General features: G+C 38.2%; 56 protein-coding genes, 5 tRNA genes and 5 pseudogenes (1 of these 66 running past the window's edge). 38 read left to right on the top strand and 28 right to left on the bottom strand.

What is annotated here, in order from left to right:
• The 4 genes from M5121_RS10510 to mutS form a co-directional block, all read right to left on the bottom strand.
• Positions 1 to 572 carry the 5' portion of an O-methyltransferase gene (locus M5121_RS10510; protein ID WP_249571143.1) on the bottom strand. 97 nt of this gene lie to the left of the window's left edge, so the window shows 572 of its 669 coding nt (coding positions 1–572); it begins with the start codon at positions 570 to 572; the stop codon falls past the left edge of the window.
• Between the two features lie 138 nt (positions 573 to 710).
• On the bottom strand, positions 711 to 1,424 hold the full coding sequence (locus tag M5121_RS10505) for a D-Ala-D-Ala carboxypeptidase family metallohydrolase (RefSeq protein ID WP_249571142.1): 714 nt from the start codon (positions 1,422 to 1,424) through the stop codon (positions 711 to 713).
• 136 nt (positions 1,425 to 1,560) lie between these two features.
• The gene (gene fdxA, locus M5121_RS10500) at positions 1,561 to 1,890 is read right to left on the bottom strand and encodes a ferredoxin FdxA (RefSeq protein WP_004663008.1); all 330 of its coding nucleotides are present in this window, start codon (positions 1,888 to 1,890) and stop codon (positions 1,561 to 1,563) included.
• A 275-nt stretch (positions 1,891 to 2,165) separates the two neighbouring features.
• The gene (gene mutS / locus M5121_RS10495) at positions 2,166 to 4,838 is read right to left on the bottom strand and encodes a DNA mismatch repair protein MutS (RefSeq protein WP_249571141.1); all 2,673 of its coding nucleotides are present in this window, start codon (positions 4,836 to 4,838) and stop codon (positions 2,166 to 2,168) included.
• Positions 4,839 to 5,043: 205 nt separating this feature from the next.
• On the opposite strand from mutS, the pseudogene M5121_RS10490 reads away from it, so the two are divergent.
• From M5121_RS10490 to M5121_RS10480, 3 genes and pseudogenes are all read left to right on the top strand, one after another.
• A pseudogene (locus tag M5121_RS10490) lies at positions 5,044 to 5,510 on the top strand (transposase).
• Positions 5,511 to 5,835: 325 nt separating this feature from the next.
• The gene (locus M5121_RS10485) at positions 5,836 to 6,063 is read left to right on the top strand and encodes a hypothetical protein (protein WP_004662973.1); all 228 of its coding nucleotides are present in this window, start codon (positions 5,836 to 5,838) and stop codon (positions 6,061 to 6,063) included.
• Positions 6,064 to 6,147: 84 nt separating this feature from the next.
• Positions 6,148 to 6,279 (top strand): annotated as a pseudogene (locus M5121_RS10480) (IS30 family transposase); the annotation flags it as partial.
• 22 nt (positions 6,280 to 6,301) lie between these two features.
• On the opposite strand, the gene M5121_RS10475 reads toward M5121_RS10480, so the two are convergent.
• A complete protein-coding gene (locus tag M5121_RS10475; protein WP_004662971.1) occupies positions 6,302 to 6,532 on the bottom strand; it encodes a hypothetical protein in 231 nt (76 codons plus the stop codon).
• A gap of 290 nt (positions 6,533 to 6,822) precedes the next feature.
• On the opposite strand from M5121_RS10475, the gene M5121_RS10470 reads away from it, so the two are divergent.
• The 8 genes from M5121_RS10470 (at position 6,823) to M5121_RS10435 (ending at position 13,753) form a co-directional block, all read left to right on the top strand.
• On the top strand, positions 6,823 to 7,434 hold the full coding sequence (locus M5121_RS10470) for a LexA family protein (RefSeq protein ID WP_005159261.1): 612 nt from the start codon (positions 6,823 to 6,825) through the stop codon (positions 7,432 to 7,434).
• 4 nt (positions 7,435 to 7,438) lie between these two features.
• On the top strand, positions 7,439 to 8,737 hold the full coding sequence (locus tag M5121_RS10465; RefSeq protein WP_249571140.1) for a Y-family DNA polymerase: 1,299 nt from the start codon (positions 7,439 to 7,441) through the stop codon (positions 8,735 to 8,737).
• Between the two features lie 325 nt (positions 8,738 to 9,062).
• Positions 9,063 to 9,710 carry a hypothetical protein gene (locus M5121_RS10460; protein ID WP_249571139.1) on the top strand — a complete coding sequence of 216 codons (648 nt, stop codon included), beginning with the start codon at positions 9,063 to 9,065 and terminating at the stop codon, positions 9,708 to 9,710.
• Between the two features lie 17 nt (positions 9,711 to 9,727).
• Positions 9,728 to 10,693, top strand: a complete 966-nt coding sequence (locus M5121_RS10455) for a 2-hydroxyacid dehydrogenase (protein WP_249571138.1) — start codon at positions 9,728 to 9,730, stop codon at positions 10,691 to 10,693.
• Positions 10,694 to 10,804: 111 nt separating this feature from the next.
• Positions 10,805 to 11,392, top strand: coding sequence for a 1-acyl-sn-glycerol-3-phosphate acyltransferase (locus M5121_RS10450; protein WP_004662966.1), 588 nt, complete (start codon positions 10,805 to 10,807; stop codon positions 11,390 to 11,392).
• 124 nt (positions 11,393 to 11,516) lie between these two features.
• Positions 11,517 to 12,959: a M48 family metalloprotease gene (locus M5121_RS10445; RefSeq protein ID WP_502798279.1), complete on the top strand. Its 1,443-nt coding sequence runs from the start codon at positions 11,517 to 11,519 to the stop codon at positions 12,957 to 12,959.
• Positions 12,960 to 12,987: 28 nt separating this feature from the next.
• Positions 12,988 to 13,353 (top strand): GFA family protein, encoded by a 366-nt coding sequence (locus M5121_RS10440; RefSeq protein ID WP_004662964.1) that lies wholly within the window; start codon positions 12,988 to 12,990, stop codon positions 13,351 to 13,353.
• 40 nt (positions 13,354 to 13,393) lie between these two features.
• The gene (locus M5121_RS10435) at positions 13,394 to 13,753 is read left to right on the top strand and encodes a hypothetical protein (protein WP_249571137.1); all 360 of its coding nucleotides are present in this window, start codon (positions 13,394 to 13,396) and stop codon (positions 13,751 to 13,753) included.
• A gap of 81 nt (positions 13,754 to 13,834) precedes the next feature.
• On the opposite strand, the gene M5121_RS10430 is transcribed toward M5121_RS10435, so the two are convergent.
• Together M5121_RS10430 and rpsU are read right to left on the bottom strand one after the other, a co-directional pair.
• Positions 13,835 to 14,281, bottom strand: coding sequence for a GatB/YqeY domain-containing protein (locus M5121_RS10430; protein WP_249571136.1), 447 nt, complete (start codon positions 14,279 to 14,281; stop codon positions 13,835 to 13,837).
• A 29-nt stretch (positions 14,282 to 14,310) separates the two neighbouring features.
• Positions 14,311 to 14,526 carry a 30S ribosomal protein S21 gene (gene rpsU / locus M5121_RS10425; RefSeq protein WP_004652785.1) on the bottom strand — a complete coding sequence of 72 codons (216 nt, stop codon included), beginning with the start codon at positions 14,524 to 14,526 and terminating at the stop codon, positions 14,311 to 14,313.
• A gap of 145 nt (positions 14,527 to 14,671) precedes the next feature.
• On the opposite strand from rpsU, the gene tsaD reads away from it, so the two are divergent.
• Positions 14,672 to 15,679, top strand: a complete 1,008-nt coding sequence (gene tsaD / locus M5121_RS10420) for a tRNA (adenosine(37)-N6)-threonylcarbamoyltransferase complex transferase subunit TsaD (RefSeq protein ID WP_249571135.1) — start codon at positions 14,672 to 14,674, stop codon at positions 15,677 to 15,679.
• A gap of 198 nt (positions 15,680 to 15,877) precedes the next feature.
• Positions 15,878 to 16,381, top strand: a complete 504-nt coding sequence (locus tag M5121_RS10415; protein WP_004662957.1) for a hypothetical protein — start codon at positions 15,878 to 15,880, stop codon at positions 16,379 to 16,381.
• A 75-nt stretch (positions 16,382 to 16,456) separates the two neighbouring features.
• On the opposite strand, the pseudogene M5121_RS15925 reads toward M5121_RS10415, so the two are convergent.
• A pseudogene (locus M5121_RS15925) lies at positions 16,457 to 16,570 on the bottom strand (DUF6670 family protein); the annotation flags it as partial.
• Positions 16,571 to 16,670: 100 nt separating this feature from the next.
• Positions 16,671 to 17,555 carry an ATP-binding protein gene (locus M5121_RS10410; RefSeq protein WP_087537144.1) on the bottom strand — a complete coding sequence of 295 codons (885 nt, stop codon included), beginning with the start codon at positions 17,553 to 17,555 and terminating at the stop codon, positions 16,671 to 16,673.
• Between the two features lie 178 nt (positions 17,556 to 17,733).
• Here M5121_RS10410 and M5121_RS10405 point away from each other — a divergent pair, with 178 nt between their 5' ends.
• The 6 genes from M5121_RS10405 (at position 17,734) to M5121_RS10380 (ending at position 20,742) form a co-directional block, all read left to right on the top strand.
• Positions 17,734 to 19,242 carry a DUF3336 domain-containing protein gene (locus M5121_RS10405; protein WP_005159295.1) on the top strand — a complete coding sequence of 503 codons (1,509 nt, stop codon included), beginning with the start codon at positions 17,734 to 17,736 and terminating at the stop codon, positions 19,240 to 19,242.
• Complete coding sequence (locus M5121_RS10400; RefSeq protein WP_249571134.1) at positions 19,217 to 20,038, top strand: protein kinase domain-containing protein; 822 nt, start codon at positions 19,217 to 19,219, stop codon at positions 20,036 to 20,038. The genes M5121_RS10405 and M5121_RS10400 overlap by 26 nt, the downstream gene beginning before the upstream one ends.
• Before the next feature lie 106 nt (positions 20,039 to 20,144).
• Positions 20,145 to 20,229, top strand: a tRNA-Leu gene (locus M5121_RS10395).
• 68 nt (positions 20,230 to 20,297) lie between these two features.
• Positions 20,298 to 20,371 (top strand) — tRNA-Trp (locus M5121_RS10390).
• Between the two features lie 150 nt (positions 20,372 to 20,521).
• Positions 20,522 to 20,606 (top strand) — tRNA-Leu (locus M5121_RS10385).
• 62 nt (positions 20,607 to 20,668) lie between these two features.
• Positions 20,669 to 20,742, top strand: a tRNA-Trp gene (locus M5121_RS10380).
• 269 nt (positions 20,743 to 21,011) lie between these two features.
• On the opposite strand, the gene M5121_RS10375 is transcribed toward M5121_RS10380, so the two are convergent.
• On the bottom strand, positions 21,012 to 21,395 hold the full coding sequence (locus M5121_RS10375) for a transposase (protein WP_143225213.1): 384 nt from the start codon (positions 21,393 to 21,395) through the stop codon (positions 21,012 to 21,014).
• Positions 21,396 to 21,456: 61 nt separating this feature from the next.
• Between M5121_RS10375 and M5121_RS10370 the strand changes: the two are divergent.
• The 4 genes and pseudogenes from M5121_RS10370 to M5121_RS10355 all read left to right on the top strand — a co-directional run.
• A pseudogene (locus M5121_RS10370) lies at positions 21,457 to 22,308 on the top strand (IS256 family transposase); the annotation flags it as partial.
• Positions 22,309 to 22,315: 7 nt separating this feature from the next.
• Positions 22,316 to 22,621: an IS630 transposase-related protein gene (locus M5121_RS10365; protein ID WP_087547287.1), complete on the top strand. Its 306-nt coding sequence runs from the start codon at positions 22,316 to 22,318 to the stop codon at positions 22,619 to 22,621.
• A gap of 47 nt (positions 22,622 to 22,668) precedes the next feature.
• The gene (locus tag M5121_RS10360) at positions 22,669 to 23,184 is read left to right on the top strand and encodes a transposase (protein ID WP_349628959.1); all 516 of its coding nucleotides are present in this window, start codon (positions 22,669 to 22,671) and stop codon (positions 23,182 to 23,184) included.
• Positions 23,172 to 23,573: pseudogene (locus M5121_RS10355) on the top strand (transposase); the annotation flags it as partial. The gene M5121_RS10360 and the pseudogene M5121_RS10355, both read left to right, overlap by 13 nt.
• An 82-nt stretch (positions 23,574 to 23,655) precedes the next feature.
• Here the strand turns inward: M5121_RS10355 and purB are convergent.
• The 9 genes from purB to M5121_RS10310 form a co-directional block, all read right to left on the bottom strand.
• A complete protein-coding gene (gene purB, locus M5121_RS10350; protein WP_249571133.1) occupies positions 23,656 to 25,044 on the bottom strand; it encodes an adenylosuccinate lyase in 1,389 nt (462 codons plus the stop codon).
• A 54-nt stretch (positions 25,045 to 25,098) separates the two neighbouring features.
• Entirely contained in the window at positions 25,099 to 25,830 is a 732-nt protein-coding gene (hflD, locus tag M5121_RS10345; RefSeq protein ID WP_004757947.1) for a high frequency lysogenization protein HflD, read from the bottom strand.
• An 18-nt stretch (positions 25,831 to 25,848) separates the two neighbouring features.
• Positions 25,849 to 26,982 (bottom strand): tRNA 2-thiouridine(34) synthase MnmA, encoded by a 1,134-nt coding sequence (mnmA, locus tag M5121_RS10340; RefSeq protein WP_249571132.1) that lies wholly within the window; start codon positions 26,980 to 26,982, stop codon positions 25,849 to 25,851.
• A 4-nt stretch (positions 26,983 to 26,986) separates the two neighbouring features.
• Positions 26,987 to 27,475, bottom strand: coding sequence for an NUDIX hydrolase (locus tag M5121_RS10335; protein WP_249571131.1), 489 nt, complete (start codon positions 27,473 to 27,475; stop codon positions 26,987 to 26,989).
• A gap of 111 nt (positions 27,476 to 27,586) precedes the next feature.
• On the bottom strand, positions 27,587 to 29,995 hold the full coding sequence (locus M5121_RS10330; RefSeq protein WP_249571130.1) for a hypothetical protein: 2,409 nt from the start codon (positions 29,993 to 29,995) through the stop codon (positions 27,587 to 27,589).
• A 66-nt stretch (positions 29,996 to 30,061) separates the two neighbouring features.
• The gene (locus M5121_RS10325; RefSeq protein WP_249571129.1) at positions 30,062 to 30,604 is read right to left on the bottom strand and encodes a gamma carbonic anhydrase family protein; all 543 of its coding nucleotides are present in this window, start codon (positions 30,602 to 30,604) and stop codon (positions 30,062 to 30,064) included.
• A 90-nt stretch (positions 30,605 to 30,694) separates the two neighbouring features.
• Positions 30,695 to 31,843, bottom strand: a complete 1,149-nt coding sequence (gene dacC / locus M5121_RS10320; protein WP_249571128.1) for a D-alanyl-D-alanine carboxypeptidase PBP5/6 — start codon at positions 31,841 to 31,843, stop codon at positions 30,695 to 30,697.
• A 113-nt stretch (positions 31,844 to 31,956) separates the two neighbouring features.
• Positions 31,957 to 32,358, bottom strand: a complete 402-nt coding sequence (locus M5121_RS10315; RefSeq protein WP_249571127.1) for an MCR_0457 family protein — start codon at positions 32,356 to 32,358, stop codon at positions 31,957 to 31,959.
• A 147-nt stretch (positions 32,359 to 32,505) separates the two neighbouring features.
• Complete coding sequence (locus tag M5121_RS10310; protein ID WP_249571126.1) at positions 32,506 to 32,880, bottom strand: MCR_0457 family protein; 375 nt, start codon at positions 32,878 to 32,880, stop codon at positions 32,506 to 32,508.
• A 103-nt stretch (positions 32,881 to 32,983) separates the two neighbouring features.
• Here M5121_RS10310 and surE point away from each other — a divergent pair, with 103 nt between their 5' ends.
• The 3 genes from surE (at position 32,984) to M5121_RS10295 (ending at position 35,778) form a co-directional block, all read left to right on the top strand.
• Positions 32,984 to 33,754, top strand: a complete 771-nt coding sequence (gene surE / locus M5121_RS10305; RefSeq protein ID WP_249571125.1) for a 5'/3'-nucleotidase SurE — start codon at positions 32,984 to 32,986, stop codon at positions 33,752 to 33,754.
• 110 nt (positions 33,755 to 33,864) lie between these two features.
• Positions 33,865 to 34,695, top strand: coding sequence for a peptidoglycan DD-metalloendopeptidase family protein (locus M5121_RS10300; protein ID WP_249571124.1), 831 nt, complete (start codon positions 33,865 to 33,867; stop codon positions 34,693 to 34,695).
• A gap of 153 nt (positions 34,696 to 34,848) precedes the next feature.
• Entirely contained in the window at positions 34,849 to 35,778 is a 930-nt protein-coding gene (locus M5121_RS10295; RefSeq protein ID WP_208727891.1) for a LysR family transcriptional regulator, read from the top strand.
• A gap of 40 nt (positions 35,779 to 35,818) precedes the next feature.
• On the opposite strand, the gene M5121_RS10290 is transcribed toward M5121_RS10295, so the two are convergent.
• Complete coding sequence (locus M5121_RS10290; RefSeq protein ID WP_208727890.1) at positions 35,819 to 38,446, bottom strand: Lon protease family protein; 2,628 nt, start codon at positions 38,444 to 38,446, stop codon at positions 35,819 to 35,821.
• Positions 38,447 to 38,632: 186 nt separating this feature from the next.
• Between M5121_RS10290 and M5121_RS10285 the strand changes: the two genes are divergently transcribed.
• The 4 genes from M5121_RS10285 (at position 38,633) to rpmE (ending at position 42,735) form a co-directional block, all read left to right on the top strand.
• Positions 38,633 to 40,807, top strand: a complete 2,175-nt coding sequence (locus M5121_RS10285) for an AmpG family muropeptide MFS transporter (RefSeq protein ID WP_249571123.1) — start codon at positions 38,633 to 38,635, stop codon at positions 40,805 to 40,807.
• Positions 40,808 to 40,809: 2 nt separating this feature from the next.
• A complete protein-coding gene (gene gloA, locus M5121_RS10280) occupies positions 40,810 to 41,211 on the top strand; it encodes a lactoylglutathione lyase (protein WP_249571122.1) in 402 nt (133 codons plus the stop codon).
• 134 nt (positions 41,212 to 41,345) lie between these two features.
• Positions 41,346 to 42,314 carry a bile acid:sodium symporter family protein gene (locus M5121_RS10275; protein WP_249571121.1) on the top strand — a complete coding sequence of 323 codons (969 nt, stop codon included), beginning with the start codon at positions 41,346 to 41,348 and terminating at the stop codon, positions 42,312 to 42,314.
• 196 nt (positions 42,315 to 42,510) lie between these two features.
• Entirely contained in the window at positions 42,511 to 42,735 is a 225-nt protein-coding gene (gene rpmE, locus M5121_RS10270) for a 50S ribosomal protein L31 (RefSeq protein ID WP_004662919.1), read from the top strand.
• Positions 42,736 to 42,825: 90 nt separating this feature from the next.
• On the opposite strand, the gene M5121_RS10265 is transcribed toward rpmE, so the two are convergent.
• The 3 genes from M5121_RS10265 to epmB are packed head-to-tail and all read right to left on the bottom strand — an operon-like array spanning position 42,826 to position 47,671.
• A complete protein-coding gene (locus tag M5121_RS10265) occupies positions 42,826 to 44,907 on the bottom strand; it encodes an EAL domain-containing protein (RefSeq protein ID WP_249571120.1) in 2,082 nt (693 codons plus the stop codon).
• The gene (locus tag M5121_RS10260; RefSeq protein ID WP_249571119.1) at positions 44,889 to 46,643 is read right to left on the bottom strand and encodes a cyclic-di-GMP receptor FimW-related protein; all 1,755 of its coding nucleotides are present in this window, start codon (positions 46,641 to 46,643) and stop codon (positions 44,889 to 44,891) included. The genes M5121_RS10265 and M5121_RS10260 overlap by 19 nt, the downstream gene beginning before the upstream one ends.
• Before the next feature lie 11 nt (positions 46,644 to 46,654).
• Positions 46,655 to 47,671, bottom strand: a complete 1,017-nt coding sequence (gene epmB, locus M5121_RS10255; RefSeq protein ID WP_249571118.1) for an EF-P beta-lysylation protein EpmB — start codon at positions 47,669 to 47,671, stop codon at positions 46,655 to 46,657.
• Positions 47,672 to 47,757: 86 nt separating this feature from the next.
• On the opposite strand from epmB, the gene efp reads away from it, so the two are divergent.
• The 8 genes from efp (at position 47,758) to M5121_RS10215 (ending at position 56,218) form a co-directional block, all read left to right on the top strand.
• On the top strand, positions 47,758 to 48,327 hold the full coding sequence (gene efp / locus M5121_RS10250) for an elongation factor P (RefSeq protein ID WP_004652839.1): 570 nt from the start codon (positions 47,758 to 47,760) through the stop codon (positions 48,325 to 48,327).
• Between the two features lie 192 nt (positions 48,328 to 48,519).
• The gene (locus M5121_RS10245; RefSeq protein WP_249571117.1) at positions 48,520 to 50,625 is read left to right on the top strand and encodes a carbon starvation CstA family protein; all 2,106 of its coding nucleotides are present in this window, start codon (positions 48,520 to 48,522) and stop codon (positions 50,623 to 50,625) included.
• Positions 50,622 to 50,927 (top strand): YbdD/YjiX family protein, encoded by a 306-nt coding sequence (locus tag M5121_RS10240; protein WP_171287512.1) that lies wholly within the window; start codon positions 50,622 to 50,624, stop codon positions 50,925 to 50,927. The genes M5121_RS10245 and M5121_RS10240 overlap by 4 nt, the downstream gene beginning before the upstream one ends.
• A 78-nt stretch (positions 50,928 to 51,005) precedes the next feature.
• Positions 51,006 to 51,965: an AAA family ATPase gene (locus tag M5121_RS10235; RefSeq protein ID WP_087537414.1), complete on the top strand. Its 960-nt coding sequence runs from the start codon at positions 51,006 to 51,008 to the stop codon at positions 51,963 to 51,965.
• A 13-nt stretch (positions 51,966 to 51,978) separates the two neighbouring features.
• Positions 51,979 to 52,881 carry a DUF58 domain-containing protein gene (locus M5121_RS10230; RefSeq protein ID WP_249571116.1) on the top strand — a complete coding sequence of 301 codons (903 nt, stop codon included), beginning with the start codon at positions 51,979 to 51,981 and terminating at the stop codon, positions 52,879 to 52,881.
• A 4-nt stretch (positions 52,882 to 52,885) separates the two neighbouring features.
• Positions 52,886 to 54,874: a transglutaminase TgpA family protein gene (locus tag M5121_RS10225; RefSeq protein WP_249571115.1), complete on the top strand. Its 1,989-nt coding sequence runs from the start codon at positions 52,886 to 52,888 to the stop codon at positions 54,872 to 54,874.
• Between the two features lie 34 nt (positions 54,875 to 54,908).
• Positions 54,909 to 54,985: transfer RNA gene (locus tag M5121_RS10220), tRNA-Val, on the top strand.
• A gap of 219 nt (positions 54,986 to 55,204) precedes the next feature.
• On the top strand, positions 55,205 to 56,218 hold the full coding sequence (locus M5121_RS10215; RefSeq protein ID WP_249571114.1) for a tyrosine-type recombinase/integrase: 1,014 nt from the start codon (positions 55,205 to 55,207) through the stop codon (positions 56,216 to 56,218).
• A gap of 3 nt (positions 56,219 to 56,221) precedes the next feature.
• Here M5121_RS10215 and M5121_RS10210 read toward each other — a convergent pair whose 3' ends face one another.
• Genes M5121_RS10210 through M5121_RS10190 form a run of 5 tightly spaced genes read right to left on the bottom strand, consistent with a single transcriptional unit; the run spans position 56,222 to position 57,584 of the window.
• A complete protein-coding gene (locus M5121_RS10210; protein WP_249571113.1) occupies positions 56,222 to 56,518 on the bottom strand; it encodes a DNA-binding protein in 297 nt (98 codons plus the stop codon).
• Positions 56,519 to 56,731, bottom strand: coding sequence for a helix-turn-helix domain-containing protein (locus M5121_RS10205; RefSeq protein WP_249571151.1), 213 nt, complete (start codon positions 56,729 to 56,731; stop codon positions 56,519 to 56,521).
• On the bottom strand, positions 56,731 to 57,045 hold the full coding sequence (locus tag M5121_RS10200) for a hypothetical protein (protein WP_249571112.1): 315 nt from the start codon (positions 57,043 to 57,045) through the stop codon (positions 56,731 to 56,733). The genes M5121_RS10205 and M5121_RS10200 overlap by 1 nt, the downstream gene beginning before the upstream one ends.
• Positions 57,038 to 57,214 (bottom strand): hypothetical protein, encoded by a 177-nt coding sequence (locus tag M5121_RS10195; RefSeq protein ID WP_249571111.1) that lies wholly within the window; start codon positions 57,212 to 57,214, stop codon positions 57,038 to 57,040. The genes M5121_RS10200 and M5121_RS10195 overlap by 8 nt, the downstream gene beginning before the upstream one ends.
• Positions 57,207 to 57,584 carry a hypothetical protein gene (locus tag M5121_RS10190; protein ID WP_249571110.1) on the bottom strand — a complete coding sequence of 126 codons (378 nt, stop codon included), beginning with the start codon at positions 57,582 to 57,584 and terminating at the stop codon, positions 57,207 to 57,209. Before M5121_RS10190 ends, M5121_RS10195 begins: the two co-directional genes overlap by 8 nt.
• Positions 57,585 to 57,671: the final 87 nt, after the last annotated feature.

Here is a 57,671-nt window from a genome sequence, read left to right as displayed (position 1 = left end):
GAGAATGCTTCACGAATGCCTTCAATACTAGGCTTCTTATTATTCTCATCTAAGATTGCACCTGCACGAATGACGTTATCAAGTACAATAATCGTACCTGAGTGAGAAAGCTTTAAACTTAATTCAAAATATTCACGATAACTTTGTTTATCGGCATCAATAAAAATCAAATCAAAGGGTTCACTGCCTTCAGCAATGAGTTGCTTCATAATATCTGCACCACGACCTTTCTTGAGCTCGATATTGGTTGGCATATTGGCAAAATCGATATTTTCCTGAGCAATAATGGCGTGAGTATCTCGACCTTCTACCGTGAGTAGATAGCCATCTTCAGGTAATGCTTTTGCAAGCCAAATAGTACTGTAGGCACCAAAAGTTCCCAGTTCCAGTACCCGTTTGCATTGGTTCATCTGAATCAACATTTGCAAAAACATGCCTTGATTAGGCGCAACAGCCAAATGATTAGAAAACCCCTGAGTATCGGTGTTGTCTAATGCATGTTGAAGTCTTGGGTCTGTGGGAATTAAATGTGAATTGATATAGTCATCAATGTCGGTCCACATCTGTTGCATAATCAAGTTTACCTATGAATCTGTTAGCTGCATTTTAAACATTTATGCTTAGAGTGCAATTTGATTACTGAATTAATCACTATCATTGAAATAAAAAAGAGACCGTTTAGATCTCTTATCGATTTAAATTATCGTTTATTAGAAGTTACACATTGAACTATTTCGGGTGAGGTCAGGCCCCCAAGTTCGATAACCTTGCGTATCGATATGAATTTGGCCAGAGCTGTACAAGCCTATTCCAAGATTTAAACTCTGCCCATGCTGGATCCAAAATTGGCATAGTTTAAATTTGGTCTGTTCAATATATGCATAGTCTTGCGGTTGTGGAACTTCAGGCCCGATACGGAAGTCGATTGCTGAATTGAACAAATGCTTAGAAGAACCCGCACCACCTGCACATTGATTTAAAGGTAGATCGCGGTAAACAGAAGTGACTTCGAAATCAGTTAAAATCTTAGCAGCAATTAAATATTTAAAGACCCGTAAGGTTGAAAGTGAATTATTCCATAGCTCACGATTTGGTACCATATATTCTGAGCGACCACATTTTTGCCAATCTCTAGCGGTACGTAATAATTCAAAACTTGGAATAATATGCGCCACATTGTTGCGTGTTAAAAACTGTTCATATTCACGCACACGTGCATAGTTCTCGCCCTGATTGAGCCAGATACGGTAAGATGCAGGTTCAACCTTATTGGGAATGGGGCGGGTAAAAGTAACTTGTTCTTGAGGAATGTAAATTCTTTTATCTTGATTTTGATTCACTTTAGTGGCTGAACTGACACAACCGACCATCATCACAGGGATGATACAAAATGATAAGAGACCCTGTAATTTATTTCGCATCATAAAAAAGCAGTTCACAATCTATAAGTGATAGATGAATTATTTTAATGCAAAATAACGCACAAATAATGGTGCAATTGCAAAGAAATGTGTGATTCGAGTATAAAAAAAGACCAGTTAATACTGGTCTTTTCTATGATTATTTTTCTAAATATTGCAATTTATTTGGCTTGCCATTCCATTCTTCACGATCAGCAGGTTGTTCACCAATTTGAGTGATGTTATTACCTGCCCATTTTTCAGAGAGTTCAGCATTCAGCTCAATAAACGCTTCTTGACCTTCAGGTAGCTCATCTTCAGAGAAAATCGCATTTGCTGGACATTCAGGTTCACACAATGCACAGTCAATACATTCATCTGGATTGATGACAAGAAAGTTTGGACCTTCATAGAAGCAATCTACAGGGCAAACTTCAACACAGTCTTGATATTTACATTTAATACAGTTTTCTGTGACAACAAAGGTCATGGCGGCAGCTACCTAAAAAATATGGTTTTCATTTTGCATAGCGTATTTTAGGCAAAAAATACCGATAGAAACAATTCCTTTTATTGATATTTATTATTCGTATCAATGAAATGGGCTTATTTATATGACTTTTATTGATAATAAGTCTCAATAACTTAATGAATTGTCGAATTTCTCCTTGCATTACATGATGCAAAATGAGCGCACAAATATAATTGCGATCTTACAACTAGAGAAATCAGCTCTGACCTAGGGCCAAAGCTGATGATTTAATCTTAATTTTCGAGTGCTTGGCTAGATTTGAATAAGGCTTTGAGCTGATAAAGCTGTTCAAGTGCTTGACGTGGTGTTAGATCATCCACATCAATTTTATCTAACAATTCAAGCGCAGGGGATTGAGCTTCCACTTCAACAATTTTCTCAACAACTTGAGTTTCAATTTCATGCTCAAGTGAACTGAATAAATCATTTTGAACTGTATTTTGCAAATGTTGATGCTGTTGCTTTTCCAGAATTTTCAAACGTTTCTGTGCTTCTTTAATTACACTTGCTGGAATACCTGCCAGTTTTGCAACTTGTAAGCCGTGGCTTTGGCTTGCAGGACCGTGTTGTACTTTGTGCAATAAAATTAAATTACCATTCAGTTCTTGTGCTGTCACATGATAATTATCAATACCAACTTCACCACCCAGTTCGGTTAACTCAAAGTAGTGTGTTGCAAACAGACATAGACATTTCACACGCTTCGTCAAATCAAGTACACATGCCCAAGCTAAAGAGAGGCCATCATAAGTACTCGTACCACGACCAACTTCATCCATCAAAACCAAAGATTGACTTGTAGCATGATGTAAAATCTGTGAGGTTTCAGTCATTTCCACCATAAAAGTAGATTTACCTGTCGACAAATCATCCGCAGAACCGATACGGGTAAAGATACGATCAATTGAACCTAGTTTTGCCGATTTTGCGGGAACGAAACTACCACAGTAAGCAAGTAAACTGATTAATGCGGTCTGACGCATAAATGTCGATTTACCGCCCATATTTGGACCCGTAATAATCGCCATACGATGTTGTGGGTCTAGAGTCGTATCATTCGGTGTAAATGGTGCTTTATTTAAAGCTTCAACAACGGGATGGCGACCAGCTTGAATTTTGATGCTGGTTTCAGCCGTAAATTCAGGTCTTGTCCAATTATTTAATCTGGCTTGATGTGCAAAATTTGCCAGTACATCAATATGCGCAATTGCTGCGCTCATCATTTGTAGTTGAGCAATATTTTGGCGAAGCTCATCTAATAAGGATTCAAACAAAAGCTTTTCACGGGCAAGCGCGCGTGATTCACTTGAAAGGACTTTATCTTCAAAGCTTTTTAGTTCAGGCGTGATATAACGTTCCGCATTTTTGAGTGTTTGACGACGTATATAATCGGCTGGTGCTTGCTCGGCCTGAACGCGTGTCAACTCAATATAATAACCACTGATACGATTATAACCAATTTTAAGTGTATTGATTCCAGTACGTTGGCGTTCTTTAATTTCTAAATCAATTAAAAATTGCCCTGCATGATCGCGAATTTTACGTAATTCATCCAGTTCATCATCATAACCTTCAGCAATCACATTACCATCGCGTAATAATACTGGCGGATTTTCAACAATTGCCGCCATTAAATGTTGATGTAGACTTTTGAAATCACCTAATTGATTATCCAACTGATTTAATAATTGAGATTGTTGGTTTTTTAGCACAGGCGCTAAAGCATGCCGTAAAAATGGAATTTGTGCACATGCTTGACGCAGTTGAACTAAATCGCGTGGACGTGCACTGCCCAAAGCAACACGACTCAATACACGTTCGATATCACCAATTTCTTTGAGCACTAAACGTACAGGAGATTCATGGTAGCCTTTTAATAATTGCTCTGAGGCATCTAAGCGAGCATCTAATATGGCAGTATCACGAATCGGTTGCATAAGCGTTCGACTGAGTAAACGGCCACCCATTGCGGTTTGGCAGTCATTAATCAGTTGGAATAAAGATGTGCCATGTTCAAATAACGGATCAATAATTTCTAAATTACGCCGTGTAATTGGATCAAGTGCAATAAAGTCAGTGCTTTGCTCAATTTGAATAGAACGAATATGTGGTAAAGCCGTTTTTTGTGTTTCTTTGGCATAATGAATTAATGCTGCGGCTGCAGCTTTTGCCAAAGGGAGTGGATCTAGACCAAAGCCTGATAAAGTTGAAACTGAGAACTGGTCACACAAAGTTTTTTGTGCATTATTTAAATTAAAATCAACATTTGGACGTTTAGTAATTGGGCAATCTAAATTCTTTTTAATTTGTTCAATAATATTTTGATCGATCAGATCTTCATCAATGAGAATCTCGCTAGGCATTAAACGAGCTAGCTCAATCGCCAATTGTTCTGGCTTATAGTTTTGTTGTTGAACTTTAAAAATACCCGCACTCAAATCAAGTAATGCAAACCCAATTTGATTTTGTTGAATACATAAAGCAACCAGATTTGAAGACTGATAACTGCTAAGTAATGCATCATCAGTCAAAGTACCTGGTGTTAGAATACGAACTACTTTACGTTCCATAGGTGCTTTACCGCGAGAACCTGCGTTCTCGCCTTCACCAACTTGCTCACAAATTGCAACTGTGCGACCAGATTTAACTAAGCGGGCAAGGTAGCCTTCGGCTGAATGATAAGGCACACCAGCCATTGGAATCGGTTGCCCACTCGCTTTACCGCGATGAGTCAGCGTAATGCCGAGTAGTTTGGCTGCTAAATGCGCATCTTCAAAGAATAGTTCATAAAAGTCACCCATACGATAGAACAGCAATGCATGTTGATAGTCTGTTTTGACTTTGAGATATTGCTGCATCATAGGTGTGTGAGAAGATAAGTCAGCCATGATTTCAGCGCTGTTCATGCGTATTAAGTCCTTAAATTTTTGAATAAATTAAACTATAGAAAGTCTAATTGTCTAACTGATAGGGAGTCAACAGGATATCATCTAAGAAAAAGTATAGCTTTTATATCTAGGAATTGAGCCAATAGTGTGTGAGATCTTATTTTAAACCGGCTTTGTTGCACAAACCTACCGTTAAAGGCTTAGTCAACATTTCATTTCTCAAATGAATAAGTCCACATCTAAAATCTATCGTACAACCAATTGGCCTTCTTATAACAGAGCATTAATAAATCGAGGAAATATCTCTATTTGGTTTGATCCCAAAACTAAATGGTACGCTCAACCAAAAGGCAAGCATGGTCGAAATCAAACCTATTCTGATGCTGCTATCCAATGTTGTCTGATGATTAAATCTCTATTCCGTTTGTAGAAGACAAAAGCATATTGATATTGCAATCAGCTACCAAAAAAGTAGCGATGGGCTGCATCTAGGCAGGACACTATGGAGAAAAATGGTCAAACTATCATCGCCGAAGTTTGGTAGAAACCAAGATGCACTGCATCAAATTATTGGGTGATAGGCTTAGTGCAAGGCGTTTTGATAACCAAGTCAATGAGATTCATGCAGGTGTGGCAGTATTAAATAAATTTACGGAGTTGGGCCGACCTCACACCCAAGTAGTCACTTAAATTTGGATAACTTGGGACAAGTTTAGTCTTTGAATGTTTGTGCAACAAAGCCATGCAAACAGGAAATTTTTTTAGAATTTATTTTTTAAATCATGAATTGATAAAAGGATTAAAAATATAAAATTTTCTGAAATATTTTTAAATAATATTGTAACTGTATGGTTAGTTTAATATTAAAGAAATTTCTAACCAGTGCTTAATTTCAACCACTTAGTCGTCTAAAAAATAAAAATATAATAGTTATAAGTCTTGTTACAAGCTATTAGTCGACAATCGATAGAAAATTTCCCATAGTCCTATCAACAATATTTTGAGAAGAAGTATTATGGATAAGATTACGGTAATTATTAAAGATCAAGAAGAAAATGAATCGATTGTTGTGGCACAGCTCAATGATTTAGAAGACCAAGATATTCCTTTTTTTAAACGAGTTGAGCATATTGAAGTAGAAGGGAATATCATTTTTCCAAATATCGATTTACTTTTTGAAAGTGATATAGATGGAAAGATTTATAAGTTAGTTGCACCTGTGAATGACAAAAGATTTATCTGACCTCAATCTTCTATTTTCAATACGATAAAAAAGACCCACTTATGAGATTCAAATAAGTGGGCTTTATTTGAGAGCAACAAAAGTGATTTAAATCAAGTTGCCATGTCACTGAATACTCGTCCTAGAAAAGCGTTAGATTGGCTTACACTATTAAAGAAGTTTGCTCAACTTGTTGATTATCATAAAACTTTTGAAACTGTCGCACCTCATGTTTGAATTCGCCCAGTGTTATGTGATCTCAATGAATTGGGTTAAGCCCTTTAACAATGTCATTAAACTCAGAGCCATTGAGCCAAAAAGATTTTTTTAGAAAAAGGGTAGTCATAATACTTTCCGCTGCTTCACTATTTTGGTTGTCACAAAATAGTCCATAGCTCTCACCTAATACAGTGTTGTTCTCGATGAGACGAATAAAGAAAGCATGTTGTTCGTCAGCATAACCTAGAATAGCATCACGTCGATTGTTCATTTTTCATGTCTCCACATCAAAAATCTTTTGAGTAAAATCTACTGCTAACAGATCAAATATATTCTTGAATTAGATCAATGATTTAAGTTTTTAAAAATAAATTTACTTTTTAAATCATTGATTTTAAAAGTTAATATCAGCTTGTTTCACATCCTTGTCTTAGTTAAACAAGCCAAAATTTGATCTATTAAATTCATTGTTATGCAAAATTAATTGTACGTCAACTTGAATTTGTAACTTTTTCAAGTTAAATTATTTGTAAGTATTTTAAACTTGGGTAAGGAGGAATTATGTCCAAAAAAAATGAATTTGAGCATGGTGGTGCCCGAAGTAATGCAGGACGTAAAGCACAATTCAGTGAGCCAACCAAAGTCATCCGTGTTCCCGAATCTCAAGTTGATTTCATCAAAAATTGGTTACTGAATAATGTCAAAACCGATACTCGTACAGATTTGACTGCTCAAATGAAAATCCAAAATGTGCAAGCAAAGAATGACCGAATTTATCATATTCCACTAGCAACCGAACGAGTTGCAGCGGGTTTTCCATCACCTGCGCAAGATTATGTTGAGCAATCACTCGATTTAAATGAATTTTTAATTCGTAACGAAAACTCGACTTTCATTGTCAAAGCCAATTCACTGTCGATGTTGGACGCAGGGATTGATATTGATGATCCATTAGTGGTGGATCGTAGTCTTTCAGCGAAGTCTGGGGATATAGTGATTGCTTTGATTGACAATGATTTTACTGTCAAACGTTTGATGATTGATCATCATTTCAGCCCTCCAAAGGTATGGTTAAAAGCTGAAAATCCAGATTACCAAAATATCTATATCACAGACGGGCAAGAGTTACAGATCTGGGGTGTGGTGACGTATAACTTGAAGCCAATGAGGTAAGCCAATGAGCCTACCACAACGTATTTTTGCTTTAATTGATGTGAATAACTGTTATGTCAGTTGCGAGCGCGTGTTCAATCCAAAGTTAGAAAAGCGTCCTGTGGTGGTTCTATCTAATAACGATGGCTGTGTGGTTTCCCGCTCTTATGAAGCAAAAAAGCTCGGCATTCGTATGGCTGTGCCATTCTTTCAAATCGAAGATATTATTCGTCAGCATCAAGTGCAGGTCTTTTCCAGTAATTATGCTTTATATGCGGAAATGTCGCGTCGTTTTATGAACATATTAGGCAACTTTGTAGATCCCTCTGAACAGGAAGTTTATTCGATTGATGAATGCTTTTTGGAGTTGACTGCCTATCAGCATAGTCATGATTTAACTGAATATGCACATCAAATTTTAGATACGGTGAAAAACTGGTTGGGTTTGCCATGTTGCATCGGCATTGGTTATTCCAAGACTCAAGCCAAACTGGCCAATAATCTAGCCAAGACACACGCCTGTTTTGATAGTGTCTGTAATATCGTTGCTGAAGACCCATGCGTGATTGAAGACTTGTTGCAGCAGATGCCTGTAGGTGAGGTATGGGGTGTTGGACGAAAGATTCGTCAGCGCTTGGAAAAAATGAATATCTACTCAGTGATGGATTTGGTTCAAGCTGATCCTAAAATGTTAGGTAAGTATTTTTCTGTGGTCATGGAAAATACGGTTAAAGAATTACAAGGCATGGCTTGCTTAGAAATTGAAGATGTTGTGACAGATCCACGACAGGTGTTAAGTAGCCGTTCCTTTGGTCAGCCGATTGAGGATAAAACTAGCCTGAGTGGCGCTTTAACTGAATTTAGCTTACGTGCTATTGAGCGTTTGCGAAAGCAAAACTTACTGTGCAAAGCTATTGGCGTTAGCATTCGTACCAATCGTTTTGACAAATATCAATATTATCGTCCCTATACAGTGATGTATCTATCCGACTATAGCGATGATCGTTTAGAAATTATCAAAGCTGTGTTACAGGGGCTTGATCGAATTTATCAAGCTGGTCATCGTTATAAAAAAGCAGAAGTGATTTTGTTGGATATTATCCCTCAACATAGCCATGCAGTAGATTTATTCCATGACACCAATAAACTGATTGCTCGAAAAAATCTTTCGATCGCTTTTGATGAGATTAATAAAAGATTTGGTCGGGATTGTATGACACTAGGACGATTGATTACGCCGCATGGGCGGGCGTGGCGTATGAATCAAAACCATAAATCACCGAGTTATTTGACCAAGTGGGATGAGCTTCTGAGGGTTCTCTAAAGTATTAATGGTACAGCTTATATTTTTCAATATTAACCTTGAAACTTATTATTTTTCCTTGAGAACGTTTGAATTTAACAAAGTAAGACCCTAATGATTTATTGAAGTATTTTAATAAAAATGTAGAAAATAGATGAATGAAAAATTATCTATTCTTATTAAATATTTCCCGAAATTAAAGATAAGCGTATCTTTTAAATAATGAATTGAATTTGTATGGATTTGATTGAACAAAAGGAAGCCATTTTGACGAGATCGGTTTATGTTAGACTACTCAACTTACGGTATCGCAAATTACCGTGAATAACCAAAATGAGTAGGTAAGATGATTGGGCAGCAGAGAAACAGGCTAGCAGCTTTGGGAATAGATGTTTGGATTCCTCGGGAAGTTGTATGTCAAAAAAACACTGCACCAAGTCTATGGCGAGATCAATTAATTGATGACGTTTCTGAGTCTACAGAACGTACATTTGAAGTTGCACCGATTTTAGAAGATATTCCAGCAACATCTGCACATACGCCACCGATCACCGAAATTGAAGTATCGCAGCAAACGAAAGTTGTTACAGAACCTATTGTTAAAGCAGCGCTTGATGTAAAAGAACAGATTGTTATTACTGCTCAGGTTCGGTCCTTTGAATTGCAAATGTATGTGTTGGAAAACTGCGCCATTTTATTAGAAACCAGTCAGCTCAGCGATGCTCAAAGCCAACTTTGGCAAAATATTCAAAAGGCAAGATTAGGACAGTATGCTGAATTAAAATGGCCATTTCCTTTGGCTGCTTTTCAGGAAAGTCGGGGATTCTCCTCGTATATTCAAGGTTTTCTGGATGCAACCGCAACACAAAAAAAGATATTGTGCTTAGGTCAATTGGACTTTATTCAGCATTCTAATATCTTATATTTAGCGAGTTTAGAAGAAATGTTAGCCCAACCTTTATTAAAAAGACGGTTGTGGCAGCTCATGCAATAAAGATCGGAAATCGAATCATGAAGAAAGTTGTTGTATTCAGCCAAATAGATCAAGATGTTTTAGCGCAGTTACAGCAAGATTATCGGGTCGTGGTACTTAATCCTAAACTGGGTGATATCAACGACCAGATTCGAACAGAGGTTGTTGATGCTGATGCCATGATTGGCGCAGGACGACTGTTAAACGAAGGTAATTTGGCACCCGCCCAAAAACTTAAAATCATTTCGACAGTGTCTGTTGGTTATGATAATTATGATGTTAACTATCTTAATCAAAAGAAAATTTGGCTTGCTAATACACCATATGTTTTGACAGAAACAACGGCTGATCTTGCCTTTACTTTGTTGCTGAGTGCCGCACGCAAAGTTCCATACCTTGATGCATGGACCAAACAAGGCCAGTGGAAACGAACGGTATCTACTGAACAATTTGGTATGGATGTTTTTGGTAAAACGCTAGGGGTTATTGGCTTAGGGAATATTGGTGCTGCCATTGCCCGTCGTGGATTTTATGGTTTTAATATGAATATTTTGTACCATAACCGCCGTGAAAAGATTGAGGTGGCTCAAGCATTTAATGCACAATATCGCGACTTAGATCAGTTATTGCAGCAGTCTGATTTTATTGTAGTTGCTGTCGATTTAAATCATGAATCCCAAGCACTGATTGGCGCAGAACAGTTTGACTTAATGCAAAAACATGCTGTCTTCGTCAATATCGCGCGTGGCTCTGTAGTCGATGAAAACGCTTTAATCGAAGCATTAAAACAAAATAAGATCTTTGCTGCTGGATTGGATGTCTATGCCAAAGAACCTCTGCAAAATTCAGCATTATTTGAGTTGCCAAATGCAGTAACCTTGCCGCATATTGGCTCAGCAACGACTGAAACGCGTCAGAAAATGGTGAAACTTGCTTATCAAAATTTAGTGGACGCACTACAAGATAGAACACCTCGTTATCTCGTTAATCCAAAGTTTGAATAATTGCTTACAATGCTGATCAGTCAATTGCTGCATTATTGTGCGGGTCTATCTTTTTAAATTGATTAATATTGGTACACTTGCGCTTTTTGAAATTTTGTCTTCGGGGTGTCTGTGTTTGAGAAATTGGCTGAAAAAAGTTTAAATCTAATGGGTTGGGAACTGGATAATCATTGGGATTTGAATGTTGATCAATGCGTGATGATTGCAGCTCCACATACCAGTAATTGGGATGCTTTATATGCACGGTTGGCATTAAAAGCTTTAGGTGTAAATGTTCGTCTTACGATTAAAGATAGTTATATGAAGTTTCCATTTGGTCCATTTGTGCGTGCAATGGGTGGTATTGGGATTGATCGTAGCGTGAAACAAGAAGGACAAGCGCGACCGAGTATGGTTCAACTCATGAGTGACTTGTTCAAAACACATCCTAAATTAGTGATGTTAGTGACACCAGAAGGGACGCGTGCCAAACAAGAACAGTGGAAAACTGGTTTTTATCATGTTGCAACCACCGCAGGCGTACCGATTGCATTGGCGTATATGGATTATGCTAAGAAAAAAACAGGTGTAGGAAAAATTGTTTATCCTACGGGAGATTATGAAAAAGATATGGTTGAGATTATGTCTTTTTATGCAGAGATTAATGCAAAGTTTCCAGAGAAATTTAGTGTCGATCAACGTTATGTAAACACGAAATAATAGTGTTGATTTCAAAAATATAAACTAAGGCAGGATTTTCCTGCCTTTTATAACACTTCGTTGCAAATATCTTCATTTTCTAATGTTATATTAAATTTCTTTATTAGAATCATAGAGAAACGACTTGAGATCGCTGCTGCTTGCATGTGGTTTATTGGCCACAACTCAATTGAGTCATACTCAGATATTTTTGCCTACACAGACAATTGGACAAACAGAAGTACCTGAAATTGGCAGTGGTATAGGTTTGCTTGATCAACAGAAAGAAAAACTGATTGGTGAAAAAGTTTATCGTGAAGTTCATCGACAGATGCCAACAGTACAAGATGCGTGGTTAGAAGATCAATTTCTACAGGTTTTTTCAGGTATTCTTAGTCAGACTCAGCTTGGTCAACCGATTGGTTTAGTGGTTATAAAAGATCCACAAATTAACGCATTTGCAGTGCCTGGTGGTTTGTTTGCATTAAATACAGGCTTAATTACATCTGCAAAAAATTTGGATGAAATAGCAGGGGTCATGGCACACGAGATCGCCCACGTTGCACAGCGACATTACAGTCGTTCACAAGAAGCATTTAAAGGACAGGGGCTACTTGCTCTTGCAGGTATTCTTGTGGGTGCGGCAATCGCATCTAAAGCGGATGGTGATGTTGGGTCAGCGGTGATGTTAGGCACACAAGCCGCGTTGATGGACAAGCAACTCAGTTATAGCCGTAATCAAGAGCGTGAAGCAGACCGTATCGGTATGCAGTTTATGTATTCTGCTGGATACAACCCACAAAGCATGGCAGATTATTTTGAAACCATGCATCGTGAAACAAGTCGTGTGAGTTTTCTACCTGATTTTTGGCTCACTCATCCACTAACGACAGAGCGAATGAGTGAAGCCCGATTACGAGCAAACCAACTCCCAAAAGTAGAATCAAAAATATATGATCTTGATTTTGAGATTTTAAAGTTATATACGCTCGTAATTTCAAACCAAGCGACAGAAACTCAATTACAAGCTTTTGCAAATCAAAAAAATACAGCTGCACAATTAGCGCTAAGTAAGTTTTATTTAGAACGTGGTGATTATACTCAGGCACAAGCAAATCTAGATTTGGTAAAAGCAAAGCTTAAATATCATGTATTGGTCCCACTGATTCAAACAGATATTTACTTAGGGCAAAATAAATTTGATCAGGCTTATAGTAGTATAAATTTTATTCAAAAAACGATGCCTGAAAATAGAGCGCTATCTTACAAACTTGCAGAAGTTTTAATTCGGCAAGGACAGGCTGCTCAAGCTCAAACATTAGTTCAACGGTTTATTCATAAAAACCAGAGAGATATTGAAGGTTGGCAACTGTTGCAACAAGCAACAAACTTAGATAAAAGTTCGCCGCTGCAAGCAATTAATGTGCTTTGTTACCGTGCTGAAGCTGAGTATTGGTCAGGATATGAAGAAAATGCGATTAAATCGATGTTGCACGCTCAGCGTTTAGCCAAAGGAAATTTAGCCATGTCAGCAAAAATTGACTCTCGCTTAAAACAAATGCAAGATGATCGCCGTATGAAAATTTAATCTTTATCAAGAATTAAGAGAAATAAAAATGATCAAAGGACAATGTTTGTGTGGTGCTGTGCAGTATCAATATTATGGTGAAATTGAAAACAGCATTTTATGCTATTGTAGTCATTGTCAGCAGGCGCAAGGTTCGATAGCTGGTTGGAATAGCCCACTTGACGAAACACAATTTAAAATTCTGTCAGGACATGATCAGCTCAAAGAATATTTCCACACACCGAATAAAGCACGCGTATTTTGTCAAAACTGCGCAAGCCCACTTTACTCATATCGTACAGATTTACCTAATGTGATTCGTTTACGCCTAGGAACAGTGACAGATGGGAATCTTCCTGCACCAAAAGAAGAATTTTTTACTGAGCACAAACCAAACTTTATTGAATTAAGATAAGATTATTTGCGTAAAAAATCGCTGAGAAGTTAGAACATTTATGAAGGAAATTTTAGTTTTTATTTTTGCGATAAGCAGTGTGGGGATTAGCTCAGCAGCATCAGTTGAGCAATATGTAAATTCGGTTGAGAAAATTCGTAGTGTCTATGCACAGGATATTCGTCGTTTTTTACGTAGCCTTAATCCACAGATTTCACAGTTCACACCTGAGCAGCAAGCTCAGTATTGTGGTATTAATCAGCGTTATATTCAGGATATGTCAGATGCGATTGAAAAAAATCGCTCATCCTTGCCGCCACAATACGCAAATATGACTAAACAGGATGTAATCAAACAAGTCACTGAGTCAAATGAGATGCAAATGCTAGTGAAATATAATGTTCAGTGTGATTTTAAGTAAAAATAATCTCTTGGGTTCATTATTTAATGAATCCAATTTTTAAATAGAATAATTTGTATAAAATAGAGGAAATTAAGCAGATTAGCTTAATTTTGCTTTAATTTTAGCAGATACTTGTGCAGGATCGGCACGCCCGGCTATGATCGGACGTAGAGAATTCATCACCTTACCCATATCTTTCATGCTAGTAGCTTCTTGAGCAGCAATCGTTTGCTCAATGATGGAATCAAGTTCTTCCTCAGTCATAGCGGCTGGTAGAAATTGAGAAATAACCTCAACTTCGGCTTGTTCCTTACTAGCTAAATCATCTCGACCAGCGCCAGAAAAGGCCTTGATCGATTCTTTACGTTGTTTAATTTGCTTTTCAATGACCGCAAGAACCTGAGCATCGTCAAGCTCTATGCGCTCATCGACTTCGATTTGCTTAATTGCTGCTTGTACACTACGAATAACCGTTACTGTTGCCATATCTTTGGCACGCATTGAGTTTTTTAATACGTCAGTAATTTGGTTTTTTAAAGTATTCATAGTCTCTTCAGCAGTCAATCACAAATTAATTAGTAAAGGCGAGTAGTACGTACAGATTCGCGAGTCAATTTCTTTTGATAACGCTTAACTGCAGCAGCTTTTTTACGCTTACGCTCTTGAGTTGGTTTCTCATAGAATTCGCGCTTACGAACGTCAGCTAAAACACCCGCTTTTTCGCATGAACGCTTGAAACGACGGATAGCTACGTCTACTGGTTCGCCTTCTTTCAACTTAACTTGTGGCATGTAAAATCCTCTAAGATTATGGATAAGATCTAATGCACGATTACACTAGATCGCAAGTGAAGGTCAGTATTTTACTCATTTACAACTCAGATCACAAGTCTATAATAGCTCTGATATTATTTTTGATCGTTGTAAAGGCAGTTTAATGATAGTTTTGGGCTTAGAAACTTCGTGTGATGAAACTGGGTTAGCACTCTATGATAGCGAGCTCGGCTTACGTGGACAGGTTTTGTATAGCCAAATCAAACTGCATGCAGAATATGGCGGTGTCGTTCCTGAATTGGCTTCACGTGATCATGTTCGTAAGATGATTCCTTTAATTAATCAATTGCTTGAGCAGAGTGGTGTTAAAAAGCAAGAGATTGATGCTGTTGCCTATACCCGTGGTCCAGGATTGATGGGTGCACTGATGACTGGGGCTTTATTTGGTCGCAGTTTGGCGTTTGCATTTAATAAACCTGCGATCGGTGTGCATCATATGGAAGGCCATATGCTTGCGCCATTGCTTTCGGAAACGCCACCGGAATTTCCATTTGTGGCTTTATTGGTTTCGGGTGGACACACTCAACTCATGGCAGCCTATGGCATCGGTCAATACGAATTGCTCGGTGAGTCAATTGATGATGCAGCAGGTGAAGCTTTCGATAAAGTCGCAAAAATGATGAAACTGCCTTATCCAGGTGGGCCGAATATTGCGAAATTGGCGTTACAGGGTGATGCCAAGGCATTTGAATTCCCACGGCCAATATTACATCAAGGTTTAGATTTTTCTTTTAGCGGTCTTAAAACCGCAGTTTCTGTACAATTGAAAAAGCTCGGTGAAGAGAATCGTGATGCCGATGTGGCGGCTTCTTTTCAAGAAGCTGTTGTCGATACACTCGCTAAAAAATCCGTGAAAGCTTTAAAGCAAACTGGTTTAAAGCGACTGGTGATTGCTGGTGGTGTGAGTGCGAATGTTCGCTTACGTGAGCAATTAGAGACCTCTTTGAAAAAGATCAAAGCGCAAGTTTATTATGCTGAACCTGCCTTATGTACAGATAATGGAGCAATGATTGCCTTTGCTGGTTATCAACGTTTAAAAGCAGGGCAACATGATGGTTTGGCGGTGACGACGACACCAAGATGGCCAATGACTGAGTTACAACCGACCTAAAATACAATTCATCTTTCTATTGCTTGTTAGGCAGTGGGTAAATCTAGGTGATTCTTATATTTACCTGACTATTCTTCTATTTAAAAAATTGAATCATTCATTTTATGCATAGCGAACGCGTACTGCCTACGCTATTGTATTTGAAGTATTGGATAAATTATTTTTTGATGAGCTAAAACTCATTGTGGAGTACAAAAGTTGAAAATTTCTTATATTTTTACATGTGGCCGATTAGAGTCTTTATTTAAGATTCTCTGTCTCACTCAACAAGGTGAGAAAAAGGTCGAGTCAAAAGAAAAGGTCGTTGAACAATATAGAAAAGACATCGCTTTAGGACGTCCTTTTGAAGAAACTGAACTTTATCAAATCATTGAGCAAAGTGAAGAAAAGATTGTTATTAATCGATTGAGTAATATTCTGCGTGAAAAACCTACTCAGCAGAAGGGTAGCTTTGATGCGGACGAATATAAGACTGGCGCATGGTCTGAGTTTAGTGATTATAAGCTGGCGGTTCGATTCTCAAATGCGAAAACCGAGTTAAGTGAAAAGCACTTTGCGAAAACGGGTGAATACATGACCAGTCGTGGTATTGCAAAATTGACAGGTTTTAATCCAAGCAATATTAAGAATATGCTGCATCATAAAAGAAGTGTGGTGAGAAAAATGCTCACAACCTTAGAGAAGTTAGCAAAAGAGTATTAATATTTAAGCTGTATGTTTGATGCAGAGAAAATTTATTTTCTGCATCAATTCTGAACTAATACAATTTCAAGACTTTTAATCTTTAAACGCATTTTGATTTTCGACATCAATATATTCAAGATAACCACGACCTTGAACTTTTTGGTTTTGATATTCACCCGTGAAATTGTATGCACTTGCATAACCGATTTCCTACGTTCTTTCCATACGGAAAAACTAGGTTATGAAAAACAATTGCCTTTGCTAAGCGGAAATAAGGACAAAGCCAAAGCTTTTTAGGGCAATCTCCCTAAGCGTTGTTAGACAATTTTTCAAGGTTTTGCGAGCCAATCCAGTGTTTAGAGAACTGGTAAGCTGCACGCCCTGAACGCTGCCCACGAGCTTGGCACCATTTCAAACTTTCAGCACGAACAATGTCGTTATATTCCAAATTTGCTTGAACAATATAATGCTCGACAATTTCTAAATACAGTTGTTGATCCATTGGATAGAAGGAAAGCCACATGCCAAAACGATCAGACAGTGAAATTTTTTCCTCAATCGCTTCCTGTGGATGTAACTCGGTATATTGAGGAACATCCACTTTACGCACAGGCGTATTTTCATGCATAAATTCAGGTAGTAAATGACGGCGGTTACTGGTTGCATAAATAATAAAATTACTTGAACCCGATTGAAGTGAGCCATCCAAGACACTTTTTAAACTACGATAATTTTCATCTTCTGCGTTAAACGCAAGATCGTCACAATAAACAATAAATTTTTCAGGGCGATGTTCTATTAATTTTTGGATTTTAGGTAAATCAGAAAGATCATCTCGTTCAATTTCAATTAAACGCAAACCTTGTGCTGAATACTCTGTAAGCAAGGCGCGAACAATCGATGATTTCCCTGTACCACGTGAACCTGTAAGTAAAACATCATTGGCAGGTAAGCCATTGAGAAACTGTAAAGTATTTTGAATAATCTTAGCTTTCTGGCGTTCAATTCCTTTTAGATCTTCTAAATACAATTTTTTAGGTTGTTGAATTGCAACTAGTTGTTGATTTTCCCATCGAAAAGCAATCGCAGAAAAATCTGTTGGCTGTTTAGGTGCAGGGAGAACTTGTTGTAACTGTGTCAAAACACTAGATAAAGATTGAAGAATAGATTCGGGTAAATCAAGAATAGCCATAAACACAAACCAAACTCAGTGATTAATGATTAGGGATACTATCATTGCTATAGCTGAAATGAAGAAAATATCATTAAAAATGTTGCAAATGGTCAATTTTACCCTTGATTGTTGGTGCTGCTTTTTGCATTGTATAAGTGCGAGATGATAAGAATATAATGAAAAAATAGGAATGCTAATGTTCAATAGAGCTCAAGAAAAAAGAAATACATATCAATTGCATAGAATCGATATGTTAAAAGAGAGCTTGCAACATGCGAGTTCTTATGCGGAATGGAAAGAAATTGCACTAAAACTGGACGAAGAAGCGGGGCATGAAGCATGGAAATATGACAATCAATCGCCTTACTTTGATGCAGAAATTTTGTCTAAACGATACAACTTATTAAAAAAATATCGAATGCAACATCGAACTTTAGATTTAATTTATGTTCTTCGTGAAGGCTTATCTTATGACTTCGCCAATATTGGTCATCCAATGTTATTTGCACAAACCTATATTGGTACGAAAAGAATTATCGAAAACTATGTTGAAGAAATGAGTGAATGTCTTCGCTATTTAGCTTCTAGTGAATGTATTACTTTTCAACTCAAAGAAAAAATTCAATTTTTTAAAGAATGTCAAAGAGCCTATGGACAACCTGCCCTTATGTTTTCTGGTGGTGCAACACTGGGTTTATTTCATACAGGTGTATGTAAGGCTTTGCTCGAACAAGATTTGATGCCTCGAGTCCTGTCTGGTTCAAGTGCAGGGGCGATCATGACGGGCATGTTGGGGGTATCCTCGGCTGATAAAATTCCAGAACTGCTCGAAGGCGAACATTTTTTTAGTGATGCTTTTCAATTCAGGAAAATTTCAGAGCTAATTCGAGGTCATGGTGGTATTGCTGATGTCATGTATTTGAAAAAATTCCTGATGCAAAATTTGGGTGATGTGACATTTGCAGAAGCCTATCAACAGTCAAAGCGACATATTAATATTGTAATTGCCCCGTATAACACAGCACAAAACCCACGGATTATGAATGCACTCACAGCGCCGAATGTTTTGGTGTGGAGTGCTGTTTTAGCATCTTGTGCTGTACCTGTATTATTTCCGCCTGTGCACTTAACCAGTAAACGTTACGATGGTCAGCATACACCTTATTTGGCCAATACCAAGTGGGTGGATGGGAGTATGCGTAGTGATTTTCCACAAGAAAAAATGGCTCGTTTGTATAATATAAATTACACCATTGCCAGCCAAGTAAATCCGCATATCGTGCCATTTATGCAAAGTGATACTGAACGGTTTCGTCGCGATGTTCTAAACTGGCCTAAACGAATTATTCGGCATCAAGGCAAATCGCTTGCTCTGGAAGTTATGGATTTAACACGTAATTATATGGGCAGTTTTTTCCCGATTCGCCGTGTTTTAGATCATGGATATGGCATTTTAGGGCAGCGTTATTACGGCGATGTAAATATTATTGCGCGCTATGGTTTAAGACATTATAGCTATATGCTTAAAAATCCACGTCCGAAACTCTTTAAGGTTTTGCAGCAAGAGGGAGAGCGAGCGACATGGCCGAAGATTTCATCTATTGAAATTCATGCACGGATTGGAAAAACGATTGAGCATTGTTTAACATCACTGCGTAAGCAGCAAGAAAAGCAACAGAATGAGTTTTACTACGTTGATCTTTGATTCAAATATTCAACTGGATAATTTGAGTTTAAGTACTAAACCTGAAAGCTATGCTTTTGGGCGGCGTTTATATCGTTGCCAGATTGAGCAACAACAATATTGGCTTAAATTTCATTTAATCAATAGCCATGATGTTTTAGAGCAAGCGTTTGAGCGAGAATTAAGTTTCTATCAACAAAACTCTGAAGTTAGACAGAATTTTTTATTACCCCATCAAATTATACCGCTTTGTCATATTAAAAATGACGATGACTTTCCACAGTTTGGGGTAGGGTTGCTTAGTGTTGCTACAAATGTATTTTTTAGCCCTATTCAGGCTATGGATAGCATCCAAGTCATTCGCTATAAAATTTTAACTGCGCTAAAAGCAATTGAGCGTATGCATCAATTAGGTTGGGTTCATGGCGATTTTAAAGCAGAGCATTTTCGATTATATGAAAACTCATGCAGGCTCATTGATTTTGAACAAAGTTATCAATTACAACCAATCCAAAATTTAACCGCAACTCCTCATTATATGGCACCTGAGCTTTTTCATGGGAAGCCAAAAACAATACAAACTGATTTATATGCTTTTGGCATCATTGTTTATGAGTGGTTATCCCAAAGCAAATTAACTGCAAAAAACTACCATGAATGGGCTGTCCTACATTGCCAGAAATTAGAAATTAAATTACCTGATGAATTGCGGTGTTTTTTGCCTTTATTAACAGGCTTATTGCAGAAACATCTAAAACAGCGATTTAGCTCAGCAATAGAGGCAAAAAATTGTTTGAATGCAATTGATTTGCTGTAAAAATAAACATAAATGTTTGATTTGAATATTATATGTGCATTTGGTAGGGTTTTTTGTCAGAAAGACTTGTCATAGAGCATGTTTCTCACTAATATGCATACCCATCGGGGGCGTGGCGAAATTGGTAGACGCACTGGATTTAGGTTCCAGCGCCGCAAGGTGTAAGAGTTCGAGTCTCTTCGCCCCCACCAAATTTAAAAAGCAAGAGTTTCTTGCTTTTTTTATGATTAAATCAGAAATGAATTGATCATAGAGTTATAGAGGATTGGTGTAATGGTAGCATGACGGTCTCCAAAACCGTTCGTCAAGGTTCGAGTCCTTGATCCTCTGCCAAATATCAAAAGGAACTTTAAATAAGTTCCTTTTTTTATTTCAAGAGTTTTTTCATTTGTATGCGAAAAAAGCATTAGCTTTCAGATGCATAGTTTTTTTATAAAAAAGGCTTGTCAGCAAGAAAGTTTATCACTAATATACACATCCATCGGGGGCGTGGCGAAATTGGTAGACGCACTGGATTTAGGTTCCAGCGCCGCAAGGTGTAAGAGTTCGAGTCTCTTCGCCCCCACCAAATTTAAAAGTAAGTAGCTTACTTTTATGATTAAATCAGAAATGAATTGATCATGCAGTTATAGAGGATTGGTGTAATGGTAGCATGACGGTCTCCAAAACCGTTCGTCAAGGTTCGAGTCCTTGATCCTCTGCCAAATAAATAAAAAAGCCCTTGTATTTGCAAGGGCTTTTTTATTTTCTCAATTTGATGTTTGAGTAAAAGTATAGAAATCTTTGCTCAAAGCATACATAGCCTGTTTTGACTTATATAAAAAGACTAGGGAACACATAGGTTTCCTAGTCTTAAGTTGGTGATTTTATATATTGATCGATTATGGTGTTGCTAATGCAGTTGCTAAGAGTGGTAAATTTTGCCCTGTAGCAGCAGCTTAGGACTTACGCATAAAAGTAAAAAATTAATGCACTATAGCCCAGAAAATAGCATCACAATCTCAGGCTTTCTGAGTTGTTCTCGCATATAATAACTGAGTAAGCCTTGCTTTAACTGATAAATCGTCGTTTCCCATTTTCTCGCTAAGGCGATAAAACGATGCCACACCAATATACAACAGGCTATATGATTTCGTTGACTTTGACCCTTGCGACACTGGCAACGTTCTATACCTTTCGTTTGTTTTAACTCCCGATGCACCTGCTCAATACGCCAGCCAACTGCACAGATTGTTTTGATCTCATCAAGAGTACGAGTCGTTGTTGCATTCGTCACAATATAATCTGTACGTTCGGTAGAGTGTAATGAATGACCTTTGGGAAAACCGCGTAAATGGACGCTATCGAGTCTGTAAATAAAACTGTGTAAACGCTTAAACTAAGCCCTGACGCTGTTGGGGTTAACTAAGGTGTTTATTATGAAAGATGAAGTAATGTTGGCATTAGCAAAAGAGCTTGCCAAAAATCTAAAAACTGAAGCTGACCTCAATGATTTTAGTCGAGCGTTAAAAAAACTCACTGTTGAGACTGTTCTTAATGCCGAGCTTACTGAACATTTAGGGTATGAAAAAAATAGCTCTCGCATCAACAAAAATGCACGTAATGGCTATACCACAAAGGGTTTATTAACTGATGATGGTGAGTTTGATCTCGATACCCCTAGAGATCGTGATGGTACATTTGAGCCACAGTTGATTAAGAAAAACCAGACTCGTATCACGCAAATGGACAGTCAAATTTTATCGCTATATGCCAAAGGAATGACCACACGAGATATCGTTGCCACATTCAAAGAAATGTACGATGCAGATGTATCACCAATGCTCATTTCCAGAGTTACAGATGCGGTCAAAGAGCAAGTAATCGAATGGCAAAACCGCCCTTTAGATGCTCTATATCCCTTGCGCAGCAGTGCTGCTCATTATATGGATTGTATCGTCGTTAAGGTACGTCAGGACAGTTTAGTTATAAACAAGGCCGTATACCTCGCATTAGGCGTCAATACTGATGGACAGAAAGACCTATTAGGCATGTGGATGTCAGAAAACGAAGGTGCTAAATTTTGGTTATCTGTCCTGACCGAACTTAAAAATCGTGGTTTAAAGGATATTCTGATTGCCTGTGTAGATGGCTTAAAAGGCTTTCCTGATGCGATTAATATGGTCTATCCTGATACCCATATCCAGTTGTGTATCATCCACATGGTATGCAATAATCTCAAATATGTGAGTTGGAAAGACTATAGCCAAATCCTAAAAACTATAGAACAATAGAGATATGGGATATTCAAAAGATTTTAAAGACAAAGTCATAGAAATTATGATTCGAGATGAAATGTCTGTGCGAAAAGCAGCACAGCATTTTAACATCTGTATACAGACAATTCAGAACTGGAAAAAGTCCACTACAAACAAACCTATTCCTGGGCGTCCAGCTAAAATTAGCAGAGAGCAAATATTGAAGGATGTTGAACAATATCCTGATGATTATCAGTATGAGCGAGCTGAACGTTTAGGAGTAAGTACTCATGCGGTATTTAATGCGTTACATGCCGCAGGAATATCCCGTAAAAAAAGACGTTAAAGCATCCTAAAGCAGATCAAAATCAACGTCAGCAATTTCAAAATCTCATAGAGTGCTTAGAAGGGAAATTACCTCTGATTTACATAGATGAAAGTGGTTTTCAAAGTGAAAGTACCAGAACTCATAGTTATAGCCTCCAAGGAACACGTGCTGAAGGTAAATTTAATTGGCAGTTGAAGAATTGCAGTAATGTGATCGGTGCAATCATTGAAAATAGATTGCTGACAGTTGGTGTGTTTAATTGTTCAGTGAACACAGAAGTATTTGAATGTTGGATTGAACAGGATTTATTACCTAAGTTGAAAGAAAGCAGTGTTTTGATTATGGACAATGCGACCTTTCACAAAGGGAAAAGACTTCAGGAGTTGGTACGTTGTGCAGGCCATTACATTGTGTGGCTTCCTAGATATAGTCCAGATTTAAATCCAATAGATGAACGATATATCGTGCAAGGTGGTCGCGAGTCAAGGCGATTCGAAATAAGTTTAGAGTTAAAGATATTGATAAATTATTTAAAGATTACTGTAATGATTTATTTGGTATTTAGCTATATAAGGCTGTAACTGCCGATTTAAAGAGGATTTATCAATCTGTTACGGAAGATGCAGCGTTACAGGCTTTAGATGAATTTGGGCAAAAGTGGGATGACAAATACCCTCAAATCAGCAAGTCATGGTTATCCAACTGATCGAATTTAAACACGTTTTTTGCTTACCCAATGGATGTTCGTAAAGCAATTTATACGACAAATGCAATTGAGTCACTGAACAGTGTTATCCGTCATGTGACGAAGAAAAGAAAAATCTTCCCAACGGATGATTCAGTGAGAAAAGTGGTATATTTAGCGATTATGGCAGCAAGCAAAAAATGGACAATGCCTATCCAAAATTGGAAAGCTGCTATGAATCGTTTTAGCATCATGTTTGTAGAGCGCGTAACGAGATATTTTTAAATCTGCATTTACACAGAATTATTTACAGGCTCATAAAAAAAGCAAAGCCGAGGCTTTGCTTTTTTATGACTGAATGATCAGCTTAGATTTTGCTTATCAAATCATTGATTTGTTTTGCTTGTTCAGCAGCATTACCTGTATATGTAGCAGGAGTAAGCTCTGCTAAACGAGCACGTTCATCAGCTGGAACTTGAAGAAGTTCATCACCATTAACGAAGTTCACCATCATTTCACGTGTCATTGCTTGACCACGAGTAAGTGCTTTTAGTTTTTCGTAAGGTTTTTCAACATTATAACGACGCATTACTGTTTGGATCGGTTCAGCAAGAACTTCTTGTGCTTGGTCTAAATCTTCATTTAAACGGTTAGCATTGAGTTCAAGTTTACCAATACCTTTTAAGCAAGCATCAAAAGCAATCAAGCTTTGTGCAAAACCAACACCCATGTTACGAAGAACAGTTGAGTCAGTTAAGTCACGCTGCCAACGAGAAACTGGAAGTTTTTCACCTAAGTGACCCAATACCGCATTTGCAATACCTAGGTTACCTTCTGAATTTTCGAAGTCGATAGGGTTTACTTTATGAGGCATTGTTGAAGAACCAACTTCACCGTCTTTTAATTTTTGCTTGAAGTAACCAAGAGAGATATAGCCCCAAACATCACGGTTAAAGTCGATCAAGATCGTGTTATAACGACGTAATGCATCAAACAATTCAGCCATGTAATCATGTGGCTCGATTTGAGTGGTGTATGGGTTGAAGCTTAGACCTAAAGATTCAACAAATGCTTGTGCATGTGCAGCCCAATCAATTTCTGGATAAGCAGAAAGGTGAGCATTGTAGTTACCTACTGCACCATTGATTTTGCCCAATAATTCAACATTTTCAAATTGCTTGATTTGGCGCGCTAAACGATAAGCAACGTTCGCCATTTCTTTACCCAAAGTTGTTGGGCTAGCAGTTTGACCATGAGTACGGGATAACATTGGCTGTTCTGCATGCGTTGTTGCCAAAGCAGAAATTGCGTTCAGAATTTGCTTCATGCTTGTAACAAGAACTTCACGACCATTTTTAAGCATTAATGCATGAGACAAGTTGTTGATGTCTTCAGAGGTACATGCAAAGTGAATAAATTCGCCGGCATTTTGTAGCTCATCAATATTCGCAATTTTCTCTTTAAGGAAGTATTCAACTGCTTTTACATCGTGGTTTGTCGTACGTTCAATTTCTTTAATACGATTCGCATCTTCTTCAGAGAAGTTTGTTACGATCGCATCCAAAGCTGCATTGGTTTCAGCAGAAAAAGCAGGAACTTCAATAATTTCTGCACGATTAGCAAGTGCTTGTAACCAACGCACTTCAACCGTAACACGAGCGTGGATTAAACCAAACTCAGACAAAAAAGGGCGTAACGCATCGCATTTGCTTGCATAACGTCCATCAAGTGGTGAGAGTGCGGTTAAAGCATTCATACAGATTCCTTAATTTTGGAATAAACATAAAAATAAATTCGTCTTAGCATCGGTTTATACCACCTGATACTGCAAACGAGCAAGAGCTTGAATATCTTGTAAAAGCTTACGTTTACTAAAGATCATACTCCATGAACTACCACCGAGTTGTCGCCACAAATGCGCAAGTTGTAGACCTGTAAAAAGGCAAGCACGGATTCGATTTGTATGATTCATATCTTTAAACGCTTCAGCATTACCACGGACTAAAATGCGCGGATTGATTTGCCCTGCGGTTTCAACATAGGTTTGTGCGAGGTTGGCAATAATACTTGGGTGCAAATAGTTATTATCGAAAAATGAAAGCTGTTTTAATATTTTTTGCTGAGCTGCTTCGATAATTTTGACGTATTCAGGATTGCTATACACTTTCTTTTCTAATTGCAATAACGCCATTGCATAAGACATTGGGAGTTTAGCAGTCGACATTTTCGGAATACGAGATTTAGGAGCAGTATTAAAAGGTTGAGTTATACAACTTTCTAATGTTTTTAAACCAAGAGAGATATCTGCAAGTTGATTAAAAAAATCTAAAGTTTGAGTGGCATTATTGGTGGCTGGGCGAATATTAAGACTGGCTTTAATCAGTAGTTCAAAATAAAAATTACCACTATCTCCAATACTCTGCTGTCCCGCCATCGCAGTCATATGGGTCAGCTGAGTTGCTTGGAAGACAGCAGCCAATGCCAAAGCACGGTTTTGTCTTACATTCAACGCTTGGGTGTGCTGAAAGGGTAACTCCGCCATGCTTCGATTCCAATATCCTTAAATAAAATCTGGTTGAGGGGCATCAGTATGGTGAATGACACCACCGCCTAAGCATACCTCTCCTGAGTAAAACACCACACTTTGCCCTGGAGTTACAGCACGTTGTGGTTCATCAAACTCAACTCGAATACCATTTTCTGTATGTTCATCATGATAAATTGTACACGCTTGGTCAGGCTGACGATAACGAGTTTTTGCTGTGCATCGGAAACCCGTAGGTGGGATCTCTTGTTCACCTGCAACCCAATCAATCGCTTCACTCCAAAGCTGTTTACTTTGCATAAGCGGATGATCATGCCCCTGTCCAATGACTAATCGGTTATTGGCAACATCCTTATGCAATACGAACCATGCACCTTCTTGCGCACCTTTCATACCACCAATACCGATCCCACCGCGTTGACCGAGCGTATAGTACATTAAGCCGTGATGTTCACCAACTTGTTTGCCATTATCCAAGACAATTTTTCCAGCCTGAGCAGGAAGATACTGTTTTAAGAAATCGCTAAAACGGCGTTCCCCGATAAAACAGATTCCTGTGGAGTCCTTTTTCTTAGCCGTCGCTAAATCAAGCTCTTCTGCGATTTTACGCACCTGCGGTTTTTCAATTTCACCGACAGGGAACAAAGTCTTGTTAATTTCACGACCATGAACTGCATGTAAGAAATAAGTTTGGTCTTTATTATTATCGACACCACGTAATAAAGGTGCGTAGGTTTCACCACGTGAGTTTTGTGTACTCGCACCACGACGTGCATAGTGGCCTGTGGCAATAAAGTCTGCACCCAAGGTCATCGCATGATCGAGGAAGGCGCGGAATTTAATTTCTTTATTGCACAGAATATCTGGGTTTGGTGTGCGACCCGCAGCGTATTCAGCCAGAAAGTGCTCAAAGACACGATCCCAATATTCCATTGCAAAGTTTGCAGTATGCAGCTTGATGCCAATTTTATCTGCAACGGCTTGTGCATCAGCTAAGTCTTCAAGTGCTGTGCAGTATTCCGTACCATCATCTTCTTCCCAGTTTTTCATGAAAAGACCTTCAACTTGATATCCTTGTTGAAGTAATAATGCGGCAGAAACAGAGGAGTCTACACCACCAGACATACCGACGATGACACGTTGTTGCATCTAATTAAGCGTCCAAATGAGAAGTTAATGAGGGAGAGAAAGGGTGCTCATAAATGAGCGATAAGGGGTATTTTTTGCCAGTAAGGGCATCTTGAACAGCTTTTAAAACCAGTGGGCTACGGGCACGGGCTGATTCCTGCAATTCATCCAGATTCATCCAGACCGTACCGACAATGCCTGTATCCAGTTGCGCATTTTCTTCAACGGAAGTGATATGGGCAAGAAAGCAAAAACGGTAATAGGTACGATCAGGAAACATGGGCGGCGTATAGGTGTAAATCCCGAGCAAGTGATCGATTTCAACATGATGACCTGTTCCTTCTAAGGTCTCACGAATCGCTGCTTGCACAATGGTTTCACTGCATTCTACATGTCCCGCAGGTTGATTAAACACGGTATGTACAAAGCCTTCGCTGTGTTCTTCAACAAACAGAAAACGTCCGTCTTTTTCGACTACAGTGGCGACTGTGACATGAGGTGTCCAAACGGGCATAGAAAGCACCATGATTTTAAAAAACGTATTCTACAAAATTTGAGACGTGGTGGCTAGGCTATACATGTCGGAGTCATTACAAATACAGCCTTTGATTGCTCAGCTAAAATATCAAGTTTTTAAAAAACCTAATTCATAGACTTGTGGGCGTAATTTATCACCCAAAGCAGTATAAGCAGTTTTAAACGCTTCAAACGACACGGGCGTATAATCATCGCTTTCATTGCGTGCTTCTAACGCCTTACGGATTTGATACCAACCAACATCAGTACGATTGAGTTTAAATTCTTCTCTCACCGTATGATTATCAGTATGTTTAAAGTAGGCTTGCCAGAGTTTTTTACCTTCGGCTAACACTTTTTTCGCTTCACTGCTGAATTTTTTGCCTTTTAAATATTGCAACATAAAATCACTTTCAAAACGGTCTGGCGCACCCACTTCGCTTTCACTAAAAGGAATAAAACGATTCACAATCGACCACTTTTGATTATTCCATTCTAAATCATTGGCACTGGCGGTTAAGTTACTGCCATTAAACAACATCCAAACAAGGCAATCATTTTTAAATTCATCGCTGAGTGCTTCGGTGGGTTGTAAAAACTGGTCACGGTCGTTTAGCCATGTGGGTTTAATTAAACGACGCACGGAAAAGACTATTGCAGCTTGCCAAAGGTTTTCGGGGGTTACAAAAAAAGCACCTGCATTGCCATAACCAGATGAGAGTAAAGCTGTTCCTTGTGATGCGTGTTGCATGTCATTACCAAAAACAATCATACTACCGATTGCATTATCTGCCCATTTGCTACCTCGAACATCTTTAGTACTTGTTGTAGGCGTGAGTGCATTTTTTAATGGAATGGCATCCACTTTATTTGAGCGTGGACGAACAATCCATTCACTCAAAAACTTATCATTTGATATATTGAAAAAACGCTTTTCTCCGATAGGATGTGCTTTTTTATCTATAACTTCAGTTGTGATTGAGTCAATAACATTTTTATTTTTTGCCAGTTGATTGGTTTTCCAAACTAAGAAACCAATCGGAAAATCACCTTTTAAGCCATCAAAGGCTTTACTATGCACCACAAAACCGCCTAGATATTGTGCGCTCCAAAATGTCCTAAATTTTTCAAAGTTAGGTGCATTAACGTATTTAAGTTTTGAAAACATGGCTAAAGTCACATTAGGAATTTCAATCGCTAAGCGGACTAGGAATTGAGTAAATAGTTCACGAGAAGCGTAACCCATATCTTTCATAAATTGGGCTGTTTGTGTGTTAGCAACACCTGATTTTACTGTGGCATTTCTACCAGCAGATTTAGTCACATTGTCTACATTCATTGCTTCTGCATAAGGCGGATTAATCAGCACCAATATCTTTTTACCTTCGCTAATTGCATTTCGTAAGGCTTGGGGGATTTTATTGCTTAAACTGTAATCAATTTTGCCATCATCTGTAATATCATCATTTAAATAATCATATTGAAAACGTGTTGCAGCAACACAGGTTTTGGTGGCTTTCATCACATCAATATCGGCTTGGTCAAGCGTACTCATGAAAATATTACGGTGGTTGGAGTGTTTAACTTCTAAGTTGCCCACACCACAACACATATCCCAAATGATATAGTTTTTTTGCCAATTTTTGCCTAAAGTTTCACTTAACATATCATAGGCTTTATCCACCACATGCAAGGGCGTATAAAATGCGCCTTTAAAACTACGTTCATCAATGGCAATTAAACTGTCTCGGCGTTCAAGCAAGTAATTACGATATTCTTCTTTAGGCGGACGGTGATAAATCGCCCAAAACCGACGATAACCTTCTTTATTGCCTAACTCATACATATTGCCATTCAGCATAAATGCAGGTTTATCATCCATAAATATCAGTTTGGCAGGTAGGTCTTTATGGGTGCTGATTTTGCCATCATTCATAATATCCGCAAAAAACAGCAAGGCATAATCTTCATTGGCAACACCTAACAGCTCTTTGCCAATCATCACCACCCATTTATCAAACACTTGTTTTAAATTGTCAGGGGTAATTTGGGTACGAATAATATCGCCCGATTTTATGGCTGCTTTGACCGTAGAAATAAATTCTTCTTCATGTGTCGCCAATTTGAACGAGACAAAATATGTCCCAATATAGGCGGAAATCGCTTCTAATGCCTCTTGGGTATATTGGCTAGCAGATTTACCCCATTTTACGGTTTTCTTTTCTAAAAATGGAATTACATCACTGCTTTTCATAATTGCAGCTTTTTCGGTATCAATTACCGCAAGAAAGGGTGGAACAGTTTCGCCTTTATTCAGCGATTGTTGCACATAATGCAAAAGTTGGGTAAACATGGCATAACTGCTGTGTTTACCTGTATCTTTTGCTTCAAACCAAATCTCTTCGGTTTGAATGTCGATTAAACCTTTGGTGTAACCTTTTAGCCCCAATGCTTTAATATAAGCATCTTTAACGTCTTCTTCACTTTTCACTTTTTTTAAAGCATCATACAGTGCCATTTAGAGCATCCTAGAGTAAATATTTTTGCTATTGAGTACGAAGATTCTATCTTTTAAAGCGATCAATTAATTCGGCTGATTTAAATAATTACCCTTCACTTTCACATAATGTCTTGCTGAATAAGTTAAAAACTCCAGTTCTTTTTCAGTGAGTGGACGGACTTTTTGAACAGGACTACCGACATAAAGATAACCGCTTTCCAAGCGTTTACGTGGTGGAACAAGACTGCCTGCACCGATCATCACATCATCTTCAATAACCACATCATCCAGAATCACGGTTTTAATACCCACCAGAACACGGTTGCCAATCGTACAACCATGTAGGGTTACATGATGCCCAACCGTCACATCCTCACCAATCACCAGCGGTGAACCATTGGGTTTAGATTGATTCTTATGGCTGACATGCAGCATGCAATGATCCTGTACATTACTGTTTTTACCGATTTGGATTGAGTTGACATCTCCACGAATCACAGCAAAAGGCCATACTGAAACATTCTCTGCCAGTTTTACGTCACCAATGACCACAGACATTTCATCAATATAACAACTTGGATCAATTTTTGGATGATGGTCGAGATAAGGGCGGATATTCTTGGTCATGGTCAGTATCAAAATAAAATATGGATGAATTATAAAATAAAAAGGCACCCAGACTAAAGTGTGTGGGTGCCTGATTTGGCAATTCTAAAATTAGAACAAGTTGCTAAAGAACATCTTGATATGGTCAATCATACGGGCAAAGAAGCCAGCTTCTTCCACAGGTTTGAGTGCAACCAGTGGTTTTTCAGCAATCACTTTACCGTCAAGGCTGGCCACCAATTTACCAACGACCTGACCTTTTGCCAAAGGTGCATTCAGTTTAGGCTGTACCACAAGCTGGGTCTTGATTTTGTCAGCCTGACCTTTCGGCATGGTCACGTTGAAGTTTTCAGCTAAACCAATCTGAACATCATCTTCCTTACCAAACCAGACCTTGGCTTTGGCAAGCACCTGATTGGCTGGTTGTACATTAGCCGTTTCAAAGTTTGCAAAACCCCAAGCTAAAAGGGTACGTGTCTGGCTGGCACGCTCATTCATGCTTGGAGTACCAAAGATCACGGAAATCAAGCGCATTGGACCACGTTTGCTTGAGGTAGTGAGGCAGTAACCCGCTTCTTCGGTATGTCCTGTCTTGAGGCCATCAACGCTTGGGTCAGTGTAAAGCAGGGCATTACGGTTGCCTTGCTTGATACCATTAAAGGTAAATTCTTTTTCCGAATAGATCGGGTAGTATTTAGAGCTATCTTTAATAATATGTTGTGCCAGTACAGCCATATCTTTAGCAGTTGAGTAATGACCTTCAGCAGGCATACCTGTCGCATTGATGAAATGAGTATTGATCATACCGATACGTTTGGCTTCTTGGTTCATCATATGGGCAAATGTACCTTCGTTGCCCGCAATGTGTTCGGCCATTGCTTTAGATGCATCATTGCCTGATTGAATAATAATGCCACGTAACATTTCTAGGACAGTTGCTGTACCATTTAATGGTACATACATACATGATTCAGCACTGGTACCACGACACCATGCTGATTCATTCATACGGACTTGTTCGTTGTCTGTTAATTCACCCTTTAAAAGTTTTTGTTCTATGATGTAGCTTGTCATCATTTTGGTCATAGAAGCGGGTGCGAGTTTTTCATTTTCGTTTTTTGCAGCAAGGATTTGTCCTGTCTCGTAATCCATCAATACATAGGATTTATTATTTAATTCTGGTGGAGACGGTAGGACAGTCGCTGCATATGAAAGGCTTGGCAAAAGTAATAATGCAGCAAGAGCGCTTTTTTGAGTCATTCTAGGTGTTCCAATATCTTGTGTGAAGCAGATGAGCCTAGCATTTTAGGACAAAGCAAAGCCGACTTCTACGGTAGAAGTCGGCTTTTTCATGCAGTATTGTAACTAATCAGTTACTTAGAATAATAATTCCGAACATCATCGCAAATTTGACGATTATCATCTTCAGATGCAGCCTTCGCATCTTTACGCGCTTCAGCAAGAGGAGCTTGGAACTCTTTGGTTTTAACACGTTTATTGAGGATGTCTACAGCATTTGGTTCATTTGATAAGTATGATTTGACGAGGTTGTCATATGCTTTATTAAATTTTAGATCTTTGCCAATTAAATCTGGGCAGATTTCTGACAATACATAAATTGCAGCAAGTTCTTGAGGAGTCACGCCTTCAGACGTTGGTGTAACTTCAATTTTTTCAGGTTCAGATTTTTTTTCTGCGGCAAATACAGTTGTTGTGAAAAGACTGGAAGTAATGAGAAATGATAAACCTAGTGTTTTGAAAACATTTTTCTTCATAAGAACTCAAACTCAGAAACAAGACTTAAAGAATTTGAATAGCTTATAGCATAAAAATATCAGTAGATTGTATGTTTGCTGTAGGAAATTAAACGGAAGCGTTTTCAAATCTTAAATTTGAAAACGCTTCCAAATTTTAATGGCATATTAGCCTTCAAAATTTAATACATCGTCGCATACTGACTTTTGTTCAGCTTTTTCAACTTCTTTCGCTGCTTCACGAGCATCTTTCAATAAAGATTGGAATTCTCCATCCTTTTGTAGACTCTCAAGGGAAGCTGACTTATCAGAATAGGTGCTTAAATAAGAACCCACCATCTTTTTGATGTTTTCGTCAAATTTAGTATTTTTTCCAATTATGCTTGGGCACATTTCAATGAGGACTTGCGCATTTGCAATATCATCTTTGATGAGTGCGTCTGCTTCCTTAGCTGAAACCGTTGTGTTTGCAAAAATTGCGGGTGCTGTTAGAAGTGAAAAACTTACCCCTAAAACACGGATAAAAGTAGATAAATGTCTCATGGCGGCATAAATTTCTAATACTATGAAGTTACAAATATATATAATTCACTGAATAATTCAATTGAAAAAACTACGTAGTAACATTTGAAGAGACAAGATCAAAGTGAATATTTTAATAGCAAATGATGATGGTGTTTTTGCACCAGGCTTACAGGCTCTAGCACAAGCGTTAAAGCCTTTAGGACGTGTCGTCGTCGCCGCACCTGAAAGTGAGCGGAGTGGTTATTCAAGTGCGTTGACATTAGATCGACCGTTACGACCCGTTCAGATTGCAGAGGATGTTTGGGCTGTGAATGGAACGCCCGCAGATTGTGTTTATTTATCAATGAATGGTCTATTCGATTTTGAATTTGATCTTGTTGTCAGTGGTATTAATAGTGGCGCAAACCTCGGCGATGATGTTCTATATTCAGGTACGGTTGGTGCTGCATTTGAAGGTCGCCTAATGAAACATCCTGCAATCGCAGTTTCATTAGCAGGTTCAAATGTACGTTCCTATGAACATCCTAAGCATTATGCGAAAGCTGCACAATGGGTTCATGATTTTATTGCGAATGGACTACCAATTTTGCCGCCCCGTCATATTTTTAATATTAATATCCCAGATGTTGAGCAAATTAAAGGGACACAAATCACCTATCAAGGTCGTAGAGCACAATCCAAACCAATTAGTAGCCATGTCGATCCACGTGGTCGCCAAGTCTATTGGATTGGTTTAGCCGGTGAGGCGGTTACAGAACCTCAATCCGCTTCAAGTCATATTCAGTCTGATTTCTTTGCTGTCGCGAATGGTTATGTCAGTATCACGCCGATTCAAATGGATGCAACTAATTATGCTGTACTCGATAATTTACATCTTCATGTAAATGGTTAGCAGTGGCTATGTTATAACTTTGTGAATATAGGAAGTGAGAACTCGTTTTTTCTCACTTTTTTGGTACTCTTAGGCGCAAATAAATTAAGGTTTTTTCGATGAGGGCGAAGATGCATTTAAACCATGTCTCGATTTTTCTATCACGAAAAATGATTAAAACAATCGTGTTGTCTATGGCAGTAACAAGCATTGTCGTCGTTACAGGTTGTGCATCAAAACCACAAGTAAAAGATGGTAATCGTTATGTACAGCAAGCACCCAATTATTACACAGTACGTTCAGGCGATACGCTGAGTGCAATTGCAAATCGTTATGGATTGAATTATTTAGATGTTGCTGCGCTGAATGATATTGCGCCGCCTTATCGTATTTATGTCAATCAATCATTACGTTTAAAAGGTTCTGTTGCAGAACGAACTACATCTACACAAGCAGTGGTACAAACCGCGCCGATTCAACGTCAAACGATTAACTTACCTACACAACAACCTGTTGTTCCTAAGACACAGCCTGTTATACCCAAAGCTGTTGTTCCAGCAAATCCTGTTACACCATCTTCAACGACGCTTGCTTCGAGTTTACGTTGGGTAAAACCATCAAATGGAGCGATCATTCAAAGTTTCAATTTGGCAAATAACGTCAAAGGAACACGTTACGGTGGTAATGAAGGTGATCCAATTTTTGCTGCTGCAAATGGGCAAGTGGTCTATGCTGCTGATGGTTTAAAAGAATATGGCAATCTAGTCTTGATTAAGCATATTGATGGTTATATTACGGCGTACGCGCATAACAGTAAGATGTTAGTCAAGAGTGGGGATAATGTGACTGCTGGTCAAAAAATTGCAGAAATGGGTTCTTCAGGTGCTTCACGTATCATGCTTGAGTTCCAAGTTCGTTTAGATGGCAAGCCTGTGAATCCAATGACAGTTTTACCAAACTAAAATAGCCGAATTAATAATCTTTCAATAAATTATTAATAATCTTTCAATAAATTATTAATAATCGCTAGTTTAAGGATAGACTTCCTTGTATACTTATTGGGATTGCTTTAATTAGAACAATAAGCATATTTTAATAAATTAAGAGAGAAGTCTATGCTAGATCAATTGCGTGCAATGGGGGTCTTCGCTTGCGTTGTTGAAAAAAGTTCTTTTAGTGGTGCAGCACGAGAATTAGGAATTACAACAAGTGCAGTCAGTCAACAAATTCGTTCTTTAGAACATGAGATGGATGTCACTTTACTTCATCGTTCTACTCGAAAACTCAGTCTTACAGAAGCAGGACAAGCATTTTTTCTCAGTTGCCAAGAAATGTTGGCTGCCGCTGAACGTGGCAAAATTCGTATCAATGAACTGCGCGACGATCTTGTTGGAGATTTACGTATTGCGACGACACCTGAATTAGGTGCCTTGCATGTCATTCCAGCACTATCTCATTGGATGTCAGCACATAAAGGTCTAGCGATTCATTTTGAAGCAGACCACCGTTATATTGATTTGATTGAAGAGCGGATTGATATCGCTATACGGATGAGCCTGCGTGTTGATGATCATCAGCTCACCGCAGTACCTTTAGCGAGAGTTGATCAGGTTCTTGTTGCATCGCCAAGTTATCTCAATCAAGCATCAACTATTACTCGCCCAGAAGATTTACGAAATCACGAATTATTACCTGTTACTTTGATGCACAATTATCAACATTTTGCCTTCCGTCATGGTTTGAGTGGTGAAATTGTCAATGTTGATATGAAAACACGCTTAGGCACAAACAATGTTTTTGTTGCTAAATCCTTGTGCCAGCAGGGGCATGGTATTGCACGTATTCTCTATATGGACATTCAAAAAGAACTGATTAATGGTTCTTTGGTTGAAGTTCTACCTGATTGGCAACTTCCTGCTTATACGCTTCATGCTTTAACTTCCAAGCGTGAACAATACCCAATGAAAGTGCATCGTTGTATTGATGCATTAAAACAATATTTCGCTCAATTACCTGGTGGACGATCTCTACTAGGTGTAGCCTAAGAAAAAGGCCATGTTTGTTTAAAAACATGGCCTTTTCATTTTATCTATTCTTCTTACGAAGTGATTTTAAGCTTTTAGCTTCAACAGTAGATTCTTCTGAAGATTTTGTCTCAGTTTCATCTTTTTTGGTCTTTTTTCGCTTTTTCTTTTTTTTAGGTTCATCATCTTCAACAGCTTCGCCGTCCTCAATTGCTTGCCAATACTCAAGTTGTTCCATAACGGCTGCATAGATTGAATTTTTACTATATCGACCTTTCTTATCTAATGTACCTACTGGCCGAGCCATTAGAATTTCTAAGGCTTGATCAATTGTTTCAATCGCATGGACATGGAACTGACCTGCTTGAACCGCTTCAATTACATCTTGACGTAGCATCAAATGTTGCATGTTTTGACGGGGAATAATGACGCCTTGTTTGCCTGTTAAGCCTTGAAGTTTACATGCATCATAGAAACCTTCGATTTTTGCATTCACTCCACCAATTGGTTGTACTTGGCCAAGTTGGTTCATAGAACCCGTAATCGCCCATGATTGGTCAATTGGAATTTGAGAAATGGCAGAAATTAAAGCTGAAAGTTCTGCAACAGTGGCACTATCGCCATCCACTTGTCCATAGCTTTGCTCAAACGCCAATGCTGCGGAGAAATGTAAGATTTGTTCACGACCAAAGTGTGCTTTTAAGAAGCTTGACATGAGCAACACGCCTTTGGCATGAAGCGAGCCGCCTAACTCGACACTGCGTTCAATATCTAAAATATCACCGCCGCCTTGATAAACGGATGCGGTGAGACGAGAGGGTAAACCGAATTCAACATCTGCATAGTGAATTACAGACAAGGCATTGATCTGACCGAGACGATGCCCTGAAGTTTCAATCAATTGTGTCCCACGCGAAAGATCTTGCCAATATAACTCTCTTAAATAGCCTAAGCGATATTGACGATGATGTAATGCTTGGTTGACATGCTGATCTGTGACGATTTTGTCATCAGCTTTAAAGGCATGATGATGTGCTTCACGAATTAAATCACCGAGTGTAGAGGCATGTAGTGAGAGAGAGCTTTGATCTTCTGCTTGACGACTAGAGTCGGTGAGTAAAGCAGCGAGCGCTGAACGATCAAATGGAAGCAATTTATCGGCTTGAACATAGTCTGCAATCAATTGCATGTAGGCCTGTTCATTGCTGTTATTACGCTGCAAGGTATCCGTAAAATCTGCTCGAATTTTAAAGACACTGCCTAATTCTGGTTCAACTTCTAAAATTTCATAGTAAATTTCAGGTTCTGCCAGTAAAACAACTTTGATATCTAAAGGAACAGAAGCGGGTTCAATCGAAATGCTGCCTGTTAATGTTAGCATATGTTCTAACGAAGAAAGTTTGAGTTGACCTGATTTCAATGCACGTTTTAAACCTTGCCATGCATAAGGCTGTTCAAGCAATTGCTCTGCTTCAAGCATTAAAAAGCCACCGTTGGCTTGATGCAAAGACCCTGGGCGAATTAAGGTAAAGTCGGTGGTAATCGTACCATTATGTGTAAGTTGCTCAACATGACCCAATAAATTGTAGTGCGTTGGAAAATCTTCGAAAATAACTGGAGCACCACTATTTGGCTTATTGGCAATAATTACATTAGCTTGATAACGTGATGGAACACGATTAAATAAAGCAGGAGTAAAATCATCTTCTTCTTGTTCTAAAATCAGCTCAACATTATCAATAATATCTTCAGCATAATGTTTTAGATATAAGTCGAGACCTTTGACTTCTTTGTTTTTATTTAAAATTGACTCCATACGTGGTGTAACCACTTGAGTGGCAATTTCACGGTTTAAAATTGATACTTGATCACGAGCATCGTCTTCTAAATCACCAAGATGTAACCCTAAACGCTCTAGTTTTTTCTCCATATAACGCATGTTGGATGTGATTTCAGCACGTTCTTTGCTGCTTAGCGCATCAAGATCATTTTTTGTTAATTCTTGATATTCATTCTCTATGAGCTGCATTGGAATAAACACGTGTTTGTCATCACGAGAAATTAACTTTAAATCGAGTTCTTGTCCTTCTTTAGTGAGTTCTATTAAAGCTTGTTGCTGGACATCACCTGTATCTTGACGAATGCGTTCAATACGATTGTGATAGCTTTCAGCACTAAAACGACGTTCCAATTGTTTTAGAATGATTTGCCATGTTTGCTGTAAAGCATTTTGAAATTTTGTACCTTGTCCTGCAGGAAAGCGTAGTGCAATGGGTTGTCTTGGATTTTTGAAGTTATTGACATAAACCCAATCGTTTGGCGTAGGCATGGTTTTAGCGTGTTGCTGAAGCAACCGTTTAATCATGGTGCGTTTGCCAAGACCCGCTGTGCCAACTGCAAAAATGTTATAGCCAGAGTATGGTAAGGAAATACCAGCTTCTACTGAGGCACGTGCACGATCCTGCCCAAGAAAGTTATTGAGGGGCTTGATACGTTTAGTTGAACTCGGAATCTCAGCTAGATTTAGAATATGCGTGAGTTGTTCAGGGCTAAGTGCTGTTTTCTTAAGTGTCGTTTGAATATCCGTCTGCTCAAAGGCGCTTGGTAAAGAATTGATTTTCGCTGTAGTCGTGTTTGTTGGTGTTGAAGATAAAGTTGTTGCAGTCATTTGATCAAGTTTTTGGGTCACTATTGCTATCCAACAAAGAAACGAAAGTTAAGTAATTAAAGGTATACAGTTTTAGGTCTAAAGATCAAGCGAACTTGTGTTTTTTATCGACAAAACAAAACAATCGTTGCATAAAGCAACTTGCAAGCAAGAGCAAGAAACGATTGAATAGGCACATTCACGCATGTTCATGGAAAATAATAACCAATGACAACTCAAGCACCTGGGTGGGCATCCGCATTTAAAGCTTTTTTAGATCGCCGTGCACTGATTATGCTATTTCTTGGTTTCTCGGCAGGGATACCCATTTTATTGATTTTTTCTAGCTTGTCTTTATGGTTAGGTGAAGCAGGAATTGATAAAAGTGCTGTGACATTTTTTAGTTGGGCGGCATTAGGTTACTCTTTTAAATTCGTTTGGGCACCGTTGATTGATGAATTGCCTGTTCCATTGTTAACGAAAAGTTTAGGTCGCCGCCGTGCTTGGTTGTTGATTGCACAGTCTTTGATTATATGTGCAATTTGTATTATGGCATTTTCCGACCCAGCACTTGGACAAAGCTATTTAATTCAAATGGCAGTTGGTGCTGTTTTATTAGGATTCTCGGCAGCGACTCAAGATATTGTCATCGATGCTTATCGTATTGAACTTGCTGAAAGTGAGATGCAAACGGTTTTAGCTTCAACTTACAACGCAGGTTACCGTATCGGGATGATCGTTGCGGGTGCAGGGGCTTTATTTCTTGCTGCTTATTTAGGTACAGCTAAAGGCAATTATATCTATGAAGCATGGAAATATACTTATCTCACCATGGCAGCGGTCATGGTGGTTGGTATTATTACAACTTTGTGCATTCGTGAACCTCAAGTAAATCGTGTTTATAAACACTATAAAACTACAGATTACTATCGCTTAGTCTTTGTATTTTTTATTGCTGTTGCAACTTTTGTTGTCAGTTATATTTACTCTGGGAATGTAACAGATGCTACCGCTAAAGCCGCAAATATTAAAGACACCGCCGCTTTATTTGGTTTAGAAGCCCTGCGCTTTTTAACTGCTACAGCCACAGCTTTATTCGTTGGTTTTTGTTTAGTTAAAACTGGCGTCGTGAATCAACAAATGGCTAAAGAAACTTGGGTTGCCCCAGTTTTAGATTTCTTTAAACGCTATGGTATTAAACTTGCCTTAGTTCTTTTGCTGCTGATTGGTTTTTTCCGCATCTCAGACATTATTGCAGGAGTGATTTCCAATGTGTTCTATCAAGATCTAAATTTCACTAAAGAACAAATTGCTGAGGCTGTGAAAATCTATGGTGTGATCTTTAGTTTAGTTGGTGGTTTTCTCGGTGGTTTGTTGGCGCAACGCATGAACATTATGAAACTCATGTTTGTGGGCGCAGTGTTGGCAAGTTCAACCAATTTAATTTTTATCGGGTTGGTCAAATCAGGTAAACCACTTGCTCCAGTTGAGGTTCAGGTCGGAAATAAACATTATCAAGTGCAAACCGATGATGTTGGATATTGGAAATTACAAGTGCCGAATGACGTCTTAGCAAAAGCAAATTCGGTACAGGTAAGTACTCAGTACCAAAATCAGAGCGATACAAATGTAACTCTTGCCATACCATATTTAGTAAATGCCCAGCATGCTCAGATTCAATTATTACCTATTAGTGGTGATGATCAATTAACGGAAAAAGAATTGAAGCAAAGTCTGGTCGTTAAAGGACAATTAGCAGGGCTTAAAAGTGAAGATTTAAATCAGGATAAGCCTGTTATCCTTAAATTGGATAATCAAGAATTTGCTGCGAAAGTGGATGATAAAGGAATATTTACTGGTGCTGTAGATGGAAAGCTATTACAAGCATCTCCCACTAAAACGATTAAAGCTTTTGTTCATTTAAAAAATAATAGTGCAAGCCAGTTATTTGCAACAAGATCATACCGTATCAATACTGCATCACATGTTGAAACCACACTCGATGTCGATATTCAGCCAATTGCTGTGGTCGATCCAAGTCAGTCAGGCACAATAGAACTTTCTGGCAAAGTAATAAAAGGCTATAGCTCATTGTGGCTCTATTTTGCCATTATTGTAGATAATTTAGCTTCAGGTTTGGCAGGTGCTGCATTTATTGCCTTTTTATCTAGCTTAACCAGCGTATCATTTACCGCAGTTCAATATGCAATTTTCAGTTCATTAATGACTTTAACACCCAAATTATTGGGTGGTTATTCAGGAACGATTGTGAGTAATATTGGCTACCCAAATTTCTTTTTAATGACGACTTTAATTGGAATTCCAATTTTGATTCTTGTGGTTTGGGTTGCGAAACTATTGCGTGACCATGAAAACCGAACAACTCAACAGACAGGTGAATAACTATGCGCATGTTACATACGATGTTACGAGTAGGTAATTTAGAACAATCTTTAAAGTTCTACACTGAGGTACTTGGTATGAAATTACTACGCCAACGTGATTATGAAGACGGGCGTTTTACCTTGGCTTTTGTGGGCTATGGTGATGAAGAAAACAATACTGTGCTTGAGCTGACTCATAACTGGGATACAGCTAGCTATGATTTAGGCAATGCCTATGGTCATATCGCCATTGGCGTAGATGATGCTTATAAAGCATGTGAAGAAATCAAAGCAGCTGGTGGAAAAGTAGTACGTGAGGCTGGCCCAATGAAAGGTGGAGTGACGGTGATCGCTTTTGTTGAAGATCCAGATGGCTATAAGGTTGAATTGATTCAACAGGATCAAAATGCACGTAATAATTAATTTCGTATCTTGATCCACAATTTCTAATTTAAAGCCATAGCTTTATTTATACAGCCCAGTATGATGTTTTGATCGAATGGTCAATAATCTCATGTTGGGCTGTATCGTTATTAGCGAACAGATTGGGAAAAGTTATGTTAAAGCTCTTGGCGCTAGATCGTTTCACAATATTATTGATAGCAATGGTAGTACTAGCGACTTTTTTCCCAGTTTCGGGACAGGTTGCGCATTACTTTAATATCCTAACGACAGTTGCGATTGCTATATTATTTTTTTTACATGGCGCCAAGTTGTCACGTGAAGCCGTTATACAGGGAATGCTGCATTGGAAAATGCATGCATTGGTTTTTGCTTTTACTTTTGCGATTTTTCCTGTAATTGGGCTTTTAGCTAAACCTGTTTTGGAGCCGCTTCTTGGGCAACAGTTGTATTGGGGCTTTTTATTTATGTGCTTCTTACCCTCAACAGTACAATCTTCAATTGCATTTACGTCGATTGCAAAAGGGAATGTTGCAGGAGCGGTTTGTAGTGCATCTTTCTCCAATATCATTGGGATGTTTATTACGCCAATCTTAGTGAGTTATTTTATCTTAGGCCAAAGCCAACATGGCTTTGATCCTACGCAATCGATTGTTCAAATTACCTTGTTACTATTGGTTCCCTTTGTTTTAGGTCAGTTACTTCGCCCTTATGTTTTTCCTTATATGATCAAATTACCAAGCTTAGTGAAAGCTTTCGATCAAGGATCAATCTTAATGGTAGTTTACGGTGCCTTTAGCAGTGCTGTAGTTGCAGGCTTATGGCATCAAATCAGTGGATTAGCTTTGCTGTATTTAGTACTTGCATGCTCAGTTTTGCTTACTATTGTAATGTTGCTTGCTTTGTATTTACCAAAATGGTTAGGGTTTCATCATGCAGATCAAATTACTATTTTCTTTTGTAGCTCTAAAAAAACGCTAGCGAGTGGCGTGCCAATGGCGCAAATTCTGTTTATTGGTCAGCCTTTAGGTATGATTGTATTGCCGATTATGATTTTTCATCAAATCCAATTAATGGTCTGTGGTGTAATTGCGAATCGTTGGTCAAAATCAAAACAAGAATAGTTCGCAAATTTTGATTTATTGGCGTATAATCTTTGCCACTTGTTGGCTTTGCTCTGATCTAAGGGTCTCGGTGAGTCAAAAGAAATGGTCTGTTGTGGTATTGATCTGCGAGTGTTAACACTCTGCTTTCCTCATCTTGAGAGTGATCAATTGCGATAACAGCTTAAGCCTTTCTTACTAAATAGGAGCATCGACCATGCGCGCCGATATTCACCCTAAATACGAAAAATTAGTTGCTACTTGCTCATGCGGTAACGTAATCGAAACTCGTTCTGCACTTGGTAAAGAAACTCTTTATCTTGACGTATGTTCAGCTTGCCACCCATTCTATACTGGTAAACAAAAGAATGTGGATACTGGTGGTCGTATCGACAAATTCAAACAACGTTTCTCTGGTATGTCACGTTCTATCAAACGTTAATATCGAGAAAACAAAAAACGGGCTATATGCCCGTTTTTTTTATGCCTTTTGATATTCCCCCCTTATCAAAGGAGGGTTAGGGAGGATTCTCTATTGGTCTTGCACGTCCGTTAAATGATCAAGTTTCTTTTGGAAGTAGTTACCTTGCAAGAAGCGGGCTTCGACATTCCATGCATTCGCAAACAAACTCATATCATTGAGTTCGGTGAGTAAAATCTCAACTTGCTTTTCAGCAATAAAATGAAGAATTTTCTCTTGTAGAATTGCCATTTCTTTTTCAGATCCTAGCATCTTCACTAATTTTCGATGGAAGCTTAAATACTGCGTATCGATCTGTTGAAGAATTGAGTTACTATAAAGAGAATCACCAAAGTTACGAATAGAGATCTCAGCGCCGTGTTGACGAAGTGATGCAATCAGAGATTGAGCCTGTGATAAATTTTGCTGAAGAGCTTGCTCTGAAAACTGCAGAATTAAAGGATGAGCTTGTTTGCTTCCAATAATTGTCAATAATTTAGCGACCAATTCGGATAATTTTCTGTCATTGAATAAAATATGATGATTCAGATTAATAATTAATTTAGCTTTTGGATATTGGGTAATGAAGTTGTGTAATTGTTTACAAGCTTCTACTAATACCCAACGGTCTAACTGAGCCGATAATTCATGATCATCTTTTAGATCACTAAGATCCATCAAGTCTAACCATTGATTATTATGAATAATACCGCCAAATACTTCATAGGTATGAGTGAATTGATCTTGTTTATCATAAAGCTGCTGATATTTTAAATGTATATCACCCTTATCTAATTTGTTTTTGAGCTCTTCTAAAAGATTGACTTCCATCGACATTGAAATTTTATCAGTTGTCAGGCTAATATCACTGTCAATCGATGGATTTTTCAATAGTGGTAGTGCATGCGTAAATGCTTGAGAAATGATTTTCTCAAAATGAGCATCATCTAATATTTGTTGGTCTAGTTCTTGATAGCCCAGTTTTAAATGTAATGGGAAAGTGTGGTTTTCAGTGACCAATAACTGAGGTTTTTGTAAACCATTCAAGCCTATAAGCAAAGAGTTTAAAACTGTTTTTGATTCAGCTTGAATAAGCCCAACATACAAAGCCGTTTCTATTTGATAAATTGGAACATTGACCTGTTCTTTAATGAAATTTGCAATATTTGAAAAATAAGCTTTAGTTCCACGCCAGTCAGTTTGAAAAACTTCGTTTGGACAATTATTCAGGCTAAATAAGATGAGCGCATTTGCATTGGCTGGGTGATTTGCTAAATTTCGATTAATTTGTTGCAGTGCTGAGATGATACCAGAGGCTTTTTCACTTTGTACTGAAGTAGTCGTGGCAGTTGCTGCTGATTCACATTCAATATTCAGTTGTATTTCATCATCATTGCCAGAGGGTAAGAACTCAACATGTAAAAGATTATTCTTAACCATGGGATTTTGGGTGCGAATTTCAAAGCGTGCTTGTTCGAATAAGCCTTGGGAAATTCTTTTAAAGCGTAATTTAAACTGGCCTAAATCTTCAGGTTGTAAAATATCAAGTATTGGTAAGCCAATGACGTCGTCTTCGCTGTCGAAACCAAATAGGTGAGCATATTCAGCATTCGCTTTGATATGAATACCTTCTTGTAGAATTGCAACTGCTTTATGTGTTTCAGCAACAAGTGATTGGGCTTGTGTTTGAGCTGCCTCTAATTCGGTAAGTAAACGGTGCTCTGCTTGTACTAAACGACTGAATGAAAGTGATCTAATAATACTGATATAAAATTCTTCTGGCGCCTTTAAGTTCACAACATCATAAATACCTTTATGAATGTAATTTTGATATAGCGCTGAATTATAGTCATCTTGCTCAAGCAGTAGAATGGGTAAACTTGGTTGTGCGGATGCATGAATAAGAGAAAGCGTTTGTTCGATTTTTAGATCGTAAGCACGTCCAAAAATTACAATATCCCAAGGCAAATTCAGTTGTTTTTCAAAAGTTTTTAAATCATCAAGTAAAATAGCCTGTACTTGATGTTCTTGCTGCGCAAAGAGCTCTAAAACTTGATTATACCTTAATTGGTTATCATCAATAATGAGTAAGCGCGTTTCAGTTCGTTTCAACTTTTTAGAGAGTAAAGAATTTCTCACTTCAATGCTTCCCATAAATCTTGGTCATTTGTATCCATATTTTTTTGCGCAATAAATTTATTAAGAACGGGTTGTTCTTCTTCATTAAGTAGTTCAAAGTCGAATTGAACAAAACTTTGGGTAATTAGTTGTGCAGTCAACAGATACACTTTTACTTCCTCTTTCCCTAATCTCAAATGAACAGCTTGCTGTTCGCGAAAAATTTGCGAGCCTGGCAAAATTATTGTTGTTTTAGTTTCATCTAAATTTTGATTTTTTAAAATAAGCGCAGGGTAATAATTGCTAATATGACGATCTGCTTGTACGCGAACTGCACAAGGGAAAATTTCTTGTGCTAAAACCTCTAAGCCTAATTCTAAACTTTTTTCACTTGATTGCTTTAACCAGCGAATTACACCGCCGCGCCAATGTCCATGAGTGGTTTCTTTTACAAGAATATATTCGCCAGTTCTTAGATTTTTTGGTACTTCGGCTGACCATTTAATTCGATAACCATTAACACTAATATCTAAAATATCCGCTTGATAAATGGCTTTGTTTTCTCGACTTAAACGCTGGATTGAGGACTCTTGATTGCCAGAAGAATCTTTTTTATCCCAAGTTGATAAAAATTTTGATTCGCTTTGTAGTCCATACTCGTGTTCTAAGAGTAATGTTTCACCGAAGTTTTTTGCTTTGGATAAATAGAAGTGGGCTGTTAAGAGTCCAAAACAAATATGTAGTTGAGCTGAATATTCATAGCGTTCATGGCGACGTTCTGCCGTAGATCCTAAAATGGTCTGAACGTGGAATTTTAGAGCGGGTGTGAGATAAATCTTTTCATTCTTAGAAATGTATTCAGCATTTTTATGTAATGTTGCTGTCACATGATCAAGTAAACCATTTGTACTAATAAAGATATTAGGATTAAATCCTGAACTTTGTTTTTTGTTGTATATTGGCGGATGATCTTTAGTTGTATCAACAACGTATTTAGTTAAATCAGTCTCTTTAGATAAGAGCTGTAGCATTTTGGCCCAGTCAAAACTGCATTGAAACAGGGCTTGAATTTCTGTTTGACGAATTTGATTGGTATTAAAAATATCCATCAAAATTAATTGAGCATAGGCCTGAGCAATATTATTCAGGCTATTTGGCTTAGTTTGCGCCTGTTCAATAGTCACATGATGATACTTATGTGTCACTGCTGCATCGTATAATTGATGTGCAATGAGCCACTGTCCTGCAACAGGTTCACTATATAACATGTGTTGTTGATAAAGAAGCTGCGTAAGTTGTTGTAATGCTTGGAAAGTTGCAAGTGTTCTAGCAGTATGTAAATTTTTCTTTTGGTTTAGTGCAAAAATAGAAAATTTTCGATTTTCCAATTGTTCGCTACTGCGGCGAACAATATTGATATAAATAGCCGCAAAATAGCAGCGTAACAGCATTGCCAGTTCAATAATGTGCTCATTACGATCTGAACTGATTACACCTTGATTAAAAAAATTTTTCTCTAGGCTACCTAAAATATTTTCAATCGTTGGATGTAAGGTCTGAATGAGATCAAAGCGTAATGTTTCTGAACAATCTAATTCACAAAGCTCTAATAAAGCTGCAAACAATGCTTTTGAAGTATCACCCAACTGCATAATTGAGAGGGTTGAAATCCATTCTGTTAAACTTTTTGCGTTTGCATCACAAAAACTGAGTTTATCCCGTCTTAAAACAGTGGGAATTTGAAAAATATCCGAAAATGCATTATTCATCATTGTAATCAATCTCAGAACGTTTGAACCCCAAAAAGCGGTGTTTTATTTTTTTCGCCCGCAATTTCCCTGACGAGTTTTGGAACTAAATATCCAGGTAAACTCGCTAATACATCACTGTATATATGATCTATCTCTGAAGATCTTAAGTCAAAATGTTGAGCACCTTTTACTTTATCCAATACATGTAAGTAATAGGGCATAACCCTCGCTTCAAATAGTCGATAACTTAGATGAGTTAAAGATGTTGCAGAGTCATTCACACCTTTAAGTAAAACTGCCTGATTTAACACAGTAATATGATGTAATGATAACTGTAATAACTTTGAACACGTGAAATCATCAAGTTCTGAAGCATGATTTGAGTGTATCACTACTACAATGCGTAGCCTACTGTTTTTTAAAATAGAAATAAGCTCTTCATCGATACGATTGGGAATAACAACTGGAACTCGTGAATGGATTCTCAATATTTTGAGTTGAGGTAAAGATTCTAATCGCTCTATCCAAAGTGCTATTTTTCGATTAGATAAAGTTAAAGGATCGCCCCCACTGAGAATGATTTCATTGATGGCAGGGTTGTCTTCAATATATTGTTTTATATTTAGCCAATCATCATTTTTAGGTAAATTTTCTTGATATGGAAAATGGCGGCGGAAACAATAACGGCAGTGAATTGCGCATGCACCTGTTAAGGTCAGTAAAAAGCGAGACTGGTATTTGTGTAAGACACCAGCCATTTGATTGGCTGCTTCCTCACCTAATGGGTCAGTAACAAATTCAGGATGTTCTTCAAGTTCAAGATGGTGTGGTAAAACCTGTAATAGCAAGGGATCAAATGGATCCCCAATACGCATTTTTCCGACGAATGCACGTGGAACGCGTAATTTAAACTGTTCAGAGGCAAGTATTGCTCCTGATAATAATTGCTTGGTCGATAATTCAAGCAGATTTAACAACTCTAAAGGATCAGTAATTAGATCACTGAGTTGTGATTGCCAGTTTTTCTCTTGATGTAAATAGTTTATCATGCCATACGTTAAAATAGTGATAGCCTAAGCTGTGCGCGTAGTCTAGCACTAATAGATTTGAGTTTTAAGTTTGGAGTGAGCCTTTCATGGCCTATTATTCTACAAATGATTTTAAAGCAGGCCTTAAGGTTATGCTTGATGGCAACCCATGTTCAATCATGGAAAATGAATATGTAAAACCAGGTAAAGGTCAAGCATTTAACCGTGTGAAATTACGTAACCTTCGCTCAGGTAAAGTATTAGAAAAAACTTTTAAATCAGGTGACTCTTTAGAAGCGGCTGATATTGTTGAAGTTGAAATGGATTATCTTTACAACGATGGTGAAATGTGGAATTTCATGGATCCTGTATCTTTCGAGCAAATCGCTGCTGACAAAACCGCAATGGGTGATGCTGCGAAATGGTTAAAAGACGATTCAAATGAAAAATGTACCATCATGCTGTTCAATGGCGTACCTTTAACAGTGAGTCCGCCGAACTTTGTGGTGTTGAAAATCGTTGAAACTGATCCAGGTGTACGTGGTGATACTTCTGGCGGTGGCGGTAAGCCAGCGAAACTTGAAACAGGTGCAGTAGTACGTGTTCCATTATTCGTTCAGCAAGAAGAAAGTGTTCGTGTTGATACGCGTACAGGTGATTACCTAGAGCGCGCATAATCGTAAATGAGTAGCAATGCTACGTAAGCTATACGATTATCGAAGGGATGATTAAACAATCATCCCTTTTTTTATGCCAAAGTATTAGATAAATCATTTTTAATAACAGATAGAATTACAAAGATATTTCTTCTAAAGAAAACATAGGAAGGGAAATCCAAAACTACAGCTTGTGTATTTGAGAGGTTCTGAATGGAGACAGTACAAGCAAAGTCGACGCTATCCTCAAAAATTCTGTGGAGTTTAGTTGCCATCATTGGTGCAATTTCATTTGGAATTTTGGCGGTAAGTCGTGGAGAGCATGTCAATGCAGTTTGGCTCGTTCTTGCCGCGGTTTGTGTTTATAGCATTGCATATCGGTTCTACAGTTTATTTATTGCAACAAAAGTCTTTGAATTAAATCCTAAACGCTTAACACCAGCACATCGTTTGAATGATGGTCTGGATTATGTGCCCACTAATAAACACGTTTTATTTGGACATCATTTCGCCGCTATCGCAGGTGCAGGGCCTTTGGTTGGGCCAATTCTTGCAGCGCAAATGGGTTACTTACCAGGAACCATTTGGCTTTTGGTCGGTGTGGTGATTGCAGGCGCGGTACAAGATTTTCTTGTGATATTTATCTCAACTCGGCGTGATGGTCGGTCTTTGGGTGAAATGGCAAAACAGGAGTTAGGTACTTTCGCAGGTGTTATTGTGATGTTGGGTACGCTCGGTGTCATGATTATTATTCTTGCGGTACTTGCATTGGTTGTCGTAAAAGCTTTGGCGCATAGTCCGTGGGGGGTGTTCAGTATCGCAGCAACCATCCCAATTGCATTATTCATGGGCATATACATGCGTTATCTACGCCCAGGGAAAATTGCTGAGGTTTCGATCATTGGCTTTGTGCTAATGATGGCGGCGATTGTCTTTGGTGGTGATGTAGCAAAAGACCCTTACTGGGGGCAATTGTTCACCTTAACTGGAACTCAACTAACTTGGGCACTCATCATTTATGGCTTTATTGCGTCAGTATTGCCTGTGTGGTTATTGTTAGCGCCTCGTGACTATTTATCAACCTTCCTTAAAATTGGTGTAATTGCAGGTCTGGCGATTGGAATTATCTTTGCAATGCCTGAACTCAAAATGCCTGCGGTGACTCATTTTGTTGATGGTACAGGTCCTGTATTTGCAGGCAGTTTATTTCCTTTTCTATTTATTACCATTGCCTGTGGTGCGATTTCAGGTTTCCATGCGCTAGTTTCTTCAGGAACAACTCCAAAATTGGTCGATAACGAAGTCAATATTCGTATGATCGGTTATGGCGGCATGTTGATGGAATCATTTGTCGGTATCATGGCAATGATCTGCGCAACCGTACTTGATCCAGGGATTTATTTTGCGATTAATGCACCAGCGGCAGTTCTGGGTACAACGGTAGATACTGCTGCGGAAGCGGTGCGGAATCTAGGTTTTATCGTTACACCTGAGATGCTGACTGTGCTTGCTCAGGAGGTTGGTGAAAGTTCAATCCTTTCTCGTACTGGTGGAGCGCCAACTTTTGCGATTGGTATGGCTCATATCATTTCGGAAATTTTCAATAGTCGTGCAATGATGGCATTTTGGTATCACTTTGCCATTTTATTTGAAGCATTATTTATTTTAACTGCAGTGGATGCGGGAACACGTGCTTGTCGCTTCATGGTACAGGATACCGTTGGGATTGTTGTGCCTGCAGTAAAACAATCAGGTTCATTCTTTGGAAATTTGGTTGGGACGTCTGTGGCAGTTGCAGGTTGGGGCTTCTTCGTTTATCAAGGCGTAGTGGACCCTCTTGGTGGCATTAATTCTTTATGGCCATTATTTGGAATTGGAAATCAAATCCTTGCGTCAATGGCATTGATCTTGGGTACAGTTATTTTATTCAAGATGAAGAAAGAGAAGTATGTTTGGGTAACGATTGTTCCAACGATTTTCCTATTTATTACTTCTATGACGGCGGGTTGGCAAAAGATTTTCCACGAAAATCCGAAGATTGGCTTCCTTGCTCAAGCGAATCGTTTCTCTGATGCAATTGCACGTGGTGATGTACTTGCACCTGCGAAGTCAGTTGCTGAGATGCAGACGATTGTGTTGTCGAATCAGATTAATGCAGTACTTTGTGGATTCTTTATGATTGTTGCAATTGTTATGATTATTGCATCAATTGGAATTATTCGTCGTGCTTTACAAAGCCCTGTCCCAACAGTAAATGAAGCACCTGCCGTATTTACTGAAACTGCAATGACAGCAGAAACAGTGAAGGGAGAGTCGTGATGGATTTTAAAATTGCTAGGCAAGGAAGTGCTGTGATTGTGAAGATCATTAAGTTCACGATCATGTCGCAAAAACACCTGATCTTTTCGCCCAAAAACTGGTCTCGTATTGCAACTTTATGGCAAAACTTGCAAAAAAGTTTTCGTTTGATGGTGGGTGTGCCTGATTATGAAAATTACGTAAAGCACATGCAAGCGCATCATCCAGATTTAACGCCAATGGATGCTAAGACTTTTTATCGTCATTGTATCGATGCGCGTTATCCATCATCGGGTGGGAATTTGAAAAAATGTCCTTGCTAGAAGTCATTTGATTTCTTTGAAAAAAAACTAAAACAGTGTATGTTGAATCATGCACTGTTTTAGTTTGAGGATTACGTTATGTGGGGCATGGAAAAAGCTTCTATTCAAGAAAAACAACAAAAAAATCAAGAAGTAGAGCAAAATATTAAAAATTTTACTCAGAAAATCGAACGTTTTTTGGTTGAAGTGAATCAACTTATTTTAGATAAACCACAACAAACTAAATTAGCGCTGACCTGTTTATTGGCAGGTGGCCATGTATTGTTTGAAGATTTACCAGGATTGGGTAAAACGACTCTAGCTAGTGCCTTAGCTCGTCTAGCAGGGCTGCATTTTCAGCGGATTCAATTTACCAATGACATGTTGGCGAGTGATGTCATTGGGATCAATATTTTTAATCAAAAAGAACATTTATTTGAGTTCAAGAAAGGTCCAATTTTTACTCAGATTTTATTGGCAGATGAGATCAATCGTTGTAGTCCAAAAACACAGAGTGCATTACTTGAAGCTATGGAAGAAGGTGCGGTCACTGTTGATGGAACACATTATGACTTACCGCAACCATTTTGGGTGCTGGCAACGCAGAATCCACTATTTCAAAGTGGAACTTATGCTTTGCCTGAGTCACAACTTGACCGTTTCTTGATGCGTTTATCGCTCGGTTATCCGTCTCGTCAAGCTGAAAAACTACTGTTACAACAAAGCTCACGTCAGGTTTTAATTCATCAATTAGAAGCGGTATTTACGCAAGTTGATATTTTGCAATTACGTGAATTAGCAAAACAGGTTTTTCTAAGTGATGCTGTACTCAATTATATTTTAGATTTGGCTGCTGAAACACGTAAACAACGGCATGGCTTATCAACACGTGGAGTTTTGGCATTAAAAGCTGCTGCACAAGCTTATGCACTGGTTGAAGGTCGCAGTTTTGTGACTACTGATGATGTGCAAACCATTTTTGTTGCCGTGGTTGCTCATCGTTTAAGTTTAGGCGAAATAGAGGTAAAACAAATTTTGCAATCGGTTGATGTCTTATAGTTGAGATTGGCTTATGCAAAGGATTCAGCAGTGGATTGCGAAACGCTTTCAGGTTAATGGGACTAAAACCCTGTTACAGAAAGATGTTTTGGTTTTTATTTATAAGCAGGGTTTTCTATATCTCATTCTGATTCTAATTACCTTTATTGCAGGGATTAACTATGCAAATAATTTGATTTTAGGTTTTTGTTTTCTAATCAGTGCAATTTTATGGATTAATTTTTATCTCACATTCAAGCAATTGCATGTTTTACAAATTGATCTGATTGCAGCTGAAGTTGGGCAAGTCGATCAGCCTTTCATTTTAAAACTTCGCTTTAATCAGCCATCGGTAATGACCCGATATTTACGTATTCAATGGCTGCAACAAGAACAATTAATTTATTTAGATCAGCAACAACAGACCTTCGAACTGGCTTTTTTTCCGAAGCAGCGTGGTTTATTTGAATTTGGTGCGATGAAAATTTATTCGACCTATCCTTTAGGTTTGGTGCGAGCGTGGACTTATTTATATCCAAAACAAAAAGTGTGGATTGCACCTAAAGCGCATGATTGGCAAAAAGAACATAAAAATCAACCAACCAATGCGAACGATAGTTTAGATGAATTTAAGGAGCTTAGGGCCTTTCAACAAGGCGATTCTTATCAAAATGTGGCATGGAAGCAAGTTGCTCGAGGGCAGGGCTTTTTTATCAAAATGTTTGAGGCTCAAGCCAATCATCAACATTTAGAAATTGATTATCAAAAAATCCCTGCACAAAGTCATGAGGAAAAATTAAGCTTTATGATGGGATTAATTGAGCAATGTGAACAACTTGGTCATGATTATGCATTGATACTGCCATATGCAAGATTAGAAAGTGGTCAGGGGCAGATGCAGCTTCTTCAAGCAAAACTTCTACTTGCACAGGCCTAAGATTATGACCAAACAAATCTATTTTTGCATTTTAGCTGTATTGGTATTTGTATTAATTGGGCAAGTGGCTTTTATTCCTGTGACATTGAGTGGGTTGTGGGGTGTTATTTGGCTTATATTGGTATGGCGATATAGCAAACAAAAAATTTCACCATTTCCACGCTTATTTTTAGTTTTTTTCTCTTTATTATCTTTGGGTCTTATTTATTTAAATTATCAAACTTTACTGGGAGTAGAAGCTGGAGTCGCATTTTTAAGTACGTGTTTATTTGCGAAAAGTTTGGAAGCCAAGAATACTCGTGATTTATTGATTGTATTTAACTTTGCCTTATTCGTCAGTGCCAGTTTATTGTTACATAGTCAGGCATTCTGGATGGCTGTCCTTGTTTTTTCAGCATTTGTGATATGTTTGATGGGGTTGTATCGGATTCAAACTGGTCTATTTAACCAGCATCAATTATTATCCAATCAGTTAAAAAATGATGTTAAACAAATTCTAAAGTTTGTCGGGATTGCGACACCGTTCTTTATTATATTATTTATTTTCTTTCCTCGGTTGCCACCTCTTTGGGCAATTCCTATTCAAAAGAATCAAGCCACTACTGGGATTAGTGATCGTATGTCTCCAGGAGACATTGCACAACTATCACAATCATCGGCTTTGGCTTTTCGTGTTGTTGCAGATATGAGACAACTACCAGATAGGCAGGAGCTTTACTGGCGTGCTTTGGTTTTGGATGAGTATGATGGTACAACATGGACCAGTAGTTTTTATAATCAACAGATTAAAAGCGTAACTTCAAATTCTCAAGGAGTTGCCTATCAATACTTAGCTGCTGATGAACAGGCAAATTGGATCATGGGGTTGGAATATTCCATTCCACAAGAACGTTATTTACAACTGTATCAAGATGATAGTATACGTCCATCTAAACTTATTAAACGTAATCAACCTATCCAAATGTTTTGGTTGGGGCGTACATCAACATCTTCTACTTTGTTATCATCACGTCAAATTGAATTTAATACTCGATTTGATCATGATCGTGATCAAAAAGCACAGCAATTAGCCCATCAACTGTTTGAACAAAGTCAGAAACAGCCTGAGAAATATATTAAAAAGGTGCTGAATTGGTATGGAGACCATAACTTCGTTTATACCTTGGCACCAGGTACACTTGGCAGTGATCGTATAGATCAATTTTTATTTTATAGTCGAAAAGGTTTTTGTGAGCATTATGCCTCTAGTTTTGTGATGTTAATGCGTTATGTTGGAATTCCTGCAAGAGTTGTCACAGGTTATCAGGGTGGGCAGTTTGCATTAGATAGAGAAAGTTGGGAAGTACGCCAACTTGATGCACATGCTTGGAGTGAAGTGTATCTAGATGGTGAATGGCAAAGAATAGACCCTACAGCAATCATTGCACCACAACGTATAGATTCAGGAATGCAAGATTATTTAAATCAATATCAAAACATCTGGGGGAATGGGGGAAGTCATTCATGGCAACTACAGCAATTTAAATTTTTAACAAATATACGTATTTGGAGCGATTATTTAAGCTATCAATGGCAAGCTAAAGTTGTAGGCTATGATGCGGATAAACAAAAAAATTGGCTATCTCGATTAGGATTGGATTCAGGTTATAGCTATGCATTTTTATTAATTATTGCTATTGCCGCGACTTTGTTTATTTACATTGGTGTCTATTGGTGGAGGAATCTAAGTCAAAAAGAGAATTATGAAAGAGCAGTATTATCATTCCAAAAGCAATTGCCTAAACATTTGCATAAAAGATCAGCGGAAACATTTCAAGTTTGGATGCAGCGTTTATCAAGTGTAGATAGTGATCAAAAATCATTTCATCAAGTAGTTGTGTTATATCAAAAAATTGTGTTTTTAGAACAGAATACTCAGCAAAATATTCAAGAATTTAAGAAACTGCTTAAAGTCTGTGCGATCGCAATTAAACAATCTCAAAAAAACTTGTGAAGCTGATTAAAAATGAATATTATGCTCTCATTCTAGGTGTATAGCTCAGTTGGTTAGAGCGCTACGTTGACATCGTAGAGGTCTCCAGTTCGAGTCTGGATATACCTACCATATATTTATCAAAGGTTTATAAGCAAAAACAGTAGCTTATAAGCCTTTTTTAATGTCTTTCGTTTGCGTCATTTGCGTTATTTGCTGTATTTTATTCTGCTAATAACGCTAGATTTGTGTCATCATTGTGTCAGGATTTGTGTCAAAAAATGGGTCAGAACGGTTTAAATAAAACGTTGCGCTCATTTTTAACATAACTTTACAATAAGGGTGGCAGCAATGAAATTACCAAAACCTAGACAGCGTGGGAACAGTTGGTCTACATCAATAATGATAAACGGTAAAAGAGAATATTGCACAAGAGACACTGAACAAGAGTGTTTGCACTGGGCTATGAATAAGCTTATCGAATTGAACTCAACACCAAAAGAACAAATAGAAGAACAGAAAAAGACAGTAACCACATTTCATGATTTATTTAATATGTACTACAAGTCGCATGGTCGAGATACCAAATCAAAAAAGTATATCCGTGAGCAGCTTGATTCGTTTGAAAAGCGCTTCGGCGGTTTGGCAAATAAAGACATTACCAAAATTACAGCACAGGATTTAACACATTGGCGCAACAAGCGACAAAGTGAAGTCTCTGACGGCACAGTATTAAAAGAGATTTCTTTATATAGCGCTGTTTTTACTTATGCTCACAAGGAATTATTTTTATTAACTGAAAATCCATTCTTCGGATTAAAGAAGCCCAAAAAACCAAAATCACGTAACAGGCGCATTCTTCAATCTGAAATTGAAAAAATCATTACTGAACTAAAATATGAGACTGGGCAGACTCCGAAAATTAGTAGTCATTATGTCGCATGGGCATTTTTGTTTGCAATGGAAACAGCCATGAGGCGTGGCGAAATACTTTCGATTCGTAAAAAGCATATTTTTGATGACCACATTCATCTTGAAGATACAAAGAATGGCGAAAGTAGGGATGTGCCTTTAACTAGGCAAGCAAGGGAACTTCTATCGCTTATTTCACATAATGATGATCGTTTGATACCAATGTCTGAAAATGCGTTTAGGCTTCAATTTGAGAGGGTTAAGGCTAGAATCGGGTTAAGTGATTTACACTTTCACGATACAAGACATGAAGCGATTACTCGACTTGTGAATACTCGCAAAGTACCAGTTGAGATTCTGGCAAAAATCACAGGGCATAAAACGATTAAGGTCTTGGTGAACACTTACTATAATCCAGATGTCAAGGACATAGTAAAAATGCTAGATGACTAGGCGCTAATTTTTGCGCCTAGCTCCGCCTGTGCTACGTTTGGTTTTTGGGTCCAATATCTCATCTGCAATTTTTGAATCGAACAGAAATTTGCCCCTCGTGCCTTGACTAAAACCTGCAAGCTTTCTGTGAACTGTATCAATGCTAACGCTGTATTTTTTAGCAAGCTGTGCAGCGGATAACAGTTCTGTCTGAACTTCTTTTATCTCTTTAACGATGCCACCGCCAAGACTCTGGCCAACCAAAATTTTAGGCGGTGAATCGCAATCAAGAACAACCACACATTTAAATGCTCCCATCATTCACCCCTCCGCACGTTCAAGAATATTACGAACTGTTCCACGATTCATCTGTACCAGCTCAGCAGCTTTGGTTTGATTGCCATGAGTTTTGATCAAAGCTTTTTTAACAACAATACTTTTGATATGCTGAATAAGATGTTTTACTTCGCCATTGTCGATAGCATTTTCAATATCTTTTTCTGTTAATACAGTGCTGCCGCCTTTAAAATCCATCAAGACACTTCTCCTAAACTATCCACCACGCCAAACTTGTCATGCTTTAGTATGTAGCCACTCAGCACGTGATAATACAAATCAGCATTGCAATTAATCTCAAGAATCACACCAGTACCATTATTTACACGCTGTCTTAATGTTGCTTCCAGTTTCCGCACAAAGTCACTATGCAAGTGGTGTGATTCGTTCGTTATGTTGTATAAAGCGCCTGTTTGACCTGCATCAAGCTTCAAATTAAACGGCTTGTCTTTGTGCAGCTCACCGATGATGAAATTAGCTACTGCAATGTTTGTTTGTTGAATTTCAGTCATTGCTTGGCTCCTGATCTTCACCATGAATTGCTGCAACTAAAGCCTCACCTACGTTATCAACTAAAGTCCCAGTGCATTGCTCACAGTGAAAAATACCTTTCTGGCCTTTTGGATTCTGTCGTGTCAGTAAAAAGAAATTTTCGCTCCCACAATTATCACATTTAGTCATTGGTTGGCTCCTGTGCTGTGCATAGCACCATTAGTTTGAGTGCAACCTGCTGCCACATTTCACGCACTTCATTTGTCTTGCTTTCGGTATGTGTTGCTAAGTCAACTGCATTTATGGCAATAGCTAATTCAAGTAGGTCTTTTTGATTAACAACCACAAAACCATCAGGCACAGCTTGGGCTTTGGCTGCTTGCCACATACGCCATGATAAATTTATAGATTCAACTATATGATCTTCGGATGGATCGCATACATCAGAAGCAAAATATTCATTTTTTTCATCATCAAAAATTGTGCAAACTTTAAGATTGTGAATCTTATTTCCAGCTAAAGCTTCCTCAAAAGCCTCTCTCTCAATATCTTTAGTCATTTACGCCACCTCACATTCACGTTTAGTTCTAGCAAAAAGGGCGTATGCATCATCTTCGCTAAAGCCAATATCAATTAAGAAAAATCC

Source organism: Acinetobacter sp. ANC5681, from assembly GCF_023488045.1.
Lineage (GTDB): Bacteria > Pseudomonadota > Gammaproteobacteria > Pseudomonadales > Moraxellaceae > Acinetobacter.
The sequence above is the reverse complement of the archived record's forward strand: the minus strand, read 5'-3'. Positions and strand labels throughout refer to the sequence as shown.

Bases quoted from the DNA above. Each gene is read 5' to 3' on its own strand.
- M5121_RS10505 (WP_249571142.1), bottom strand. From the start codon at position 1,424: ATGATGCGAAATAAATTACAGGGTCTCTTATCATTTTGTATCATCCCT.
- fdxA (WP_004663008.1), bottom strand. From the start codon at position 1,890: ATGACCTTTGTTGTCACAGAAAACTGTATTAAATGTAAATATCAAGAC.
- mutS (WP_249571141.1), bottom strand. From the start codon at position 4,838: ATGAACAGCGCTGAAATCATGGCTGACTTATCTTCTCACACACCTATG.
- M5121_RS10485 (WP_004662973.1), top strand. From the start codon at position 5,836: ATGGATAAGATTACGGTAATTATTAAAGATCAAGAAGAAAATGAATCG.
- M5121_RS10475 (WP_004662971.1), bottom strand. From the start codon at position 6,532: ATGAACAATCGACGTGATGCTATTCTAGGTTATGCTGACGAACAACAT.
- M5121_RS10470 (WP_005159261.1), top strand. From the start codon at position 6,823: ATGTCCAAAAAAAATGAATTTGAGCATGGTGGTGCCCGAAGTAATGCA.
- M5121_RS10465 (WP_249571140.1), top strand. From the start codon at position 7,439: ATGAGCCTACCACAACGTATTTTTGCTTTAATTGATGTGAATAACTGT.
- M5121_RS10460 (WP_249571139.1), top strand. From the start codon at position 9,063: ATGATTGGGCAGCAGAGAAACAGGCTAGCAGCTTTGGGAATAGATGTT.
- M5121_RS10455 (WP_249571138.1), top strand. From the start codon at position 9,728: ATGAAGAAAGTTGTTGTATTCAGCCAAATAGATCAAGATGTTTTAGCG.
- M5121_RS10440 (WP_004662964.1), top strand. From the start codon at position 12,988: ATGATCAAAGGACAATGTTTGTGTGGTGCTGTGCAGTATCAATATTAT.
- M5121_RS10435 (WP_249571137.1), top strand. From the start codon at position 13,394: ATGAAGGAAATTTTAGTTTTTATTTTTGCGATAAGCAGTGTGGGGATT.
- M5121_RS10430 (WP_249571136.1), bottom strand. From the start codon at position 14,281: ATGAATACTTTAAAAAACCAAATTACTGACGTATTAAAAAACTCAATG.
- rpsU (WP_004652785.1), bottom strand. From the start codon at position 14,526: ATGCCACAAGTTAAGTTGAAAGAAGGCGAACCAGTAGACGTAGCTATC.
- tsaD (WP_249571135.1), top strand. From the start codon at position 14,672: ATGATAGTTTTGGGCTTAGAAACTTCGTGTGATGAAACTGGGTTAGCA.
- M5121_RS10410 (WP_087537144.1), bottom strand. From the start codon at position 17,555: ATGGCTATTCTTGATTTACCCGAATCTATTCTTCAATCTTTATCTAGT.
- M5121_RS10405 (WP_005159295.1), top strand. From the start codon at position 17,734: ATGTTCAATAGAGCTCAAGAAAAAAGAAATACATATCAATTGCATAGA.
- M5121_RS10400 (WP_249571134.1), top strand. From the start codon at position 19,217: ATGAGTTTTACTACGTTGATCTTTGATTCAAATATTCAACTGGATAAT.
- M5121_RS10365 (WP_087547287.1), top strand. From the start codon at position 22,316: ATGGGATATTCAAAAGATTTTAAAGACAAAGTCATAGAAATTATGATT.
- purB (WP_249571133.1), bottom strand. From the start codon at position 25,044: ATGAATGCTTTAACCGCACTCTCACCACTTGATGGACGTTATGCAAGC.
- hflD (WP_004757947.1), bottom strand. From the start codon at position 25,830: ATGGCGGAGTTACCCTTTCAGCACACCCAAGCGTTGAATGTAAGACAA.
- mnmA (WP_249571132.1), bottom strand. From the start codon at position 26,982: ATGCAACAACGTGTCATCGTCGGTATGTCTGGTGGTGTAGACTCCTCT.
- M5121_RS10335 (WP_249571131.1), bottom strand. From the start codon at position 27,475: ATGCCCGTTTGGACACCTCATGTCACAGTCGCCACTGTAGTCGAAAAA.
- M5121_RS10330 (WP_249571130.1), bottom strand. From the start codon at position 29,995: ATGGCACTGTATGATGCTTTAAAAAAAGTGAAAAGTGAAGAAGACGTT.
- M5121_RS10325 (WP_249571129.1), bottom strand. From the start codon at position 30,604: ATGACCAAGAATATCCGCCCTTATCTCGACCATCATCCAAAAATTGAT.
- dacC (WP_249571128.1), bottom strand. From the start codon at position 31,843: ATGACTCAAAAAAGCGCTCTTGCTGCATTATTACTTTTGCCAAGCCTT.
- M5121_RS10315 (WP_249571127.1), bottom strand. From the start codon at position 32,358: ATGAAGAAAAATGTTTTCAAAACACTAGGTTTATCATTTCTCATTACT.
- M5121_RS10310 (WP_249571126.1), bottom strand. From the start codon at position 32,880: ATGAGACATTTATCTACTTTTATCCGTGTTTTAGGGGTAAGTTTTTCA.
- M5121_RS10300 (WP_249571124.1), top strand. From the start codon at position 33,865: ATGCATTTAAACCATGTCTCGATTTTTCTATCACGAAAAATGATTAAA.
- M5121_RS10295 (WP_208727891.1), top strand. From the start codon at position 34,849: ATGCTAGATCAATTGCGTGCAATGGGGGTCTTCGCTTGCGTTGTTGAA.
- M5121_RS10285 (WP_249571123.1), top strand. From the start codon at position 38,633: ATGACAACTCAAGCACCTGGGTGGGCATCCGCATTTAAAGCTTTTTTA.
- gloA (WP_249571122.1), top strand. From the start codon at position 40,810: ATGCGCATGTTACATACGATGTTACGAGTAGGTAATTTAGAACAATCT.
- M5121_RS10275 (WP_249571121.1), top strand. From the start codon at position 41,346: ATGTTAAAGCTCTTGGCGCTAGATCGTTTCACAATATTATTGATAGCA.
- rpmE (WP_004662919.1), top strand. From the start codon at position 42,511: ATGCGCGCCGATATTCACCCTAAATACGAAAAATTAGTTGCTACTTGC.
- M5121_RS10265 (WP_249571120.1), bottom strand. From the start codon at position 44,907: ATGGGAAGCATTGAAGTGAGAAATTCTTTACTCTCTAAAAAGTTGAAA.
- M5121_RS10260 (WP_249571119.1), bottom strand. From the start codon at position 46,643: ATGATGAATAATGCATTTTCGGATATTTTTCAAATTCCCACTGTTTTA.
- epmB (WP_249571118.1), bottom strand. From the start codon at position 47,671: ATGATAAACTATTTACATCAAGAGAAAAACTGGCAATCACAACTCAGT.
- efp (WP_004652839.1), top strand. From the start codon at position 47,758: ATGGCCTATTATTCTACAAATGATTTTAAAGCAGGCCTTAAGGTTATG.
- M5121_RS10245 (WP_249571117.1), top strand. From the start codon at position 48,520: ATGGAGACAGTACAAGCAAAGTCGACGCTATCCTCAAAAATTCTGTGG.
- M5121_RS10235 (WP_087537414.1), top strand. From the start codon at position 51,006: ATGTGGGGCATGGAAAAAGCTTCTATTCAAGAAAAACAACAAAAAAAT.
- M5121_RS10230 (WP_249571116.1), top strand. From the start codon at position 51,979: ATGCAAAGGATTCAGCAGTGGATTGCGAAACGCTTTCAGGTTAATGGG.
- M5121_RS10225 (WP_249571115.1), top strand. From the start codon at position 52,886: ATGACCAAACAAATCTATTTTTGCATTTTAGCTGTATTGGTATTTGTA.
- M5121_RS10215 (WP_249571114.1), top strand. From the start codon at position 55,205: ATGAAATTACCAAAACCTAGACAGCGTGGGAACAGTTGGTCTACATCA.
- M5121_RS10210 (WP_249571113.1), bottom strand. From the start codon at position 56,518: ATGATGGGAGCATTTAAATGTGTGGTTGTTCTTGATTGCGATTCACCG.
- M5121_RS10205 (WP_249571151.1), bottom strand. From the start codon at position 56,731: ATGGATTTTAAAGGCGGCAGCACTGTATTAACAGAAAAAGATATTGAA.
- M5121_RS10200 (WP_249571112.1), bottom strand. From the start codon at position 57,045: ATGACTGAAATTCAACAAACAAACATTGCAGTAGCTAATTTCATCATC.
- M5121_RS10195 (WP_249571111.1), bottom strand. From the start codon at position 57,214: ATGACTAAATGTGATAATTGTGGGAGCGAAAATTTCTTTTTACTGACA.
- M5121_RS10190 (WP_249571110.1), bottom strand. From the start codon at position 57,584: ATGACTAAAGATATTGAGAGAGAGGCTTTTGAGGAAGCTTTAGCTGGA.